The following is a 51,068-nucleotide window of genomic DNA, read 5'->3' as shown; positions in this document are numbered from 1 at the left end:
CAAAGAAGGCAAAGACCATCTTTGCATTATCAATGCGATGCGCAACAAGATTTTGCTCAGGGTTTTTGCCGTCGTTAAAAATCAAGTTATGTATCAAAAAAATTTGAACAATGTCTTGCTTGAACCATAGAAAACACGACGTTTGCGCTACGCGCTTTTACGCCTTCGGCGTAGAGCGGCATTAATTAGGAGAACGGATGACCCGGATTAAAGCGGATTGAAACGGATAAATGATAGGCAATCAAAAATATATCCGTTTCAATCCGCTTTAATCCGGGTCATCCGTTTTCCCATTGTTGTCGCTTTTAGCAAAAGAGGCGAAGCCTCAAATAAGCGCAGCGTAAAACGTCGTGTTCGTCGTGACGTCGTGGTGAAATCAAAATGCAGCGAAGCTGCGTAACAAGTTAAATGTAGAATTTACCTCTTCGTTTAGAAGTAACAGGAAGCGTGTTCCCCCAGATAGACATGTGCCTTTTTGTGGTCGTAACCGTTGCGGCAGTACAGTTTTTTGTTTGTTTATAGTTTATGTGGGGCCTAAGAGTCGTTTATAGTTTAAGTGGGTACAATTCCCCTTTAGCTTTTCCGCAGCAAGCGGAGGTAATAAACCGCCCCCGCAGTATTTTGTGCTGGTGCCTGAAATTTTACCCTGATCCGGGTTTTCCCCTGTAGCATCGAAGCTGGAATCGAATAGTCAATGTCTTGGAATTGCGACTGATGCCATCGACCCGTATTGTTTTCGCTGATCAACTTTTCCTCATCGATGTAGATGTCGAATTTCCGGTTGCCCCATTCGGCACCCCAGTAGCGTACCCGGAGGTCCAAGTTGGTTTCGCCATTGGTGGCCATTTGATAACTGAAATACCCACCATTGTTGGCGTCGCGCCAAAATTCGTCCATAAACGAGCCTTTGCGTGACTGCTCACTTTGTAGGGCATGATCTACTTCCGGTTGTTGCTCACCAGGGGCGACAAAATCAAGGGTGCGTTTTTGCAAGGCCAATTTTTCTTTTTCGAGCGCAGCGATTGAATCGAGGTAGGATTGGTATTTTGTACCCGTCAATGCCATCCAATACATCATGTAGCGTGCATCGTGGATGCGATAAAATGGCTCCAGTACCAAATTGCTGGAGTTGACCATTTTTAAATTTGGCGCAGTAAAACTGAGCGGTTTACCTTTAATGGGCACCAGTTTGGTACCGATTTTATCCAAATCGTCCTCAATAATAATGGGCGCTTGGTCAATCGGAAGTCTTTCCCCACTGGCAATGTGCCCCCAACGGCTATCGTCGGCAATCAATCCTTTTAATCCTTCAGTTCCGGTTTTTGCACCCAGTAGAATTGGGCCGTGTAGCAAGGCAACGTATTCAGGAGCATTTGTCAAGTGCTCAAGGGTGTTGCGCATGGGGAGCGTAATTTGTACAACATCCCCTTTTTTCCACAGTCGCTTAATCGCCACATAAGCAGAAGGCGAAGTGGTGTAGGCCACACGCTTGTTGTTGACCCTGATTTGTAATGCGCCAGCCTGCACCCAGGAAGGATAGCGGATCATCAGCGTAAATCGGGCACGGCCTTCCGTGATGATCAATTTCGTTTGTTCCTCCTCCGGAAAATTGGTCTCCTGTTTGAGCACAATTCCTTTTGCCCGCCAATTCAGTGATGAAGCAATAAATAAATTCAAGAACAAGGAATCTTTTTGCTGCGTGTAAATCAGCTGATTGTATTTCCCGTGGTTTTCCATGCCACTGCCCACACAACACCACATGCCTTGATTGGGCGCAGAATAAACGCGGTAATGGCGTGGGCGAGCCGGAGTGAAATAGACATAACCCCCATGTTCGGGGTGTTGGGTAGAAAGGATGTGGTTGTACAAGGTTCTTTCGTAATAATCCATGTAACGGCCGGATGGATTGGCTCGGAACAACTCCTCCGTCAGCTTGAGCATGTTGTAGGAATTGCAAGACTCTGGCCCTTCCACATCGTGGACAAAGTCGTGGCCAGCCGCTACACTAGGGAAAAACTCCCGACGACTGTTACCACCCAAAGCCAGGCTGCGCTTGCTGGTAACGGTTTCCCAAAAAAAACGGCCTGCCTTGGCATATTTGTCTTCCTTGCTCAATTCCGCGATGCGCTGGAAACCTACCGCTTTGGGCACCTGGGTATTGGCGTGTTTGTTGTCCAGGTTGTCTTTGCCCATCGACATGGGATCGAGTAAGGCTTGATGGGAAAAGCGTTTTGCCGCCCTTAGGTATTTTTCATCCCCGGTCATTTGGTAGGCATCGGCAAAAATCTCGTTCATGCCCCCATGCTCGATGTCCAACATGGATTGCATTTGCGCTTCGCTTAAATCGGAACTGATGGCGATTCCCCAGTCGCAGAAGGTTAAAAACAGGGTTTTGGCCGTTTCATGACCGGAATACAACCAGGCGTCGCGCAAACCTGAATACAACTTATGCAAATTGTACCAGGGCACCCAGGCCGCGCGCAAGGCTTTAAAGTCGCCGTTTTTGAAGGTCGACCAGATTTCCGCACTTTTGGGAACCCCGCCGAGATAACCAATTCCCCAAGCCGGATGTTTGAGGGCATTGGCCTCCTGACAGGCTTTGAGCTCGCTGAGCATGTATTCCAGGCGCTTTTTGCACTCGGCATTCCCTATCTCGGCATTCATGGCCATGGCTGATAGGTAGTGCCCACCTACGTGCCCATCCAAACCATCCCAATTGGGATAACTTGCCGCTTTTTCGGGGAGCCCGGCTTCCTTGCGGTAAGGATTCAACATTCGGTCTACATCGTATTGCAGCAGGGTTTGAATATTGAGGTCACGGGCGTGTTTGAAGGGCCCTTCGAGTAAGCTCACCTCAGCAAGCGAAAATGAGTTGGAGTAGAGCCGATCCTGGGCATTTGTGGTGCAAATGCCCAGGAGGCTGCAAATACTGACGAGAAGCAACGCTATTCTCATGGTGCGATTATTTGAACATGGGGTCATTTCCCCCGTATTTCAAGTATTTAAAAGAAGCTGAGTTCGTACTTGTTTGTCCCGAAGAAGTGGCGTACATCCCATACAGGCAGCCGATGAAACTTCCTGCCGCTTTGGTGCTGAGGAATTTAGCGTCTACTTTCTCTTTCAACGGCTTCCAGGTTTTGAAATCCTCTGAACAGTAAAAGCTGTAGGTGTCGCCCGCTGAGCTGATGCGCAAGCCCACTGATTTTGCGGAGGCTTTTACCGGAATTTCAGCAAGTAATTCCATGGATTTTTCCGTGGTTATACTTTTGTACAACTGAATCACCGCTTTGCCCTGCGACTGGGATTTGCACAAGTAGTAAAAATGTTTTTCATCCTGAAGAATCACCAAACCTGCTTTTTCATGTTCCGCAGTGGGGGTGAAGCTCAAAGCGGTTTCTGCTGTGCTGTACAGGTGTTGCTGGCGTTTGCCGATGAAAGAAGGATTGCTGAAATCCATGACTGTCTCCGGCTTCAGCTTCAGGGTGAGTCCCTGCTTTTTGGACAAGGAGAAAGAGCTGCTGTCTATTTTGCGCATGAAGAGCAGGGCAGGGTCGAGGTTTTTTTCAAAAGTCAGGGTGTATTGAAAATTGCCCGCTTGTGGCAAGGCCCCTTTTTGCTTGACTTCCTTGTACTTGGCCGTGTAGGAGTATTGGATTTCTTTATGGTCGGGATTGATGATGGGCCAATCGTTTTTCCATTCTACGGGGGCGATGAAGGTTTCCCGGCCAGTGTTGTAATAGTCGCCCTCATAAGGTCTTACCGCCAAAAAAATGGCATAGGTTTTTCCATCGGGGCCTTCTACAAACTGAGCGTGTCCAGCGGAAGTAACCGGGTCTTTGCGATCAGCGGGTAAATCGCGCTGGGTCAAAATCGGGTTCTGCTCGTAAGGCACAAAAGGTCCCCAAATCGATTTGCTGCGCAAAACCACCTCCGAGTGATTGACCGAAGTGCCACCTTCCGCAGCGTACAAATAATACCAGCCATTCTTTTTCAGGAAGTGTGGCGCTTCAATCCAGACGGGCTTTTTGGTGATGTCGACACCGCCATTGATCAGTTGTTTTTCTTCACCAAATACCTTCAGCGCGACGGGGTCAAATTCCTGCACCCTGACTGTACGGTGCCCTGAGTATAAGGGTTTACGGTCGGGCGCATCGCTGTTGTACACGATGTAGGCTTTGTCGTCATCGTCGAAATAAATGGATGGGTCAATGCCGCGTACTTGCGGAATCTTCACTGGATCGCTCCAGGGACCTGCGGGATCTTTGGCGGTTGCGACGAAGTTTCCGTCGTGGTCAATGTCGGTGCAGACCACGTAAAAAGTGCCTTTGTGATAACTGATGGAAGGGGCAAACAAGCCCCGGGTCAAACGTTCTCCCATAAAATCCATCTGGGAATTGCGGTGGATGACATTGCCGATTTGTTTCCAGTTTTTCAAGTCCTTGCTGTGAAACACCGGGATGCCGGGGAAGTACGAAAATGTGGAATGGACGAGGTAATAATCCTTGCCCACCTGCGTGATGCTGGGATCGGGATAAAACCCGGTCAGGATGGGGTTGGGGATGGTGATTTGAGCCAGGCCAATTTGGCTGGCGAAGAGTAAAATGACGACTATTTGATATAGTTTATGCATGACTGCGTTTTTTAAAAGTTTGAAAAAATGTTGAATGAAACCTCGAATTACTGCCCTGCGAAGGTATAAACCAACCCCTTCTGCGTAGGCACATCGTACACTAGCGTTGCTTTCAACTCCAGCGGTTTGATCGTTGCTTTAGCCGAAACAATCGGCGCAGGCGTTTCTTCGGTTTGATAAAAGGGGTTGGGATTTTTACCCGTAGCTACTTTCAAACTCGCCCCATTGCTCAACTTCAAAGCATTGGGTACCCGCAAGCGTAGGTTGCCGCCCAGAGTAGATTTTACCACCAACTTGACCACTTTAGCGTCCTTCCACTGTAGGTCTACGACTTCAAAACCACCCCAGGCTCGTAGCCCACCAATACTGCCATTGGGCCAAACATCGGGTAATGCGGGCAAGAGATGAACGGCAGCATCGGAACTTTGTAGCAACATTTCGGTGATGCCCGAGGTACAACCAAAATTGCCGTCAATTTGGAAAGGTGGGTGCGCATCGAAGAGGTTGTTGTAGGTGCCGCCACCATCGGGATTTACCCCTAGTGGCGTCAACTGGTTTTGGATCAATTTGTAGGCATGGTTGCCATCCTGCAATTTGGCCCACCAGTTCACTTTCCAGCCCATGCTCCATCCAGTGGATACATCGCCCCGTTGCAGCAAGGTATTGCGAGAAGCCGCAAAGAGCTCAGGCGTGCGGTAAGGGGAAATCTGGTTGGATGGAAACAAACCATACAAATGGGATACGTGTCGGTGATGGTCATCGGGGGCATCCACATCGTCCAGCCATTCTTGCAACTGGTTGTGTTGGCCAATGTGCATGGGGGCCAGGCGGCTGCGCAATTGTTTCAAGGTGTCTACAAAGGCGGCATCTTTACCCAAAAGCTGAGCCGTGCGAATGGTCGAGCTAAAAACGTCGTAAACAATCTGGTTGTCCATCGTCGTTCCCGCATCCAGAGAAGAGCCCCCGTGCGCTTTGGGCGCATTCTCGGGGGAGTTGCCGGGGCTGACGACCAACCATTTGTACTGAGGGTGTTCGATCAAAAAATCAACATAGAACAAGGCTGCTCCTTTGAGGGCAGGATATACAGTTGCCAAATACGTTTTATCGCCATTGTAGAGGTAATGCTCCCACAGGTGCTGGGTGAGCCAGGCCCCTCCTGCGGTCCACATGCCCCAAAACGCCCCGTCGATCGCGCCATTCATGCGCCAGATGTCGGTGTTGTGGTGGGCCATCCAGCCGCGGGTGCCGTACATGGTTCTGGCGGTTTCTTGTCCGGTAATCGAAAGTTCTTTGACCATCTCTAATAGTGGTCGGTGCAGCTCGGCGAGATTGGTGCGCTCGGCGGGCCAGTAGTTCATCTCCGTATTGATGTTGATGGTGTACTTGCTGTCCCAAGGTGGATTGAGGCGGTTGTTCCAGATGCCTTGCAAGTTGGCGGGCTGGCCGCCGGGTTGGGAGGAAGAAATCAACAAATACCGGCCAAATTGATAATACAGGCTGACCAGATGAGGGTCATTGGTACTGCTGAAGTTTTTTAGGCGCTCGTCGATTGGCAAATTGGCGGCAGGAGTAGTGCCCAAATCCAGTTTGACCCGCTTGAAGTACTTTTGGTAGGCCGCAATGTGGCCAGCTAAGATAGTGGCATAAGCTTTGGGATAGGCCTTGTTCAAATGATCCGCGGCCCGTTTTTCCTCGTCGCCACTGACGTCCTTGTAATTGTTGAAGTTCGTTGCGATCGAAATAAATAGGGTAGCGGAATTGGCACCTTTGACCGTAAGCGAAGTATCGTTGGAGCTCAGGCTGCCGCCATCCAGTTTGATCCGGGTGATGCCCTTAAATTCCACCATACCCTTTACCCCATCGTGGTCGCTGGTGGTCCCGCTGATGGTCAAGTCCTTGGTTGGCGTGGTAGCGAATACTTTTTTGCGCTGGGGAGAGGAATAATTGGCGGAAAAGGAGAGGCTTCCGGCTTTGCTGGCCGTGAGCCGCAGCACGATTACCCGATCGGGGAACGAAGCCAGGGCCTCTCGGGTATAAGTAACCCCATCAACCACATAAGAAGTTTTGGCTACGGCTTTTTCGATGTCCAGTTCGCGGTAATAATTGCTGTAGTTTTCATGGCCCGCAAAATTCAGGTGGAGGCTACCAACCGGCTGGAACATTTGCCCATGCGACTTCTTGGTAATGATGACTCGGTTGGCCAGTCTTTCCGCTTCTTTGTGTTTTCCCTCAAAAATGAGTTTTCTGATTTCGGCCAGCGAATCCAAAGCCGCGGGATTGTCATTGCGGTTGGGGCTGCCGCTCCAAACCGTGTGTTCGTTGAGTTGAATGGTTTCTTTGTCTACATTGCCGTAGACCATCGCCCCCAAGCGACCATTGCCGATGGGGAGGGCATTTTCCCATTTGGTACCTGAAGTTTGATTGTACCAAAGTTTTAAACCTTGTTTTTCCTGGGAAAAGGCCCAAGTGCTTACCAGAAGTAAACCAAAAAAGAATGTTTGTTGCATCGTTGTAGGTTTGGCAGAGTCTAGGGTTTTACTTGCTAAAGCTTCACTGTTAGGGTTTTGTTTTTATTTAAAAATGAGCTTTTTATGTTTATTCAATCGATTGAATTTTTGACCAAAAAAAGTTAAAAACTCGAATGGGGGACTTCAACCATGGCTTTGATCACCCCGTTTGCCGGGTTGAGCCAACTTTCAAATTCGGTGCTCACTTCATCAAACATGACCCGATGGGTGATGTAAGTGGCCGGATTGATTTTTTTCTGCTTCAAATTTGTGATCACCTGTTCAAAATCCTGTCTGGTAGCGTTGCGGCTGCTCATCAAAGTCCCTTCGCGCTTGTGGAATTCCGGATGGCTAAAGGTGATGTCGCCTTTTTGTAAGCCAATCAGTACGTACCTTCCTCCATGGGCCATGTATTGAAAAGCATTGTTGATGGCTTTTTGGCTGCCCGTGGCATCAATGACCACGGTGGGCATATCGCCATTGGTGATGTCCATCAGTTGCTCCACGACATTTGCGGAAAGCGCATTGACCACGTAGGGCACCTTGAGTTTTTCTTTACAAAACTGCAGGCGGTGCTCGTTGATGTCCAAGGCGATGACTTCTCCGCCCGCGATTCGGGCAAATTCCATGGTTCCCAATCCGATTGGCCCGGCACCAATCACCAACACAAACTCACCCTTGGAAATGTTCGCTCTTTGGACCCCGTGTGCACCAATAGCCAGCGGCTCTACCAGCGCCAGTTCGTCAAAACTCAAACCCTCACCGTGCACCAGACTTGAAGAAGGCACGGAAAGGTATTCGACCATACCTCCATCGATGTGTACCCCACAAACTTGGATTTGGGTGCAACAATTGGTTTTGCCCACCCGGCATGCTACACAAGTGCCACAGTTAAAATAGGGGATAAAAGTGACGGACTCGCCATGCATAAACCCCGGGGCCTCATCAAACTCAGCCAAGATACCCGAAAGCTCATGGCCCAGGATTCGGGGGTAGCTAAAAAAGGGTTGTGTACCTTCAAAAGCGTGCAGGTCAGTACCACAAATACCGATGCGTTTGATTTTAATGATGGCCCTGCTTTGCTCCAATGGGGGATTTTCTTTGGTCGTGTACGCCAGTTCCCCAGGTTTGATGCAGGTAAGTGCCTTCATTTTTTTGTTGATTACCATAAAGTGTGTGCCAAGTTGGATCAAATTTAGCTAAAACTATTAATGTAATTTGTACAATTAATCATAAATTTTTGCCGGATTTGAGACTTAAGTAGGGTATGTTCAAACCATTGGTCTGCTTTAGAAGGGAAAAAAGAAATAAAAATTGGTACCCAGCTGGTTTCTTGCCTAATGTTAATGCTTTCAAAAAAACCTTTTTGAACTTCCCCGGACGAGCAGGTCACTCGCGATGATTTCTGTTTTATCCTCCGGCGTGGTGGTTTTTCCATTTAAAATGAATTCAAAATAGATTTGAGCGGCACGTTTTCCCAGCTCCTTACTTCTTTGATCAACGGAGGAGAGGGCAGGCTTAACGATGGGCGCGAATACTTCATTTGCAAAACCGAATATACCCAATTGTGCGGGCACTTGGATGCCCATGGACTCCGCAACTTGTAAAACCCCCAAGGAGAGGTGGTCCGAAATGCTCAAAAAAGCATCAGGCGGTTCGTTTAGCACCAGGAGTTCTCTGGCAACTTCAATCGCTTCTTCTCTGGACAAGGCATTCTCTACAATGAAATTAGCGGGGATGCTCAATCCATGTTCTTTTATGGCTTGGATAAAGCCTTCTTTTCTAAGTCCAAAAGTAGAAAGATGACTTGGCCCGCCGATAAAGGCAATTTTTCGGTAGCCCTGTTCAATCAGGCTTTTGGACACCTGATACGTGATCTCTTGATTGTCATTTAAAATCTTAAAGCTGTCTACTTCATCCATACAACGATCGAACTGAATGAGCTCAATGTTGTGCTTTCTGATGTTTTGAAGGTGTGCACTGGTTTGAGTTTCTGCCGAAACAGAAATCAAAATACAATCAACGTTTTGATGAACCAGGGTATCAATGGCTTTGCATTCGTGCTGAAAAGATTCATGCGACTGGCAAATGATCAGACTATGGTTGTTTTGAAAGCAGACTTCTTCGATCCCGGCGATGGCTTCCGAGAAAAAATACTGATTGATGTGTGGAACAATGACCCCAATGGTTTTGGATGAGCCCTGGCGTAGATTGGCAGCGTGTGAATTGTGCTTGTAGTTTAATTCACGCGCTTTTTGCTTTACACTGTCACATACTTTGGGATTGATGGATGGATGGTCATTCAGTGCTCTCGAAACATAAGAGGCAGAAATGCCCAATTCTCTAGCTAAATCATAAATGGTTATCCGTTTTCGACTCATGTCAAATGGTGCATAATGGGCTAGTTTACTTTTGCAAATCTAAATTTTTTCTGCGTTACTTAGCCCATTACTTCTTCCACAACTCATCAATCTCCGCCTGTGGAAAATTCCGCCGAGTCCTCCAGGATTGGGACTGGTAACCTGCTCCTTTGGACATCACCAAGGCCCACAAGCCATTGCCATAAGTCAAGTTGGTGATGTGGTAGCCTTTGTCCCACAATTCCTGGATTTCATCTTTGGGGTAATAATTGCGGGTACGCCAGAGTTGGTGCGCATAACCTGCATTTTTGGACATGACCAGGGACCACTGCCCGTTGCCGTAGCTGAGGCTGGTGATGTAGTAGCCCTGATCCCAAAACTCCTTGATTTCGTCTTTGGGGAAAGTAGCGCGGGTACGCCAGATTTGGTCAGTATAGCCAGTGCCTTTGGACATGACTAGTGCCCACAGGCCATTGCCGTAACTGAGGCTGTTGATGTAATAGCCGCTGTCCCACAAAGTATTGATTTCCTCCTGCGGAAAAGCAGGACGGGTGCGCCATACTTGTTCGCTTAAACCAGTGCCTTGCGACATCACCAGCGCCCAAAAACCACCACCGTAACTCAAATTGCTGATCTGATAGCCCTTGTCCCAATATTCCTGAATTTCATCCTTGGGAAAATTTGGGCGGGTGCGCCAGGCCTGGGCATACGTCACCTTGTTTTTGGACATGGTCAAGGACCAAATGCTGTCGCCATAAGTCAGCCCACTGATGCGGTAAAGCTGCTTGGGCGTTTCTTTATTGGTCGTGGTTGGATTTGACGTCGGATAAATCGTGGCAATGGTCTTTTTGTCCCCTGCCGAGAGCAAATAATTCCAACCTACCTCGTAGCCGTCCAGCGTGAAGTCCTTGCTGACGGGGTAGTGCATGATCGATTTGGGATCGTACTCGCCATTGGTTTGGGTAACCGAGTATTTGTTCAGTACGTTTTTGTCGACGTCTTCTTTGCTCCAGTTCTGCGTTTGCATGTAGTGGGCGTAAACCTTGGGGATGTTCCACTTGATGCCCGCCAGGGGGCTGAGGTGTTCGTGCAACATTCCCAGGGCATGGCCAAACTCGTGCAAGATGGTGCGCCGGAATTCCTGTTCCGTGGTTTTTTCGTTGAACCAACCGTAGTTCATCGAAGGGCCATTCAGCCCGCTGACCGACTTTCCGGTATTGACATCCACGGAAAACTGGCTGGACTGCTTGCCAATCAAAGACCAGGAGCCTTTGCCTTGATAAAAAGAAATACGAATGTCGGCACCCGACCGAGTGACAAATTCGAAACGCAGGTTGGCATAGCTGCCCCACTCTACGGCGTATTGTTTGACCTTGTTTTGCAAAAATGCAGATCCATTGATGAAACTTACCGTGATGATTTTGTGGTCATCGTCCCAACGCAGGTCATTGTAGTACACGCCCTGGTACAAGGAGGTATTCAGGGTGGGAAAGACAATGTCCTGACAGGATTGCACTTGGGCAAAAGTCCACTGGGCCAAGGCCAAAAACAATAGGGTGATGATGGGTCTCATAGCTAGATTATCCCTGCTTTACCAATTCCATGATCCGAATCTGCTCCACAATGTCCTCCATTGCAATGGCAGGTGCAGCACCATCTTGAATCACTTCGTGTATGTTTTGGAAAAGTGGTGCCCAGTTTCCAGGCAAGGTTTCGACCCGACCGCGTACGTGCAAGCCACCCACTTCGGTATTGATCGTAGCCCAATTGGCTTCTGGTTCTATCCCAAAACCCGGCATACCCGGCATAATTCCCGCTTTGAGGTGATCCTCCTGTACATCAATGCCATATTTGACAAAAGATCCTTTGGTGCCCTGAATGATGTAGCGGGGCGTGTCCTCCCTTACTAAGATGCTACTTTTCAGCGTGACTTTGATTTTACCATAATCCAGTTTGACATCGAAAGCATCGTCGACCTCGGAGTGTTGACGTTGGGTCCAGGTTTCACCCCATACCGACTTAGGTTTGCCAAACAACAGGAGGGTTTGATCCAAAATATGCGAACCCAAATCGTATAAAATGCCATTGCCTGGTGCGATGACTTCTTTCCATTTTTTGGGATTGAGTACGGGTTTGTAGCGGTTGAAGTGAGCTTCGTAACTCAACACATCCCCAATCAATCCTTCAGCAATGACTTTTTGAACGGTCAAAAAATCACTATCCCAGCGGCGGTTTTGGAATACAAACAGGTGTTTGCCCAACGATTTCGCCAACGCGACCAACGTTTCTGCCTCCCCCGCGGTAGCCGTGAATGGTTTTTCCACCAATACATGTTTCCCTGCCCGCAGGCAGCGTTGGGTGTACTCAAAATGGGTTTCGTTGGGGGAAGCCACACTCACCAGATCAATTTCGGGGTCAGCCAATACTTCATCCAGACTGGTCGCTTTTTGCACCCCTAAATAGATATCCTGTGGGTTTTGGTTGTTGCTGACGATGGTTTTGAGCCGAAAATTGGGATTGGCCAGGAAAAAAGGAGCTTGTAAATAACGCCCTGAAAGGCCAAATCCTAGGATTGCTACGGTGGTCATGGTGTTTGATTGAATTAAAAAGTCTAGTGGTTGAGAAGGTTGAGGAAAGTTGAGGGAGGTTGAGACTACCGCAGCGACTTAGACAAGAACATTGTCAGAATCGCTGCGGCAGCCTCAACCTCCCTCAACCTTCTCAACTTCTTCAACTTTTATGCAAGGTAATCAAGGTAGCGCAAAAGCCACATATTGATCACCGGATTTACTTTTGAGCTTTCCGCCGCCGCAGGCAATCACCACGTACTGCTTGCCCTGTATGGAGTACACACTCGGAGAAGCGTACCCTGCCGCGGGTAGGGTCGCCTGCCAAAGCGTTTTGCCAGTACTGCGGTCAATGGCGCGGAACTGCTGGTCTTTACTTGCCGCAATAAACAATAGCCCACCCGCAGTGACCGCTGGACCACCATAATTGTCGGTACCCGTAGGCGGAATACCTTTCGCCGTCAGTTCTGGGTATTCGCCCAGCGGGACTTGCCAGCGGCGTTTTCCGGTGTTCAAATCAATGGCGGTCAAAGTGCCCCAGGGCGGCTGGCTGACCGGGTAGCCATTGCGGTCGTACCAACGGTTGTAGCCCGTGTGTTTGTAGGGAACGGTGGATAATTTTTCTCCCTTAGTCGCTTTTAAAGTGGTGTTTTTGCCAAATAAATAATCCACTACAGCTTTCAATTCGGCTTCTTTCAGTTGAGTCAAAGCGGGCATCATGCCCCGCCCTTTGGCAATGATTTGCCGAATCCCGGCCTCATCGTATTTGCCCACGATATTTTGCAAACCTGGATAAGTGCCATCGTGATTGCCCTCGCGGTTTTCGCCGTGGCAGGCGCTGCAATAACTGAGGTAAATTTGTTTGCCGGTTTTGAGGGCTTTGCTGTCGTCAGCAGGTGGCGCATCTAAGAGCGAACTGTACACGGGATTTTCCTTGGCGGGGACGTACATGATGCTGTGTTCATCCACGGCTGCGCCGCCCCATTGCGCACCACCATCGGTGCCTGGAAAAAAGAGGGTGCGCTGGCGACCCAGGGGGATGAAGGCTTGCCCGGTATTGGCTTTGTTGAGTTCAGCGATGATTTCGGCGCGATCGGCGGTAAAATCATTGATGTCTTTGCTCGTGAAGGATTGCCGTGTAAAAGGCTCTGGCCCCAAGGGGAAAGGCTGAGTAGCCGCCGCTTGTTCGCCTGGAATGGTGGAGGCTGGAACGGGGCGTTCTTCGATCGGAAACAGGGGTTTGCCCGTCACCCGGTCAAACACAAACATAAAGCCCTGTTTGCTCAAAACCGACACCGCGTCGATCTTTTTCCCTTCCTGGGTGACCGTAAACAAATTGGGTGGCGCAGGAATATCCCGATCCCAAATGTCGTGGTGCACGGTTTGGAAATGCCAGAGGCGCTTTCCGGTTTTGGCATTCAAGGCGATGAGGCAATTGGCAAAGAGGTTATCGCCCTTACGGTTGCCGCCATAAAAGTCAAAGGCAGCGGAACCAGTAGGAGCGTATACAATGCCCCGTTCGGTATCCACAGCCATGCCCATCCAGTTGTTGGCGCCGCCGATGTTTTTGTGGTTTTCCTTTTGCCAGGTATCGTAGCCGTATTCGCCAGGGTGGGGGATGGTGTGGAAAGCCCAGATTTTGCGGCCAGTCCGTACGTCGTAAGCCCGAATGTCACCCTTCAAGGCGGTGGCGCTTTCGGATACCCGCGTCCCTACGATGAGGATGTTCTGATAAATCGAAGCTGGGGTGTTCGAGATTACATAATCGTCAGCTCCCGGGCGGGTAATGCCCTCGATCAGGTTGATTTTGCCATTTTTGCCAAAAGAAGGAATGACTTGACCCGTTTTGGCATCTAGGGCGTAGAGGTAGGCACCGTAGCCGAAAAAGATCCGCTCTTCTAGGCCGTCGCTCCAGTAACTTACGCCCCGGCTGGTCATGCTGAAGGTTTTGTCTTGAAGCTTGCTTTTCCAGATTTCATGCCCGGTCGCTGCATCCAGGGCAAAGGCTTGGGAACCGGCTGAAACACCATACAAGATGCCCTTGATGATGATGGGATTGCATTGAATTTGGGTGCTGTTTTTGAGGGTGTCAGCACCACCAGAACGGTAAGCCCAGGCAACTTTCAGTTGGGCTACGTTGTTGGCGTTGATTTGTTGGAGGGCGGAAAAATGGTTTTTGTCGGGGCCACCATTGTATTCCGGCCAGTCGGCCTCAGGTGCCTGCGATGAGGGACTGTTGCTGAGCCAGAGGGTCAGGCCAAGCAGCAACAAAACCAAAGTCCAGTACAAATTCTTTTGTGCAATTAGGCGTACCGCCCCAAAATCCTGTATTTTCATCGCTTCATTTTTAACCTATTAATCAAACCAAATATTAGCCATGACTGCACTGGAAACAGTACAAGCGTATTATCAACATTTCAACAATCAAGATTGGGCGGGTATGTTGGCCCTGCTACACCCTGAAATTCGCCACGAAGTGAACCAGGGTGAGGCACAAATTGGCATTGAAACCTTCAGCGCGTTTTTGGGCCACATGGATCAATGTTATGACGAAAAACTGAGCGAGTTCACCTACTTCACGGAGCCAAATGGCAAAAAAATCGCGGTGGAGTTTACGGTAACCGGGGTGTACAAAAAATCGGATGAGGGTTTGCCAGCCGCGCACGGGCAGACGTATGTGTTGCCAGTCGGGGCTTTTTTGGAAGTGGAAGCGGGGAAGATTACGCGGGTGACGAATTATTACAATTTGCCGCTGTGGATAAAGTTGGTGTCGTAGGGGTATCAGAAAGCGTATAACAGATTACCAAAGCGACGTTTTTTATCACAAAGAACACAAAGGTACACAGAGGACACAAAGTTAGACGTTGACGATGCTTCGCTTTGTGTCCTCTGTGTCCTTGTTTTTTTTCTTTGTGATAAAAAAATGTCGCTTTGTGTCCCCTTTTACCCGAAGTCTTTCAGCGGCTGCGCCCCATACATTTTCCCCTGCTTGCTCATTTTGATCAAATAATTCAACCGTTTCTGCTTCTCCGCATCCCGGCTATTGCCTGTGATTTCATTGATCCAACCAATTTTGAGGCGTTTGTAGAAATGGGGAAATTGCTGAAAATTATCCCATACTTCTGGATCAACTTGCAATTGCGCCACGATCCAATCGGGAAGCACCAATGGGTCATCCATCTGCCCAATTTGATTGGCAATGGGTGCCACGCCCGCCGGAGTCATTAGTCCCAATTGTTGGAGTTTCCAGACCCGTTGCCGATTGAGTTCAGATAAGAAGGTTTTTTTCTTGCGCGGGGTGATGCGTTGCACGGCACTTTCCTCGTCGTATCTTTTGGTTACCCCATCAATCCAGCCAAAACACAGGCATTCTTCCACCATTTCATCATAGGGAAGGGAGGGTTTGCCGGTAGCCTTGCGGTAGGTTTGTAGCCAGACTTCGGTTTTTTCACCTATGTGGTGGGTCTGTAGCCATTCCCGCCATTGTTGGCGATTGTGGGGGTAGAAGACTTCGGTGATTTCAGGCATAAAAAAAGGTTTAGGGAGGTTGATGACAAACAAGTTGTAAAATTAAGATCAACGACTTGCGGCAGAGCCGCCAAAACGTCTGTAGCGTTTAGACCGTGCAAGGCTGTTAAGGTGCAGAGCACCGGAACAAAGGGCAACAGTTGCGGTACTACGTACCTTAAAATCTATCTTCGTTCCTTGAGCTACAGACGTTTTGGCGGCTCTGCCGCTGGTCGTCATGCCTAAGATCACCCAATTACTTGATAATCAACTGACCTCAAGTCCAATCTATTTCAACCGCACCAGCGCCGTCCACACACTCAAAGTCCCACCCTGCAAGCGGGTCCAGATCGGGCGCACCCGGCCATTGTACACACTGATGTGGTTGTAGTCGCCAAAAAATATCCCTTTGGTGGGGGTAAAGGGCGATTGGCTGATTTTGGCATTCACGAAGGTTTTGCCCCCGTCTTTGGAATACGCCAGGTACACATCGGTAGCGTCTCCCTCGTGGTTGCGGCGGTCATAAAACACCATGTAGAGGTAGCCCGTCACCGGATCAACGGCCAGCCAGGTGAAAAATTGGTGATTGCCTGCGTCATCGTTGTTGACCCGGATCGGCGCGCTCCAGGTATTGCCCCCATCGCTCGATTTGGCGAGGAACACGTCGGTGTCGTTGGTGCCGTGCCGTTGGTCGCACCAGTTGACGTAGATGGTGCCCCGGTTGGGGCCATTGCTGAGGTCGGTTGCGGTGATGGGCAGGCCATTGGCGCGGTAAATGCCGGGAATGTCGAAGGTCCAGCCGCCCGGTTGATCGGCTACCACCTTATCGGTGGCCAACCAGGTTTTGCCCGCATCTAGGGAGCGGTCGAAGTAAATTTTATTGTTGTAGGCCCAGGCCACATAAATTTCGCCGTTGGGGCCGATGGCGGGTACCGCCCCCTCGGTGGTGTTGTCGTCGTCGAGGCAGTCGCCTTCCAATTGGCTAAGGCTGGCCTCGCTGCTCCAGGTTTTGCCCCCATCGGCGGAGCGGGCAAAGAGGATGCGCGATTTGTCCTTGGGGTCGCGGCTGTCGTATTTGTCAAATTCGGTCCAGGTCATCACAATGCTGTTGTCGCGGGGATCAACGGCCAGCCAGTGTTTGTCTTGGTCTTTGGGGTGACGCAAGCCTGCATAAGTGCCTTGCGACCAGTTGGCACCGCCATCGGTCGATTTTTGAATCACAATCCGGTCCAACCAAGTCGGGTCACCACCACTCTTGCCACTAGGATCGGAGAGGTGTGCGTAATAAAAATCACCTTTGGTATCGGCCAACAAAACTGGATCGCCGTAAACGCCATAAGGGGAAACCAGGGTCTTTTTTTTCCAGGTAATCCCCCCGTTGCTGGAGTAATACACCCGATCCAGGATGGCACCCGCCACTACAATATTTGAATCGGTGGGTGAAATGGCAATGCTGGGCTCACAGGGGCCAGCCCCAAAGGCAGCAGCCGAACTATCAATGCGGATATTGGGAAAATTGGCGACAATTTCGGTAGGGGTGACCGGGGCAGAGGGGGTTTGGCGCTGGCAAGTCAGTAAGACAGGTGCCACAAAAATGCAGAGTAAAGCGGCGGTTCGAAACATCTTGGTATAGTTTTGTTGGGACAATTTATTGATATTTTATGGGATTTTAAATCAATTTATTTTATGTTTTCTTTGTGCGCGGGTTCAAAAAAATGTTTCTAATTTTGGCCTAAAACCCATCACCATGCTCCAATCATCGACTTTCCAGTTCATCAAGGATCTAAAAACCAACAACAACAAGGAATGGTTTGAAGTCAATCGCAAGGTGTACCAACGCGCCAAAGAGGATTTCCTCGTTCAGGTGCAAGCCATCATCCATGGTTTGGAAGCTTTTGATGCGGAGATCGCCTTTGCCAAGCTGGAGCCTAAAAAGTGTATCTTCCGCATCAACCGCGATACCCGCTTTTCAGCCGATAAATCGCCTTACAAAAACAACATGGGGGCCTGGTTCAGCGGCGGAGCCAAGGGCCTGCAACGGGCGGGCTATTACCTGCACCTGGAAGAAGGAGGCTGCTTTTTGGCAGGTGGCATGTACATGCCGGAAGCAGAAGCTTTGAAAAAAATCCGCCAGGAAATCCATTACAACTACAAAGATTTGCAGGCGATTTTGACGGAGATCAGTTTCCAGAACTTTTTCCCCCGTGCTTTTGACCCCGACCTCAAACTCAAAAAAGCCCCCCAGGGTTACAAAGAAGACAACCCGGCCATTGAGTTGTTGAAGCTGAAAAGTTTTACGGTATCGCATAATTTTGCGGAGCAAAAATTGATGGAGCCTGGCTTCAATGACTTTGCCCTGGATGTTTTTAAAACCATGCAACCCTTGGTGAAATTCCTGAACCAGTCGCTTGATTAGGAACGGGTTCAGAATAAAATAACAAAATTGAGTCGGCAATTTTTTGATTTGGCTAGGCGCGAGGAAGGCGCATAGTGAACTACGCAACTGAGGAGCAACGCAGCAAAATCAAAAAAGAGTCCAGTCAATTTGTTACTTTATTTTGAAACCGTTCCTTAAGCCTTATCCTTATGAATAAATTCTACTATGCTGTTGTAGTGACCCTGTTGTTGGCCACGAGTGCCTGCCGCCTTTCTGAAACCAAAGACGGCTTGCCCAAACAAACGGTCGACCTCTTTGTGCGGTACCTGCAACCCGAACAAGAATACAAAGCGGAAGCCATCCTGCTGGAAGGTGATTCCTTGCCCTTGGCGAAATCGGTGCGCTTTCCAGACGGGATTCGTTTTTTGGACAAAAACCTGACGGAAGTACAAGTGACCGAAAACCTGCTGCGTTATTCCACCGAATTTGGTGGAGAATTTGCCCCGCAGGCAAGTTTCCGCTTTCAAGACAAACGGGGCGACAATCAATCTATCCCTTTGACCATGGAGGTTTTGGGCGAAATTGAACTCAAAATGCCAGACCGCCTCGAAGGGCAGGTTGAACTGAATATCAAGAGTGGTGGTGCCTTAAAACAGGGCGAAAGCCTAGTCCTGGTCTTGACCGACCGCACGGGGCAAGCTTCTACGGTGACCATTGAAGGTCCGTCTACGAGCGGCAGTTATAGCTTCCCTTTGGTATCTTTTGGCAACCCGGTAAAAGGCAATGCCGAAGTGTATGTGGTGAAAAAACAAGTGCGGGATGAGCAGAAGGGGAAGTTGCAGGTGCATTTGACGGAGGAGTTGTATTCGGCTTCCTTGCAGGTGAAAATTCCTTGATGGCGTATGGTCGACAGAGGCATAACGTATAATTTCTAAGGTGATTCCTATGGTTTCTTCGGTTTCTTAGGTGGTGAAAGAATACCCTGCGCAGCAGTTTTTTCTTTTTCACCACCTAAGAAACCGAAGACACTTAAGGAGCACCTCAGCAGTTTCAATATCTTGTTTCATTCAATCATCAACCACATGCCTAAACTTGCCCTCCTTTTCCTGCTCTTGCCCATCTGCCTGACCGGCCAAAAAATGGGCTTCGACGACATCGATGGCCGCAACCTGAAACCTTGGCTCGTCAAAGACAAAAAAGCCTACCAAATGGCTTACCATTTTGGCGACTCTGAAGCAGAATCCAATCTTCTCCTCCTCGTAGACGCAGGCAAATGTTATGCCCAAATCTCTTGGGGCGAATGGACGGACAATGGCGCCAAATGGCTCAAACGTTTTGAAACCCTCAGCAATGTGCGCATCGAGGGCAATCGGTTCTTTTCCAGCAAAACCAATGGCGAATTTGTGCTGTACATCGACAAAGGGGATACCACCCGTTGCCTCAAAGTATACCAGCCCTGGAGCGGGGTAACCGCAAAAGGCCAATACGAGGTCGGTTTTGTGGCGGGCAAGGCCGAGCTGTTTGTGGATGGCCAATTTCCGCAAGCTTCCCTGCGCCTGCTCAACGCCGCCGAATTGGCCAAAATGCCCAAAGCCGACCTGCAACTGATGCGCAACGAAATTTACGCCCGCTACGGTTACCTCTTCAAAGCGGGTGGTGCCATGCACACCCACTTCAGCCAACAGGACTGGTACCAAGGCCAATCCGCCGACGTGAACAATTTCCTGACCGAACTGGAACGCAGCAACTTACAATTGATCCAAGCAGCCGAAAACAAGTAGAACTGGTTTATTTTGAAAAAAAAGTGGCTCAGCACTTGCGTATAATGGTGGGACGTATTACTTTTGCGTCACTCTTGGAAAAAACGCTTTCTGAGACTGGATTTAGACCTATGGTGTAACGGTAGCACATCTGATTTTGGTTCAGCCTGTTAAGGTTCGAATCCTTATAGGTCTACATAGAAAAGGCATAATTACTTGTTCTGCAAGTTTTTATGCCTTTCTTGTTTTGGGGTGGGGCGTTTTTGGGGTGCGTTTGTGTTGCATGGTCTTGATCATTTTGTTTTTGAATTGATTAAACCCAATTTCTTGCTTGAGCATTCATTTCATTCCCTTCCATCTAAAAGCCCTTCTAAATCCTTTCTGTTCCTAAAATTCATTGCTAGGTCCATCAACTTCTTAAAAACCCGCAAAAAAACACACATTTAATAAGGTAGAATTCCTAGAAAGTTCGGAGAAAGATTCGGTGTAAATCATTGAACTATTCTACAACAATAGCGCCTCATCCCAACATTTCCCCCACATCCGCGCAAAAAAACGAATAACTTACCCTATTTCCACGTTTCAAAAGAGTCTAAACTCTATACTACCAGACATTTTTGTTTTTTGAAAGCGACGAACATCAATTGCCACGAGCTTTAGCGCGTGGATGAGGAATGGATTTTATTTCATTGATTTGAAGATTTTTAGATTGCATTTGGCATTGTGCATTTGTCTCAGAACCCGAGCACCTGAAAAGGCCTGGCCACTGGTTCTTTTTTTGTGAAACGGGAGCCCCGCTAGGGGCGTGACATGGGTAGCAAATAACGGCCCCGATGTTTCCAATAGTCCCGTAGGGACGCAATGTGGGTATTTGAATGGCAATAAACCTACATCACGTCCCTACGGGACTTTGGAAACTCCGAGCATGACCATTTGCTACCCATATTTCGCCCCCAACGGGGCTGATGGCTGTGCTTAAAACAGAACCAATCGCCCTGCCTAAAATGGGAACCCATTGATGGTAAGCTGAAATTTTGACCTTCAGTTTAAAAGGAATAAATTTCAAGCTTACGTAGGCTGTACTCCCCTTCAGGGGTTTGGGGTTCTGAAGCAAAAGCACGATTCTACGTTGAATGCACCTGCTCAACATTAAAGGTCTCAAGTCAATGACATTGGGCTAAAGCCCAAATTCTGGGGTATTCCAATGCCCCCAGGCTGAAGCCTGGGGCTATTCATGTCCTCCGAGCAAAATGCCCAGTATTCCAATTCTTCTCAGGCTGAAGCCTAGGCAATTGATCTCCCCGCACAAAATGCCCAGTAGTATGGCCAAAACCCGATCGCAATGGAAAAAAAACCAACACCGCCCACCCCGCCATTCCGCAAGCTGCACGGCTACGCCTTTGACCCTTCCTTGTCTCAGGGCATTGATACCGCCTTCATCAACGACATGGTCTACCGAATCAGCTGGGAAGAAACCGAACCTGGCCCTTGTGGCGAGTACCTTGAAGTGATTGATTACGACCCCACGGTAGGTGAATTTTACGAGCCCATCGATTTGCAGGAGCCCTACATTTTGGCGCAAGATGGGCTGAGCCCCAGTGAGAGCAATCCGCAGTTTCATCAGCAGATGGTCTATGCAGTGGCCATGACAACGATCAAGAACTTCGAAAAATCCCTTGGCCGTAAAGTGATTTGGAGCTTTCACCAAACCAGGGATGTAACCAAGACAAGCAAAAACGGAAGGTACATCAATGCCGATGACGCGGAAGACAAATACGGCTACGTCCAAGCCTTGCGGATTTACCCACACGCCTTTCGCGGGGCCAATGCCTATTACAGTCCGCTGAAAAAAGCCCTGCTCTTTGGGTATTTTTCGGCAGAGCCCGCCGATGTCACCTTACAAATGCCGAACTCCTTGGTGTTCACCTGCCTGAGCCACGACATCATTGCCCACGAAATCACCCACGCCATCCTGGATGGTGTACACAACCAGTTCACCGAGGACAGCAACCCCGATACCCTGGCCTTTCACGAGGCTTTTGCCGATATTGTAGCGCTCTTCCAACATTTTACCTTTTCAGAAGTGCTCAAACACCAGGTGGCCAAAACCCGGGGCAATCTATCCGCAGAAAACCTGCTCGGGCAGTTGGCGCAGGAATTTGGCACCTCCATTGGGCAATACGGTGCATTACGCGATGCCTTGGGCGAAATTGACCCCGTCACCCAGGTCTGGAAACCCCGCCAACCCAATGGCAACGAATACCAAACCATTCTCACGCCTCACGAGCGGGGCAGCATCCTGGTTTCAGCCGTTTTTGAAGCCTTTATCAGCATCTACGAACGCCGTTCCGCCGACCTGATCCGCATTGCCACATCGGGTAGTGGTATTCTTCCAGCCGGACAACTGCACCCCGATCTGGTCAATCGATTGGCCGAACAAGCCACTAAATCCGCCAAACACATCCTGCAAATGTGCATCCGTGCGCTGGATTATTGCCCACCACTGGACATCTCTTTTGGGGATTACCTGCGGGCCATCATCACCGCCGACCGCGATTTGATTGCTGCGGACAACCGGGATTACCGCCTGGCCTTCATCACCGCTTTTCGCCGCCGAGGCATTTATCCGAGTGGCATCAAATCCTTGTCGGAAGAAAGCCTGAGTTACCCGGAAATACACATCGTTACGCCAACTGGACAAGAAAACCCCTTTGCCTGGCTACGCGAGTTCTTTTACAAGTTCAAAAATGAAATCTCTTACCTCAAAGATCGCCGGAAAATTTTTGTGACCACCCGGGATTACGTCGTGGGGAATTACGACGAAAAAGAAGGGCCAATTTTTGATGGCATCCGCAAAACGCTGTATGAAAAAATGGGCAACTCGCTGGAGTTTGAAAAACTAACCGGCTTGGTTTTTTCCCAAAACTCCGAAAGGGTAGGGGTGCGGCGTTCTACCTCTTATGGTGGCGATGGGCCTTCGTTTTTTGTACATTCCATGAATCTTTCTTCCCGGGTAGGCCCTGATGGGGAAAAAAGCAATCAAATCATTCTAACCATCACCCAAAGAGCCGGGGTGAAAGTGTCGCCGCAGGGTACGGTGGCCCCATTTGTGATCGATAAATCCAAACCCTTCGACAACCCAGATGGCAGTTTCATCATGCGTGGCGGAGCTACCCTGGTTTTTGACCTGGACGATTTTCGCTTGAAATACGTGATCAGCAAACCTTTACTGGACGTCAAAAAACTGGAAAAGGGCATTTATGAAATCGACGCCAAACGCGCCTCCGCCTTGTACCGCTACCAACACCAGGAGGGTAAAGGTTTGGACGTCTACAAGGCCTATTTTGAGCGTAGTAGCCTCTTTCCTTCCTTCGAACCTTTTTCATTTTTGCACAACCATTAATACCCCGCTTATGGCCACTAAAATTGTCAACAAAATTGCGGTGCACATGTACCGCCCAGGTGGGACCGGGGATTGTTTCCTGCTCCAATTCAAAAAAGGCACCCAGGTCAGCTTCAACCTGATGATCGATTGTGGTTGCATCAATGGGAGTGCCGCAAACTTTGCCCCCATCTTGGACGATATTGCCGCCAAAACCAAGCAAAAAATCGACCTGCTGGTACTCACCCACGAGCACGCCGACCACATCAATGGTTTTACCAAAGCTGCCGATAAATTTGTCGCCCTCAACCTGAAGGTCGCCAAAGTCTGGTTCGCCTGGACCGAAAGCAAAACCGACGCCGATGCCAACGATTATCGGCAAAACCATACGCTGCAAAAGTTGGCCCTGAGTCAAGCCACTCAAAAACTGAATAAACTACAAGGGGATCACTATTTCCAACAACTGCTCGCGCTGGAAAATGAAGGTGAAGAGCTCAACAATGGCATCGATCACTACATCGCTGCCCTGAACGGACTCAATGATTTAAACCTGGCCGCCACTGGCCCCGAAACCATGGAGGACATCCTGCGGCGCTTAAAAATCATTGATGCCAGCACCGTTGTAGAATACCAGGAGCCGGGTAAAACCCTGGAGGACCTGCTTGGTGCGGAAGGCATCCGCTTTTTTATCCTGGGGCCACCACGAGATTTGGGCTTGTTGAGCAAAGAAGAAGGCAAAAACCAGGGGTATGAAAAACGGGAGGTCAAAAGCAACCGCAATCAAGCGCTGGTGGAGGCACTGGCCTTCCAAAAAGGTAAGGAGCAGGACTTGCAACCTTTCGAGTCAAGCTATTTTGCCAAAGGCAAAGCTTCCACGCAGTTGAGCGAGATCCGCAAAAAATACCGGGATGAAAAACACGTTTGGCGCAAAATCGACCATGATTGGTTGTTCGGAAGCGCTGAATTGGCCCTCAGGCTGGAACAGAGCATCAACAATACCAGCCTAGTTATGGCGATCCAGTTTGTGAACAGCGAAAAAATATTGCTCTTCCCCGGCGATGCCGAATATGGCAACTGGCTGAGTTGGGGTGCGCCAGGACTGAGTTGGTCTTTTGTCAAAAAGAACGAGCGACAAACGGTAAAGGTGGATTACCTGCTCAAAAATACGGTGTTTTACAAGGTTGGCCACCACTTGTCCCAAAATGGCACAGGTAAGGAAATTGGTTTGGAGCAAATGACTCATCCTGACTTGGCGGCAATGGCTACGCTGGATTTTGGAAAAATCCTCACCGGCTGGCTCAATACCATGCCGAATGACCTCCTGAGCGCCGAACTCATCCGCAAAACGCGGGGGAAGTTTTTCTTTTCGGGCGCTTGTGAGGCTATTTTGTCGAACATTCAAACTGAGCGGGTGTCGATAGAGGCCAATTTGCTGAAGGAGGTAAGGAAGAACAACAAGAAATTTGATAAAAAAATAGCTGTAGAGTATACGGTGAGCGGGTAAGGTTCCTGCACTTAAATAAAAAAGGCCGTCATCCTAAAAGGAGACGGCCTTTTTTATTGGCAACACCACAGAGGTGCCGATAGCCTTATTCAGCCACCACTTCGAAAGTAACCGTTCCCGCCACTTCGCGAGACAGTTGAACATGAGCAGTATAAGTACCCAGTTCTTTGATTTCTTCAGGGATGGATACCTTGCGGCGCTCAATTTCCATACCAATTTGGTCTTTGAGTGCGGCAATGATTTGTACGGTGGTAACGCTACCGAAGATTTTGCCACTCTGACCCGCTTTGGCGCCAATCTTGATGGTTTGGCTGGCGAGTTGGGTAGCAATTGCTTCGAACTCAGCGCGGTGAGCAGCTTCTTGCTCCTCTTCCTGGCGCTTGATGTCGTCGATAGCGGCTACATTAGCCTTGTTGGCTACACGAGCCAGGCCTTGTGGGATCAAATAGTTGCGACCGTAACCATTTTTTACGCCAACTACTTCAAAACGATCCCCTAGTTTATCAATATCCTTAAGCAGAATAACTTGCATGATTGATGATGATTTTGAGTTGTGGAACACCGCGGGGTGTTCCTAAATCAAATCGTTGCAGTCCGAATTGGATTATTTCAACAAATCGGCTACATAGGGCAGCAAAGCCAAGTGACGCGCACGTTTTACTGCCGTAGCCACTTTGCGTTGGTACTTCAAAGAGTTGCCCGTAATGCGGCGAGGCAGGATTTTGCCTTGCTCGTTGATGAATTGGAGCAAAAAGTCGCCATCTTTGTAATCGATGTACTTGATGCCAAATTTGCGGAAGCGGCAATATTTTTTGCGCTTCTGGCCAATCTTAGGATTGCTGAGGAACTTAATATCGTCCTTATTTGCCATTGGTCTGTGTCTTTTGGAAGGTTGGTAATGGATTACGCTTGCTCTTCAGTTGGAGGAGTTGTAGCAGCAGCAGCTTCAGGCTCTGTCGCAGCAGGCTGTGGGCGACGTGGGCCGCTGTTGTTGCTGTTGTTGCCTCTACGATCAGGGCGCTCATTTCGCTCATCACGTTTCTCTTCTACCTTCTTCTTCTTGATTGTACCAATCAGACCTTTGCGCTTGTCTTCATTGTACTTCACGCCGTACTTATCCAGAGATACGGTCAGGAAGCGAATGATGCGCTCGTCGCGGCGGAACGCCAGTTCAACATCGTTGATGTAGCTGCCATCTACAGCCTTAAATTCAACGCAATAATAAGACCCGGAATGACGCTTGCCAATGGCGAAAGCCAATTGACGCAAGCCCATTTCATTGATATGCACGATCTCACAGCCCTTGCTCTTGAGCAGATCGACATATGTCTGAGCAGTCGCCTTGATTTCTTCAGACGCCAGCACGGGGTCAACGATGAAGGTTACTTCGTAATTTCTCATCGGATTCAGACATATTTGGTTATCCAAAAATTTGGGCTGCAAAGGTAATTAATGGGTTTTGGATATCCAAATAAATAATTGAAAATCATTACGGTCGTTCCACCGCCGATACAATCATCGAATGATCGTAATCACCCCGAATGATCGGTGATTGCAAATTCCCCGTAAATGACCGTACGCTGGTGTACACATAATCGAACAGCTCCTGGATGGTTACTTTTTTATCGCGGTTGGAATCAGCCTCACCTTTTAATCCCCGAATGAGGAAATGGCTGAACACACCCTGGCGTAGGCCACTGGCCTCAAGGGAGGTTTCTTCGGATTTGGACGACATGATCAGGGCCGTGCCCGCCTGGGCCTGGGCCAACTGATTGTAAAAACCTACGATGGTATTTTGGGTAGATTGTACCGAGCGAGCGGCCAACATACTGCCCGAGTGGCAAGCATCGGCGATACACAGTTTGTACTTGGCCGGGCTCTTTTTGAGCATATCGTTGATTTCCTGGTGGAAAATTTTGTTGTCTATACCATTGTAATCGATCGGCAAAAAGGCACCGGGCAAACCATGCCCTGAAAAATACAGTAGCACAAAATCATTCGGCCCAGCCTTATAAAACACCTCCCGCATCGCAGAGAGGATGTTTTGGCGGGTAGCCGCTTCATCGATCAGCAGTTTGATTTGTTCATCGGCTACAGCGCCACCTTCGGGACTTTTTAGGAAAGCGTAGATACGATATGCATCGTCGTCGGTAAAGCGCAACACAGGCATGTCTTTATAGGAGGCTACGCCAATGATGACCGACCAAATTTTGATTCCGGCCACGGCTGGTGGTTGACTGGTGGGGTTGGCATTTTCCGATTCCAGGGTCTGTATCAGTTTCCCATCCTTCCAGTAACCCATTTTTTTGCGCCCGTCAGCATAGGTATAAGTTCCTCGACCTGTTACACTGCCACGGTCGAACATGCCTTCGTAACGAGTGGTGGTACCATCCTTGAGGTAAATGGCCACTCCTTGCCCGTGCAAAAGGCTATCTTTAAAGGGACCCATGTAACGGCTGCCATCACTGTATACAAAGGTGCCGTAGCCATTGACACAATCGCCGGTAATGCAGCCGATTTGGCGCTGCGGCGTTTTTGCACCCAGCGCAGGTGGCACTGAGTTGGGATTATTGCCATTGCTGACATAGGTGTTTTCTTTCCAAACCCCGGTTTTTTTCACCCCTTTGTCATCAATGAATACCCCGGAGCCATCCATTTTATTGTTGACCCAGCGGCCTTCATAAATGGATTTATCAGGATTGTATACTTTTCCATAACCATAGCGGTTGCCATTTTTAAAATCACCCATGTAAATCATCCCATCAGGATACAACTTAATCCCATTGCCTTCAAAACAATTGCCCGAAATGCAACCTGGTTTAAACTTTTCGGCAACGCCGTCCAACACCAGGTTGAGGTTGTTCATGGGTTTGGCCAGTTGGCCTTCTTTCCAAATGCCTTGCTCAACTTTGCCATCCCCGGTAAGGCGACGGCCCTCGCCTTCATAGCGGTTGTTTTTCCAGTATCCGGTGTAATTCCCATCGTTGGGCAGATACAAATAACCAAAACCTTCCCTTCTTCCCCCCTTGAATTCACCCACGTATCGCGAGCTGCTGCTGGGGTAATACATGACCCCACTTCCATCGATACAATTGCCCGTAATGCATTGGGCAAGTACGAATTGAAGGTTTAAGGTTACTGCGAGTGAAACGCAAAAAATGAGCTTCTTCATGGTGGAAATAATTTATATGGGTCAAGTTTTCAATTCTATTCATTCCCGAATCAATGCAAAAGGCATCGCCTGGTCAAAAGTACCCAACAACAGGGGGGTCTGTACGTTGGCTGTATAGGTGCGTACGTTGCGTTGTACGTAGTCAAAGGCTTCTTTGACAGTAATCAAATTGTTGTGATCCTGATCAGCAGGGCCTTTCAAACCCTTGATCAAAAAATGACTGAATACCCCCGAACGTAAACCATTGTCTTCCAATGAATATTCTTCACTTTTTGAAGACATAAACAGTGCTGTACCGCCTTTAGAGCTGGTAAAAGCCCGGTAGAATTTTTCTAATTCGATGTGAATAGGTGTACGAGGATTGCCGATGCTCCCTGCATGGCAGGCGTCGGCGACTATGATTTTGTGCTTAGCGCGGCTTTTATCGATGATGTTTTTCAACTCTTCGTGTTGAAGGATATTGTTGTATCCATCGTAATCGATGGGCAAAAACGAGCCTTCAATGCCGTGGCCGGAAAAATAGAAAAAAATCACATCATTATCATCAGCTTTTTGATAAAGTGTGTTCATTGCCGACAGAATTCCACTGCGGGTGGCATCTTCATCGATCAAAAGCCGGATTTGACTCTCCGGTACTGCCCCTCCTTCGGGGCTGCGCAAAAAGGCGTAAACGAGGTAGGCATCGTCGTCGGTAAAGCGCAGGGAGACGAGGTGATTGTATTGTGCGGCTCCGATGACGACGGCCCAGATTTTTACTTCGGAGGCAGGATTGGTAACTGGTTTGACAGGCACGACGGGTTTTTCCCGGTCTTCAAAGATTTTTTGTGCCGGTAGCCCTTTCTCCCATACGGCGGTCAGGATGCGCCCGTCCTGGTAGTACATGATGCCGCGCCCCTGGGGATTGTTTAGTTTCCAGCCTCCTTCATACCGATCACCATTGTTGTAAAAGGTTTTGCCGAGGCCTTCAGGATTGCCGTTGGCAAAATAGCCCACGTAGCGGGTGCCGTTGCGGTATACAAATTGGCCCAATCCAGTGGCACAATATTCAACATTACAATTTCGGTATTGGAGGGAATCGTCGGGCAAGGCTACTTCATTTTGTAAAATTTCGAGTCGAGTAGCGCCTAGGTAGCGGCCCTGATCCCAGATGCCACTCAATTTGGTGCCATTTGTTTTACTCTGGATTCCAGTGCCGTGCGGTTTACCTTCCTTCCAGTCGCCCTGGTATTTTTCGCCGTTGGCATAGAGCATGGTGCCTTTCCCGCCAAATTTTCCCAATTGAAAATCACCTTCGTAGCGATTTTTGTTGGCCTGCAAGAGCACTCCCCGGCCCTGAGGTTGGCCATTGTACCATTGACCATCGTATTTGGAGCCATCCAGATAGGTCATGGTACCCGTCCCTTGCATGATATTGGACTGAAATTCGCCGAGGTATTCATCTCCGGTAGCGAATTTATAGCGCCCTCGGCCCTGGCGCATGTGATTGGACCATTCACCGCTGTAGCGGTCGCGATTGGGAAACTCCATGGTGCCCAAGCCCTGCATTTTTCCTTGCCGGAAGCTGCCTTCGTAGACAGATCCATTGGGGAGCATACATTTGCCGAGTCCATTTTCACAGTCGCCTTTCAGGCATTTAAAAGCCGGATTTTGAGCACATAACATCGGGGATGCCAAAATTAGGCACCATACGCAGCACAACATCTTCATACCCGAAACTGAGTTAATTGTTATAAACAAAGCGTAAAGTTTCACTCAGATTGTAGCGTTTTTTGTGAAGATTGAATAATTTTATTAACCTGTTATGGGTTATGCATATTGCTCGCCTCTGAAGCTTTAAAGAAATTTTAAGCCAATCACAGACGATGTCCATATTTTTTGACTTTTCTCTTTAAAGTAATCTTAATTTTGTAAAAAAAACGACAGCAATGAAAAAATTCTTTCTTTTCCTCATGGTGGCCGCCACCTTTTATGCTTGTAACAGCACCAAAAACAGCGTGAGCAGCAAAGGTGACAGCAAACACTTCGGATCCAAAATCTCTGCCAATGGTGCAGTCACTTACGATCAATTGCTGACCGACCTCAATTCCAAAGACTCCATGAAAGTAAAAGTAGTGGGTACTGTAGAAGGAGTATGTCAGGTGAAAGGCTGCTGGATGAACATCGTTTCAGACGACGCGGGCAAACCAAAAATGTTTGTCAAGTTTAAGGATTATGGTTTTTTTATGCCGAAAGACATTTCTGGCCGCAAAGTAGTGATGCAAGGAATCGCTTACCGGGAAGTAACCGCCGTGGATGAATTGCGCCACTACGCTGAAGATGCTGGCAAATCGGCTGCTGAAATCGCCCTGATTACCAAACCCAAAGAAGAATTGAAGTTTATGGCTTCCGGGGTTGTACTTTTGGATTAGACGCTAAGAAAAGTAGCTCAAAAAGGCCGCTTTCTGGCCAATTGAGCTTCTGTTCATAAAGTCTATGGATTTCAATTATCTTGTTTATATTTGTCGACTAACCGATAGCCTTTATGGGCAGCACGCTGTCCATAAAGGCCAATCACCTTCAACTGTAGGAATGGATTATCGTGCCGCCAAGGTTTTTATCATCGATAAACTCAAACGCGAACTCTCCGCTGATTTGACTTATCATGGTCTGCACCATACTTTGGATGTTTTTGACATCACCAAAGAACTTTGCAACAACGAAGCGGTAACAGCGCGGGAAGCGGTTTTGCTCAAAACGGCGGCCCTGTTCCACGATTCGGGTTTTACCATCAACAACAAAGACCATGAATTATTGGGCTGCCAGATTGCCCAAAAGGAATTGCCCCAATTTGGGTACTCGGCCCACGAGATTGAACAAATTTGTGGGATGATCATGGCCACCAAAATCCCTCAGAACCCACAAAATCATTTGGAAGCCATTTTGTGTGATGCCGACCTGGACTACCTGGGTCGCGACGATTTTTACAGCATCGGTGCCACCTTGTTCGAAGAACTCAAAGCCTACAAGGTGCTGCAAAATGAAGAAGCCTGGAACCGCCTGCAGGTTTCTTTTTTAGAAAAACATACTTTTTTTACACCCACCAGTATCGAGCGCAGAGCCCAGAAAAAGGCACTTTATTTGGATCAGTTGCGCAATTTGGTTGCCTCCTACGAAAAAAAATAAATTTTCCAGGCAGCGAATAATTCCCCTCATGCGTATAAGCATCAGTTAAGGTTACAATTCGCTAGGCAACCTCGGCTTACACTCACTAGTTGCTACATAGCAAAATCTTTTATCAGCCCGAGGTTGCCTTTTTTATTTTCTCTCACCTTCATTTCGATTCCATCCAACAAAGATATTGCCAACCACTTCATTACAAGCAGGAGACATCCCAATTGGAACCCATCTTTTTTCTTGGGAAAAAAGAAAAGGGGTATCAAGCTCGTTTGCCCGGATCGCTCGATACCCCGCAGCGCTTTAATTACAGCGTTCTAACCAATAATATAAACAAAATACAACAAGTAATGCAAAAATCCAAATAATAAAGCGCTGAAAAAGTTAGCAGTACTAATAAACCGTATGTTGGTGTGAATTACATTCCGTCCATGTCGTGATTAATTACCTTTCCTCCCGATGAACATTCCACCATCGTCTCGTCTACATAAGTTTGTTGGCCCTCTTCGATGGTAGTCGTTTGGGTATGCTGGGCACTTTGGTCCAGGTTCCCTTTGTTCAAAACAAAGTCTGCGTTGCTGAAGAACAGCAACAAGCTGATGATAATCGCCTCCATAAGTCATTGATTTTGTTAAAACAAAGGTAGGACGGCGCCTAGCTAGCAACAGTTACGTTTGACAGGGAAAATCAACAGGTGAGATGATTGAAATTTTAGCTAAAATTTTTTACTAAAATTTTGATAAATAGTTATTTCCTTTTGCTACTTTTAAAGTAATCTATACACTTTAGAAGAAAAAAATTATTTACCAGCATGGATCATTTGATCGAATTGGTGCAGTTTTTATCCAAAAACAAGTTCAAACACTTGGAAGTGTTTGCCAAAAACTCCCGCTTACGGGAATTTTACGAAAAATTGCGCGACGGTTCGCTCAAAACCGAACAGGAAGCCCGGGATTATTTTTTCCCCAATGACAAAAATGCCAAAACCTATTATTACCGTTTGGCCCAACAATTGGAAGAGCGACTCATCAATTTGCTTTTTTTGGTCGATTTTAATCAAACCGCAGCCAATGAACTACAAAAAGACGCCTTGATCTGTTACCGCAATTATGCAGCCTTTCAATCGCTACTGGTGCGCTATATGCGCAATGCGGCCATCAAAATTGCCGAAGAAACCATCAAAATTTCACAAAAAAATGAATTTACCGATATCACTTTACTCTTAGCACGTAACCTTGTGGTGCACTACGGCACCTTTGTTAAGCATAAAACTAAATTCGAATACTACACCAAACTCATGGAAAAAATGCAAGAGTTGTTAGTAGCGGAAATCCTCGCGGAAAAATACTACAGTGAAATAGCCATGCATTACAATTTAAAAAGATCTGCCGATTTGATTTTTGCCCAAAAAATTGCAGGTTATGTAGAAAAATTAAAAACTTACACTGATCGACTTTCATCCTACCGATTGAATTTGTACGCCCATCAGGTTTTTATTGCCCAGGCTCTGCACATGACCGATTATGCAAAAACCGCCCAGAGGTGTAGAGATGCATTACGGTATTTTGAACAGCAAAAAGAAAGAACTTCACGCCCAATTTTTATATCCTTTTCTAGCCAGCTGATCGCTTCTTTGCAGATGCTAGGGCAGTACGAGGAAGGAATCACCATCGGAAGAAACATCTTGCCAATGGCACCTGCACATAGTATCAGCTGGTTCATTTTGATGGAAGACCTTTACCGCTTGTACCTCCATTCCCAACAATACGAATTGGCCCTGGAAAACATCATTGAAGTCAAAATCAACCCTGCCTTGTTAAAACAATCCTCTTTGCAGCAAGAGAAATTCCGCACCCATGAAGCCATGATCTATTACCTCATCCGGGCCGGAAAATTGCAACAGCCCGAGGGAGTACAATTTAAATTTCGCACCAAAAAGTTCATCAACGAATTCAGTGGCTCTATCCACGATAAATCCGGCAACAATATCCTTTTGATTACCCTAATGATTTTGTTTCTGCTACTGGACAAAGACTACTCCAGCATCATCGACAAAATTGATGCGCTCAAAGCTTATACCCACCGCCATTTGCGGCGAGACGAGACTTACCGCACCAATTGTTTCATCAAAATGATCATGCAACTGGACAAAGGGGATTTTCACCCGGTTGCGGTACAACGCAAAGCGGAACCTTATTATCAAAAACTATTGGCAGTGCCTTTGCACAAAGCCAAACAGGACTACGACCTGGAAATCATCCCCTATGAAACCCTTTGGGCCTTTATCCTGGAAAGCCTTGAACCTTCTCGCAAAACAAAAGTACAGGGCAAATGAAAAAAAATCAGTTGCATTTTACAGATAAAAACAACAGGTCAGAAATGATTTTTTTATCTTATTTTTTAAATTAAAAAATTGAAAATAAAGTACTTAAATTATTTTTTAGTTGTAGTGATCGAACAAATTATCCCAAAAAATAATTACATTTTTTTCACCATGAATCCCGATCAGATCAATTCCCCGATGTGCATTTGGATGTTTCGGCTGATTTTACCCAGGGGCAAGTCGTTTTCATCAGCCCCAAAAGGCTCCTCAATCTCCTCGGCAATGATCTCCAAACTGGCCAATACGTAAAAAATGAAGGCCACGATGGGCACCACATAGTACCCTAGCGTAAAGACATAGCCAAAAGGCAGGGTCATGATGTAAAAAAAGATGAACTTTTTGATGAACACGCTATAAGAATACGGAATGGGGGTATTGCGGATGCGCTCACAAGCCCCACAGATGTCGGTGAAGGATTGTAGCTCGAGATTGAGAAAAATGAGGTGATCGCCGCTTAGCTTGCCTTGTTCGGCCAGGTACAAGATCCGGCCATACATCAGGGCGGCGATTTGATTGGGGATGTGTTTTTCGTGGTCGAGTTTTTCCTGCATGCCCCTGGGTAGTTTGTCGAACAATTCCACCCGGGTGTCCTCGCTGCGCAAGTGGGTTTGCAGGGCGGAAGCGTAGGCTGGAATCATGGCCCGGAAAAAATCCTTTTCATCCTGCTCATTGCGCAGTAGGGCAGCCAGCTTCATGGCCAGGTTGCGGCTGTTGTTCACCAGGGCACCCCAGAGTTTGCGGCCTTCCCACCACCGTTCGTAAGCAGTATTGGTGCGAAAAACCAGCAAGAAGGAGATGACAAAACCCAACAAGGTGTGCATTACTGACACGTTGCGCACATGGCTCTTTTCACTCAGTTTCCACACTTCTATTTCCAGGTAGGCAACTCCGGCTGAATACAAGCAAATCAATACAATCATCGGGAACAAGCGCCGGACGGTATCCGAGCGGTGAAAACGGAAAATAAAAGTGATCCAATCCTTTGGGTTATAACTGATCATGCTGCCTTTTTTTGGAAAAATCGTTTTTAAACATGCCCTTATTTCAGGCTAAAATAGCTTTCTTTGCCGGAATCAAGTTAAAACTATACAACAAACGAACAAACAAACGCACGAATTTATGTACCTAATCGGATACGACATCGGCAGTTCCTCGGTAAAAGCGGCTTTGGTGGACGCAGAAACTGGGAAAACCCTGCTGCGCACCCAATATCCCGACCGCGAGATGGAGATGCAAGCACCCCATCCCGGTTGGGCCGAGCAACACCCTGACCAGTGGTGGGAAGGCATGGTGCAAGCCACTCAACGCCTGCTCAAAGCTTACCCCGCAGCAAAAGATGGTGTAAAAGCCATTGGCATTTCTTATCAAATGCACGGCCTGGTACTGGTAGATGACGCCGATCAAGTACTGCGCCCTTCCATCATCTGGTGCGACGGGCGGGCAGTCGACATTGGTGCCGCAGCTTTTGAGCGCATCGGTGCCCAAACGGCACTGTCCCATTTGCTCAATTCTCCAGGAAACTTCACCGCCTCCAAATTGCGCTGGGTGCAGGAAAACGAACCAGAATTGTACCGCCGCGTCAAACACTTCATGCTGCCCGGCGATTACCTGGCCTTAAAAATGACTGGCGAGGCTTGTACCACCATTTCGGGGCTTTCGGAGGGTATTTTCTGGGACTTTTTGGAGCAAAAACCCGCCGAACTGGTTTTCCAGGATTACAACATTGATCAGGCACTTACCCCGAAAATTCAGCCAACCTTTGGCGTTCAGGGGCAGTTGCGCGCAGCGGCGGCGGCAGAACTGGGTTTGAGCCCCGGTATTCCCGTGGCTTACCGCGCGGGTGACCAACCCAACAATGCCCTTTCCCTCAATGTACTGGAGCCGGGTGAAGTAGCCGCTACTGGTGGCACTTCCGGCGTAGTCTACGCCATTACCGATCAGGCCGCATTTGACCCACTTTCCCGGGTCAATGGTTTTGCCCACGTCAATTATACCTTGCAACAACCTTATGTAGGCGTACTCATGTGCATCAATGGCGCGGGGATCACCTACAATTGGTTGCGCCAAAATACCGGAGCGAGCGCCCTGAGTTACCCGGAACTGGAGCAACGGGCTGCCCAAATTCCAGTTGGCGCTGATGGACTTTCCATGCTTCCCTTCGGCAATGGGGCCGAGCGGATCTTGAACAACGTAGATATGGGTGCCCAGTTACAAGGACTCAACTTTAACCGCCACAGCCAGGCGCACCTGATCCGGGCTGGCCTGGAGGGCATCGCCTTTGCCTTTGTATACGGCATGGGCATTTTGCAGGAAATGGGACTAGATTTAAAGGTGATGCGGGTAGGCAATGATAACTTGTTTCAATCGCGTATCTTTGCCGAAACCATTGCGACCCTGTGCCAAAGCAAAATCGAAATGCTGGACACGACCGGAGCAGTGGGCGCGGCTAAAGGCGCTGGTTTTGGAGCTGGCCTGTACGGTACCTTGCGCGAAGCCTTGGGTTCTACACCAGTTGTTGGTGGCTACGCACCCCTGGCGGATGCAAGTGCCTATGAAGCAGCTTACCAGCGCTGGTTACATAAACTATCAAACAAATAGACATCATGAGCAATGCTGTTGTATTGGGAAATCGTGAATATTTCCCCGGAATTGGAAAAATCCAGTTTGAAGGGCCAGAGTCGGACAATCCGCTGGCGTTCAAGTACTACGATGAAAATCGGATGATCGCGGGCAAAACCATGAAGGAGCACTTCCGTTTTGCTACTGCTTATTGGCATACCTTCTGCGGTACGGGCGGAGACCCTTTTGGTCCGGGCACCAAACAATTCCCTTGGTTGGAAGCCAGTGACGCGGTACAGTCGGCCAAGGACAAGATGGATGCGGCTTTTGAGTTTTTCACCAAAATCGGTACCCCTTATTTCTGCTTCCACGATGTGGATTTGGTAGACGAAGGCCCCAGCTTGAAGGAAAGTGAGCGCCGCCTGAGCGCCATTGTAGATTATGCCAAAGAAAAAATTGCCGCTTCGGGGGTAAAAGTACTCTGGGGCACCGCCAATCTCTTTTCCAATCCCCGCTACATGAATGGTGCGGCTACTAGCCCGGACTTTAATGTACTGGCTTACGCAGGTGCGCAGCTGAGAAACGCCATCGACGCTACCATTGCGCTAGGTGGTGAAAACTATGTATTCTGGGGTGGTCGCGAAGGCTACATGTCCTTGTTGAATACCGACATGAAGCGGGAACAGGAACACCTGGCCAAAATTCTAACCCTTTCCCGGGACTATGCGCGCAGCCAGGGCTTTAAAGGGGTGTTTTTTATCGAGCCCAAACCGATGGAGCCCAGCAAACACCAGTACGATTTTGATTGTGCTACAGTAGTTGGTTTCCTCAATAAATTTGGTCTGGCCGATGATTTCAAAATCAACATCGAAGTCAACCACGCCACCTTGGCGCTGCATACTTTCCAACACGAACTACAAGTAGCTGCCGACGCCGGCATGTTGGGCAGCATCGATGCCAACCGGGGTGATTACCAAAATGGCTGGGACACCGATCAATTCCCCAACAACGTGATGGAACTGACCGAATCGATGTTGGTGATCCTGCAAGCGGGTGGCCTGCAAGGTGGTGGCGTAAACTTTGACGCTAAGACCCGCCGCAACTCCACGGATTTGGCCGACATCTTCTACGCACACATTGGTGGGATGGACGTTTTTGCCCGGGCCATGCTCGCAGCCGATGCCATCTTGCATAAATCGAAGTTTTTGGCCCTGCGCAAAGAGCGTTACGCCAGTTTTGACAGCGGCAAGGGTAGAGAGTTTGAAGATGGTAAACTCAACTTGCAAGACTTGCATGCCCTCGCTCACGCCAACCCTGAACCGGGTTTGACCAGCGGCAAACAGGAATTGTATGAGAATATCCTGAATCAGTTCGTATAAAAGTTGAGGAAGGTTGAGAAGGTTGAGGGAGGTTGAGGCTGCCGCAGTTATTTGGTCACCCATTCGAGCCGAGGTGCTAATTAACTGCGGCAGCCTCAACTTTCTCAACCTCCCTCAACCATCTCAACTTTTTTAAAATCCAAACCCACTCATAATCGCTCCTGCGATCACGGCAGCCACAATGGGCCCTACCACTGGAACCCAGGCGTACCCCCAATCACTTCCTCCCTTACCGGCAATGGGCAAAATAGCATGGGCAATCCGGGGACCCAAATCCCGGGCTGGATTGATGGCGTAGCCAGTGGTGCCACCTAAACTCAAGCCAATGGCCCACACCAACACCCCTACCAAATAGGGTGACATACCCGAACCCTCCGTCGAATACAGGGCAATCACCCCAATGAGCAACACCAAAGTACCAATGATCTCGCTGATCAGGTTGGCGGGTGCATTGGCAATGGCGGGGCTGGTACTGAATGCCGCCAATTTGAGCCCTTGATCGTTGGTTGCGCCCCAATGGGAGAGATAGTGCAGCCAAACCAGCGTTGCACCAAGGATCGCACCGATCATTTGAGCAGCAATAAAAGGCAATACATTGCTGTAGTCACTGTTTTTGATGGCCATCGCGACGGTTACCGCTGGATTGAGGTGGGCGTCTGCACTGCCAAATTTTTGAGCCACAAAAATGCCCATGGTCACTGCGAAGGCCCAACCTGCGGTGATGGCAATGAGCCCGCCGTTGTTGCCCTTGGTTTTGTTGAGCAGCACGTTGGCGACGACACCGTTGCCGAGTAGAATCAAAACGGCGGTACCGATGAGTTCGCCTAAAAAAGGAGAAGTGGTCATTTGAAGAAAGGGTTTTAAGGCATGAGTTGAATTGTTCCAGGACTGCTGAACAAGATAGGAAGGGGATTTGAATCTTGCAAATTTGCTTTGCATCTCCAAAAAAAATGCCAGTAAGGGCTTGGGAGGCACGCTTACTGGCTTTGTATAGGGTCTAGTTTGAATACTTTGGGGTTCAATGAGTGTTTTACTTAGGGCACAAAAAAAATTAGCACGCTACAGGTATTTCAGTGTTGTTGGCGATAATTAATAATGTAAAGTTAGGGATATAAAAAGTGTGCCCCAATCCCTTATTTAGGGGATGGGGCACACTTCTTATCTGGCGCAACCTTTTTTATTTGGAAGGTTCTGGATAAAAAAAGCGCATGTAGTAGGCGTGGGCGAAACCGATGGTGATGAGGATGATGCCGATGATTTCAAAGAAGTTTTTGATGAGCATTAGGTTGACGTAAAGCGTATAATCTTCTTTTTGTAAAAAATCTGAAGTAAAGTATAGAAAGAGGCTCATTAAATTAGGAAGAATTAAGCCTAGACTTATCCAGAATACGGGGTTTTTGTACATCGCAATTTTGGAGTCATTATGATACAAATACCACATTCCAATCATTGGCACAATAAAACAGTATATGGCATCTGCTGTTGGATTGAAAACGCCAAGTTCCTTATAGCCTTCAATAAATATGTAATTTACTATACTCGCTATTGCAAGAATCATTGATATCAATCCCACAAGTTTATATACTTTCCCTGGATACAAAACTGTAGAAAAAAACCAGCCTAATAATACAAAATCTCTAACATGAGCTAAAATTTGAAGGAAAAAAGTGTTTTTGATTTCCCAGTAATCTAGGATTGGTTTCCAGAATTCATGGTAATATTTTTTTGCGCTCCATAGAAATAATTGTTCTAATAATGCGATTGCTAAACTGATCACACAGAAAGCTAAAAATATTTTTAGTTTTCTGTCTAAATATTTCCATTTAATAAGTGCAGCCATGATCGGAATGATCATAACTGCACTAACAACTTTGCCAAAAAATATGATAATATCGTTAGGATTCATTTTCTTGATTTTAATCATGGAACTTTTGCACCGGCAGAAGGTGTTCCTCCACCAATACCCCCAATTTCACTCAGTACTCCTAAATAAAAAAGAGCATGATAATCTCCAGTATCACTTTTTAATAGACTGAAAATTAGTATTTTTTTGTTATCGTCTGTGACACCTGGTTTTTTGAGAATTAGTTCTATTGCAGAATCCTTTAAAAAGAAGAAATAGTCATTAGTGTCTTTTGCAATATATTCCTGTTCTTGGTTTTTTCGGAAAGGAAGCCATTTTACCCTAACTTCTTTTTCATCTTCGATATCAATAACGCGTACGCCCATATACCCTCCATTTTTTTGTAAATGTGAAATCTCACTATGATGGATGGTAAAGAGTCTTGGAGCATCTGTACCCCAATAATTTTGGGTTTCCGTCATAAAAGTCTCCGAGTCTACAGTTAAACTGGTAACTGCCTCCATAATGAATACCTTAGCCATAATATTAATGTGTTTTAGTGGTGGTTTTAGAAAACAACTGATTGAATTTGTTTTTTTCTTTTGCAATCAAGGTTTCTATTCGAAGCATTGGGGTTTTCAAGAGTTTCTTTGAAAAGCAACCGATTTTGTTATTGAATGTGTGCTCAGAATATACCTCATTTGCTTTAAATAAAATTTTAGTTGGATTTAGGGGATCAAAAACATTTTGATCTGTTATGAATAAAGTTTGCTGGCTACTAGATAAAGAGAAAGAATAATATTTCATACCATAGGGATAGGGTGCATAGATAGCAGTGTACTTAGGCGTGTTTTCACTACCATCGTAACTGATTTTAATAGATTTTCCATGAAAATTACCTACAATAAAATTTGGATACGAGCAATTCTTTATTTCTAACTCTACGGGGCTTTTATCAATTACCTCGTAACCAAAGGTTTTCCCAGTGTTAGGATAATACTTGTCAAATAATTCATTTGGCAAAAATTTGCTTCCTTTAATATTCGAGTGGATATCCAAAATTTTAACAGGTATCGTTATTGCTTCCTCTTCTAGCCCTCTCAAAGCGAGACTCTGTTCGCTTTCAATCAAAGGTATAGGCATTCTTGATTCCTCACAAGGATCGCAAAATGGCTTACTTCTTAAAGAAATATTCATTTGGTAGCCTGATAATTTAATTACACAGGTGTTATTGTAGGTACTTAGGCTAGTGAAATTAAGCTCTGTAATATTACATTTACTACATCTATCTCCAGATGGGTACCATGGATCCCTTATTAACAAATAACGGTCACCCCCCTGTTCCCTATAGCCATAAATCACCATTGCATGGGAGGGCCTATTCTCATTTGGCAAAGAAGCATTAGATGTTGTTCCTTGAGCAATAAATAATACTAGAGGCCTACAATGATCAATTTCATCAACAATTGTTTCCCATGCTTTATTATTCGGGTAATACTCCAAACTCGAGTAATACCCTAAGTTTGAGAGAACACGGCTAAAGCCTTGATAAATTTCGTAGTAAGACAATGGTTCATTATATTCTAACAACGAAAGATTGCCCGGATCATTACAGGCCAAATGGGAACACTCTACTGACAATAAGGGATTGTTTTCAAGTGGACCAAAATACGACTCTACAATTTTACACTGTGATTTGATACTGCGTGTATAGAAGCTATCAATCATTTGAGTGCACGCAGCCCAACACCAGTTTGATTTCATTTGTCCCTTTAACCAAACATTTAATTGAACCTGTGAAAAGCCAGTTTCACAAATCGTAATCAACACAAAAAAGGCATACATTTTTCTCATATTATCTCCCTTTTCTTACCGCAAAATCCCCCTCTTTCTCCCAGCCTCAACAGCCTCCAGAGCGGAATTCACTTTTAGTTTACGAAATATTTTTTTAGTGTGGTCGCCTACTGTAAAGGGACTGATCACCAATTGTTCAGCGATCATTTTGCGACTTGAGCCTTGGCTCAGGGCAAGTAGTACCTTCTTCTCTTGAGGGCTAAGCATCACGAAACCTTCTTTTTCCGCCATGTTGTCCCGGCGGCGGAAGTACTCAATGATCAGGTGTGCCAAACCTGGAGAAATGTAAGCCCCAGAATCACCCATTACCTGTTCCAGTGCAAATTCGAGCCCCTGTTCCCCTCGCCATTCTTTTAGCGCGTAGCCATCAGCCCCTGCTTGAAGAGAGGAAAAGACTGCGTAATCTTCATCGATATTGGTCAACATCAGCACCTTAGTTTGAGTATTGGTGCTGCGGATGGCTTTGAGGGCGTCAATCCCATTCACTCCAGGCATTTCGATGTCCATCAACACCAAATCGGGCTGGTGTTTGGCGACCATTTTGGCTGCATCCTTACCATCGGGATAAGCTCCTACCACCTCGGCAATGCCCCGCACCTCCAAGGCTTTGATCAAACTCCGGCGGAAATTATCGCTGTCCTCAAAAAGTACTACACGGATAGGTGTTTGCATATGCTATGATTTAGGTCAAAAATCATAAATCTAGATTATGGTTACAATCCCTTAAATCGGGGGGGTCACAATTTTGGTATGTCAACGCTCACCATTGTACCTTCCCCAGGTTTGCTGGTTATCTCTACTTCTAAAAAACTGTTTTTGGCGCGTTGTTGAAAATAGCGTAAACCATTTCCCGCAGCATGTGGTTCCTTCACATTAAATCCGCTTCCATCATCGACAATCGACATTTGTATACCGTTTTTAATGGGTGCAAGGCGAAGCTTTACTTTGGATGCATGAGCGTGCTTGAGGCAATTGTTGAGTGCTTCCTTGGCAATGTGTAAAATATCGCCCCGGCGCTCCATAGCAATTTGAAAATTATCAGCTTCACTCAGTTCATTGCTGAATTCAAGTTGCACTTTTTTGAAGGCAAACATTTTCGAAGCGGATTGACCAATTCGACCAGCCAAATTCAACATATCATCATGTTCGGGTTGAATGCTCCAGAGGGTATCTCGGAGCTTGAGGATGGCCTCTTCAGCGGTATTACGGGTCTCAGTGATCAAGTTGTGCAGCTTTTCATTTTCGGTAGGTAACAAACTTTCCAGGGTGCCCAAATCGAGGGATATACTGGAGAGGGTAGAGCCCGTTTCGTCGTGGAGGTTGGCCGAAATTTTGGAACGCAAGGTTTGTAATTTCAGATTTTGCCGCAGGTTGTAAATAATCCAGAAATAAGTAATTGCGCCCAATACCAAAACCAAATAAACGATTAAGGCCGGATAAAACCAGGGCATTTCAATGATACCCCTTTTGATGTTAATTTCTTGAACATACCAAGGCGAAAAAACGCCATTTTCAATTACTCGATATTTGAAATGATGTTCCCCCCCAGGCAGAAAGGTGTATCGGGCAACCGGATCAGAAGTGACATATGGATCGGTGATCCCTTCCATTTTAATTTCATAAACCAACTTTTCATTATGGTGACCACTAGCATCAATAATGAATTGAATGGTTTTGGGTTTAAACCCGATCTCCACCTTTTTTCCTCCCGAAAAGGTTTTTTTATCAGCGACAATAATTAATTCCTTTGCTGCCTCTGGGAAGGCAGCTAAATTTTCTGTTAAATGTAAAAAAATGATCAATAAGAGGACGGAGTAGGGTTTCATCATCTAAGGGTTTGCTGCACTGCCTAAAAATAAATAAATAAAAATGAAAAGCATTATTTTTTTAACATAACATAAAATAAACCATGTATTTAGCTTGTACAAGACTAAAATGATCGCTGAAGAATTAAACTACTTGATTGCATCAAGTGGTCTGCTTCGCCAAAAGCTGAGTCACCCCCACAAAATCCGCCAAGCTCAACTGCTCCGGCCTCTTTTGAAAAAACACATCCTCCAATTCCGTACTGCCTTCCGGAAAAAGCGGTTTCAAGGTATTCCGCAACATCTTCCGCCGTTGGTTAAAAGAAGTTTTGACCACCTGCCGAAATAACCCTTCATCACAGCCCAAATCCTGATTTTCTTTCCGGATCAATCGAATGACCGCCGACTGTACTTTGGGAGGTGGCGTAAAACAACTTTTGTCCACATCGAACAGGGTTTTGCCCTCATAATACGCCTGAGCCAAAACGCTGATTATGCCGTAGTCCTTTCCCCCGGGTTTGGCAATGATGCGATCGGCCATTTCTTTTTGAAACATCCCCACCATTTCGGGCACGATGTCGCGGTATTTGATCATGCGGAACACGATCTGGGAAGAAATATTGTAAGGAAAATTCCCGATCAGGCTAAAACTTTGGCCCTCAAATACGGCCGCCAGGTCGACTTTTAAAAAATCGCCAGAGATCACGCGATTTTCCAGTTGGGGATAATATTTGTGGAGGATATTGACCATGTCCACATCCGCTTCTACCACTTTGAGCAAGGGGTACTGTTTGAGCAAATATTTGGTCAACATGCCCTTTCCCGGGCCGACTTCCAAAACAGGATGGCCCAATTCGTTGTTTATGGTTAAACTGTTGGCGATGCGTTCCGCAATTTCTTCTCGATTGAGAAAGTGTTGCCCGAAGGATTTTTTAGCTTTCAAAACAATTTTCTGCTTTTTTTACCATTACTTTGCAAAACTATCAAAATTACAGCAACCCGTAGGATTTTTACTGTGATGAATGAACAAGCAGCAGCCCAGGAAAAACTGGACAAACTAAAAATCGGCATCAGCATCGGAGATATCAACGGTATTGGTCTGGAGGTCATCATCAAAACTCTGGCCAATCCAAAAATAATCGACTTTTGCGTCCCCGTCTTGTATGGATCTTCCAAGATCGTTTCATACCACAAAAACATCGTCGGTATTGATTTTCCATTTCAGCAAATTCGCAATGCCGAACGGGTTTTCCCCGACCGGGTCAACATCGTGAATTGCTGGCAGGAGAATGTCAATATTGTGCTGGGGAAACCCACCGATGTCAGCGGCAAATACGCTTATCAGGCGCTGGATTTTGCGGTAAAAGAACTAAAAGCCGGCAACATCGACGCTTTGGTGACCGCGCCCATCAATAAAGAAGCCATGCAAATGGCGAACTTTCCCTTCCCGGGGCATACCGAGTTCCTGACCCAGGAGTTGGGCAATGGCAAAGAAAGCCTGATGCTCATGGTCAGCGAAGAACTGCGGATTGGGATAGCAACCAATCACCTGCCCCTGCGCGAGGTAGCAGGCAAGGTGACGAAGGAACTGATCGCGCGCAAGCTCAAAACGTTTGAAGAAACCCTGCGGATTGATTTTGGCGTTGATCGCCCAATCATCGCCGTTTTGGGCATGAACCCCCACGCAGGTGATGGAGGTGTACTGGGCGACGAGGACGACCGCATCATCCGCCCGGCTATCATCGAAGCCAAAAAGAACGGCATGCTGGCCATGGGACCTTATCCGGCTGATGGATTCTTTGGGGCAGGGGATTACAAAAAATTTGACGGCATTTTGGCCATTTACCACGACCAGGGTTTGATTCCTTTCAAACTTTTGGCTTTTGGAACGGGAATTAATTACACCGCGGGGTTGAGTGCCGTGCGCACCTCCCCGGATCATGGCACGGCTTATGACATTGCAGGCAAAAACGAAGCCGAGCCCGACTCGTTCCGCGAAGCTCTGTTTATGGCCATTGAAATTGCCAAAAACCGCAAGGAATACTACGCAGACCGTGCCAATGCTTTGGTACGCCGCAGCAAAATTAAGTCTGAAAGCGGTATAGAAGAAGAGGAAGAAGACCTCGAAGACGAACTGGAACTGGAGGAGGAGCTGGAGGACGATCAGCCATACGAGGAAGAGGGATACGAGGAGGAGGAAGAACAATAATATATGTTGAGAAGGTTTAGAAAGTTGAGGGAGGTTGAGAAGGTTTAGGCTACCGCGTGCGATTTTGACATGCCCTTGTCTAAGTCGCTCGCGGTAGCCTAAACCTTCTCGACCTCCCTCAACCTCCCTCAACCTTCTTAACTTCTCAATGATACCATGAAGTCATCCACTAAAGTAGGAATGCTGATTTTTTTGGTTTTGCTGCTCGATCAGGCTATAAAGATCGGCGTTAAAACCCATATGGAATACGGATCTGAAATTCATATCCTGGGGCTGGATTGGGCGCTGCTTCATTTTGTGGAAAACAACGGCATGGCCTTTGGCTGGGACCTGGGGGGTGAATACGGCAAACTGGCCCTGAGTTTGTTCCGCATTGCTGCGGTCATTTTCCTGATTATTTTCATCCGCCAATTGATCCAGGAAAAGATTCGGTTTGGCGTCTTGGCCAGTTTTGGGCTGATCCTGGCGGGTGCCCTGGGGAACATCATCGATAGTGCCTTTTATGGCCTGATTTTTTCACCTTCTTATTACCATGGGGGAGTGGCTACACTTTTTCCTGCCGAGGGTGGGTATGCAGGATTTTTACACGGCAAGGTGGTCGATATGTTGTATTTCCCGATTTGGCAAGGTGTTTACCCCGCTTGGCTTCCGCTGTTAGGGGGTAAAGATTATTTCTTTTTTAAACCCGTATTTAACATCGCGGATGTCTCCATCACCGTGGGCGTACTCAATATTTTAATTTTTCAACGCGATTTCTTCCGCTATTATCAAAAAGAAGAAACGACTCCTTCGGCGATTATTCCCGCTGCGGTGGAAAACAACCCTGATTTACCCGAAGCTCCGGATTTAAATAACCCGCCGAATAACCCGCAATAAATGACGGCTAATTTCGGATCGTAGAGACGCACGGCCGTGCGTCTCTACAGTGCGTTGCCCGCGATGTTAGCCCGGTGTTGCTACCGTTTCAAAAGGTGGCAAGGTTTTGTGGGCACCATCACAAAAAGGTTTGTTGGCCGATGCGCCACAACGGCAAAAAGTAGTGCGCGGCCCAGGCTTGTTGACAATGGTTCCATCCGCCAGTTTTACCTCCAAGGGACCCAATATCCGCAGAGGGCCATTGGTGATCACTTCAATAATGGTTGGATTTTCTGTGACTTCAGGGCTTGACTTTTCTTCCATAATGTGTTTAATTGTGACAATTCTGAATTTTTACGCGCTAAACTAATGGTTTTTTTGCGTAACTGCTTATTTTGTACCACAGCTTTGAGAGAACATGCGTGAATACAAACCAAATTGGTGGATTGCTGAAACTTCAGCCTGGATTGCGGTCAACAAACCGTATGGGCTGAGCGTTGAAAAAACCATTGGAGCCAATGATACCATTGAGGATCAGGTGCTTGCCTACTTGCAACGCAGTACTTCTATGCCCTTCCTGGGCATCGTACACCGCCTGGACCGGGTGACCTCAGGAATCTTACTGCTGGCCAAAAAAAAGAGTGCCCTACGCAAACTCAATGAGCAATTTTCGCAACGACAAGTCAAAAAAACTTACCTGGCGGTGGTAGAAGGTGTGCCCGAAAAACCCGAAGCCCTGCTTTCCCAGTGGTTGTACAAAGATCAAAAAGAAAAAAAAGCCATCATTTTTGATGAAGCTGGCGAGCAGCGGGATGCCTGCCAATTGCATTACCGGCTGCTTGAGGAAGATGGAAAAAAAGCCTTATTGGAAGTAGAACTCCTGACGGGGAAATTCCATCAGATTCGTGCTCAATTGGCCGCCATGGGCACCCCGATTATTGGAGATGATAAATATGGTGCCAGTCACTTCACTTATGCTGATAAGGGTATCGCGCTACACGCCTATAGTCTTTCCTTCCAGGATCCTATTGACGCGGCCCCGGTTCTTTTGCGGGCAAAAACACCTGCTAACCCGATTTGGAATTGGTAAGGAACGGAAATCAAATAAAGGCACATTTCGGCGCTAAAAAAAAGTGCCCCAGCTGACAAGTATTACAGTGGGGCCCTCTGGTGTATAATGACGAACACACTAGTGGATGCGAAATGAGTGGGAAACCTAGGGGGCGATAAAAAAATAAGTGTTCATTTTGTCAAAGGATTAGATGAGTAAACGGTTCATTTCAAGTGTCTTATCTAATCCTTTGGCTCAAGAAAAATGAACATTTATTTTTGCCCCACTACTAGGCATGGCTTCCAGTGGATCAGGCATAAAATACCCGAAAACCAATAATATAAAGTTCAGACTTATAAGGAGGAAACACACTTCATCAAACGATGATGTTTGATTCAATTCAGTGTATGTTGTGTAGATAACCTAAATGATTTGGGAGAACCTAAATAACAGCATAAATATATATGCTTTTTAAATTTCAAGCAAGTTTTTGTCAGGAAATTGTAAAAAATTTCAGGTTATTTTTTGATCGGTACCACCAAATCCTGTTCGTAATGGTAGCCTTCATCTGTCTGTTCCTCCGCTTGCCAGCCCTTCATCACCACAATTTGCCCTTTGACTTCCAGTGCATAAAAGTAGTCACCCGCTCCGGCATACCAGCCTCCACAAGCAGCCACGGCATTTGCAGGGATTTGAAAAGTAAGGTAGCTATCCTTGGTGATTTCATCACAAGCCGTGACGTCCGCAACTTTGGTGCTTTGGTCATTGACCACCAAAAAAACCTCGTTGTGGGGAACCCCATTTTCGTCCTCGCCAGATGATTCACAACGAAAATGAACCTTGGCGGTAGGTGAATCGGTAGTCAAGCCAGTTCCATTGTCTTTGGTTTTGGGCTCTGATTGACAAGCCGCAAAAAAAAGTAGAAAAATTGAAGAGCAGACCAACAAGCGCATGATAAAGATGTTTAATTTTGAAGAGTTTAAGTGATACGATTCTATCACTTCTTAATCAAAGTTAACATTACCTGAGTAATCACCACTAATCAAATCGCTTATTTTTATTCCATGTTAACAACCAAACAATTACAGTTCAGTTACACCCGCCATCAGGTGATGAACTTTCCCGATTTCAACCTACAAAAAGGTGAACATTGGCTTTTGCTGGGACAATCAGGTAGTGGAAAGACCACTTTGCTCCATTTGCTCGGCGGTTTACTTTCACCCACTAGTGGCTCCATCCAAATTGGAACTACCGAATTGGGCCAATTGCGCGCTTCGGCACTGGACCAGTTTCGGGGCAAAAACATCGGCATCGTTTTTCAAAAGTCTCATTTTGTACGAGCCCTCAACATTGGTGAAAACCTGGCCCTGGCCCAACAACTGGCCGGACTGAAACCCAACCGCGGGCGGATCATAGAACTGCTTGAACGGCTCAACATTGGAGATAAGCTGCGACTGAAGCCCGATCGCCTGAGCATTGGTGAGCAGCAGCGCGCGGCCATCGCCCGCGCCTTGATCAACCAGGCACCCATCATCCTGGCCGACGAGCCCACCTCGGCCCTGGACGATTACAACGCCACCGAAGTCATTAACCTGCTCGAAGAGCAAGCCAAGGCCCTGGGTTCTACCTTACTCGTAGTCACCCACGACAAACGCCTCAAAGACCGCTTCCCGAACCAGATCGCCCTCTAGCCCCCCCAACCCACGGTTTTAACCGTGGGAGGGGAATCCACAGCTCAGCCCATGGCTTTAGCCGTGGGAGCCGTAAGAGGGAATCCACAAAACCAACCCATGGCTTTAGCCGTGGGCAACACCATGGCCTTAGCCCTGGGAAAACATACTCAAATGACCTTACTCAACCTAAGCTGGAAAAACCTCAGCAATAAACCACTCACCATGCTGCTCAGCCTCGTGCTTTTTGCACTAGGCGTGGGGCTCATCTCTTTTCTTTTGCTCGTCAACCACCAAATCAACGAAAAATTCGAAAAGAACCTCGCGGGCATCGACTTGGTGATTGGGGCCAAAGGCAGCCCACTACAACTCATTTTGTCGAGCATGTACCACATCGACGCACCTACGGGGAACATTCCAATCAAGGGAGTTATGCCCTACCTGAACCCCAAAAATCCGTTCATCAAATCCGCCATTCCCCTTTCCCTGGGAGACAGTTACCGAGGCTATCGGATTGTGGGTACCACCGCCAATTTTTTGGAATTGTACCAGGCCAAAGTGCGCACAGGCCGCTCTTTCAAAGCGATAATGGAAGTCTTGGCTGGGGCTACGGCTGCACAGGAACTGGGTCTAAAAGTGGGTAGCACGTTTCAAAGTTCACATGGCTTGATTGAGGATGACAATCTGGTTCACGAAGGGCACGCCTTTAAAGTGGTAGGCATTATGCAACCCACGGGAGCGTCGATTGATCAACTCTTGCTCACCCCTGCACAAAGCATCTGGGAAGTACACGAACACGCCGGAATGGGTGCTGCACCTGCCGTTGAAGAAACGGAGGAAGCCGAGCACGAGCACGAAGATGAGGAACATGCTGCCGAAGACAGCATCGCCGAAAATCACGCTGAAAGCACCGAACAAGTCAATGGCATCGCCCTCACCAACCAAGAACAGGACCACCAAAATGATGATGAAGCGCCTCATGAGCAGGATGAAGCCCATCACCTCAAATCCATTTTGGAATACCCCGACAAAGAAATTACCGCGCTGCTCCTCCAATTCAATGGGCACAACATCACTACGCTCAATCTGCAACGCATGATCAACCAAAACACCAGCATGCAGGCAGCTACGCCCGCCATCGAAATTACCCGCTTGTACAGCCTGATGGGGGTAGGGCAGGACGCACTGCGCTGGTTGGCCTTTATCATTATGGGGGTTTCGGGGCTGAGTATTTTTATCTCGCTGTTTTCTTCACTGCGGGATCGGCGCTACGAACTGGCCCTAATGCGCACGATGGGGGCTTCTCCGGGCAAGTTGTTTGCCATGATCATTATGGAGGGGCTTTTGTTGGCCATTTTTGGATACATCATCGGACTGCTAATCAGCCACGGCGGTATGGAATTGCTGGCGGGAGAAATGAAAGCGGCGTACCGTTATACTTTTACCGGACGGACTTTCCTCGTGGAAGAAGGCTACCTGCTCCTTGGAGCACTGGCGGTAGGATTTGTGGCTGCAGTGATTCCGGCGATTCAGGCGCGGAATACGGATATTTCAGAGACTTTGGCGGAGGGGTGATCATGAAGTGGAGCAATAACCGCCCTAATGGAAATTTTGCTCGGAGGACATGAATTGCCTCCAGCTTTAGCTGGTGGTTCGAAGGTCATATCTTGGATGGGCTTTAGCCCAAGCCTCAATTTTGGAAATGGGGCTAAAGCCCAAAAACTAATGCTCCCTGCTTCCACCAGCTAAAGCTGGAGGCAATTCATAGTCGTCTAGCTTAAAGTTTAAGAACGGTTGTTTCAAAAACCTCATCAGGACTTTGGACCACTTTTAACCTTTCCCTATAAACATAAAATTCCTTCGGAATTAGCAGATAACCGATTGACTAAACTTATTTTAGCGACAAAGGCGCTAAGACACATTGCCCAGTGTCTCAGCGCCTTTGTAGTTTTAAACGAAAAAAATTGAAAAAAAACGTCTAGGAATTTTGACGTACGAAAAAATTCCTAGACCTTGTGCTAGGAAAAAATTCCTAGGCTTACACTATGAAGAATTTACCATCACCACATAACGAAGGAAGCACCCCCACCAAATCTGAGCTGGAGATTCTCCACGTGCTTTGGCAATTCGGCCCTTCTACCGTACGAACCGTCAACGAACGACTCAACGAACAGCGCGAGGTCAATTACTCCTCTACCCTGAAGTTGATGCAACTTATGGAGATCAAAGGACTACTGCAGCGCGATACCAACGACCGCAGCCATGTATACCGCCCAGCAGAAAATCCCGAAAAAGTACAGACCCAGGTGGTCAATGGTCTGCGCGACCTGGCCTTTGGAGGTTCTACCTCCCGACTGGTGATGCGTGCTCTCGGCGATGGCTCTGCTACACCCGACGAATTGGAAGAAATCAAACGACTGATCGAAAAAATGCAGAAAAAAGGTTGAAGAAAGTTGAGTAGGTTGAGAAAGTTGAGGAAGGTTGAGGCTACCGCAGCGGCTTAGACAAGGACATTGTCAAAATCGCTGCGGTAGCCTCAAC

At 47.5% G+C, this 51,068-nt stretch carries 43 protein-coding genes and 1 tRNA gene; 18 read left to right on the top strand and 26 right to left on the bottom strand.

Going from position 1 to position 51,068, the window contains the following annotated elements:
* Nucleotides 1-573 precede the first annotated feature (573 nt).
* The 8 genes from ACEW9O_RS28995 to ACEW9O_RS28960 form a co-directional block, all read right to left on the bottom strand.
* Nucleotides 574-2,955, bottom strand: coding sequence for a beta-L-arabinofuranosidase domain-containing protein (locus tag ACEW9O_RS28995; protein ID WP_373553736.1), 2,382 nt, complete (start codon nt 2,953-2,955; stop codon nt 574-576).
* Between the two features lie 7 nt (nt 2,956-2,962).
* The gene (locus ACEW9O_RS28990; RefSeq protein ID WP_373553735.1) at nt 2,963-4,630 is read right to left on the bottom strand and encodes a glycoside hydrolase family 43 protein; all 1,668 of its coding nucleotides are present in this window, start codon (nt 4,628-4,630) and stop codon (nt 2,963-2,965) included.
* A gap of 47 nt (nt 4,631-4,677) precedes the next feature.
* Complete coding sequence (locus tag ACEW9O_RS28985) at nt 4,678-7,137, bottom strand: glycoside hydrolase N-terminal domain-containing protein (protein WP_373553734.1); 2,460 nt, start codon at nt 7,135-7,137, stop codon at nt 4,678-4,680.
* A gap of 122 nt (nt 7,138-7,259) precedes the next feature.
* Nucleotides 7,260-8,288 carry a zinc-binding alcohol dehydrogenase family protein gene (locus tag ACEW9O_RS28980; protein WP_373553733.1) on the bottom strand — a complete coding sequence of 343 codons (1,029 nt, stop codon included), beginning with the start codon at nt 8,286-8,288 and terminating at the stop codon, nt 7,260-7,262.
* Nucleotides 8,289-8,489: 201 nt separating this feature from the next.
* Entirely contained in the window at nt 8,490-9,518 is a 1,029-nt protein-coding gene (locus ACEW9O_RS28975) for a LacI family DNA-binding transcriptional regulator (protein ID WP_373553732.1), read from the bottom strand.
* Between the two features lie 67 nt (nt 9,519-9,585).
* Nucleotides 9,586-11,070, bottom strand: coding sequence for a M12 family metallopeptidase (locus ACEW9O_RS28970; RefSeq protein WP_373553731.1), 1,485 nt, complete (start codon nt 11,068-11,070; stop codon nt 9,586-9,588).
* Between the two features lie 7 nt (nt 11,071-11,077).
* Nucleotides 11,078-12,085, bottom strand: a complete 1,008-nt coding sequence (locus ACEW9O_RS28965; protein WP_373553730.1) for a Gfo/Idh/MocA family oxidoreductase — start codon at nt 12,083-12,085, stop codon at nt 11,078-11,080.
* A 162-nt stretch (nt 12,086-12,247) separates the two neighbouring features.
* Nucleotides 12,248-14,401 (bottom strand): PQQ-binding-like beta-propeller repeat protein, encoded by a 2,154-nt coding sequence (locus tag ACEW9O_RS28960; RefSeq protein WP_373553729.1) that lies wholly within the window; start codon nt 14,399-14,401, stop codon nt 12,248-12,250.
* 40 nt (nt 14,402-14,441) lie between these two features.
* On the opposite strand from ACEW9O_RS28960, the gene ACEW9O_RS28955 reads away from it, so the two are divergent.
* Nucleotides 14,442-14,840 (top strand): nuclear transport factor 2 family protein, encoded by a 399-nt coding sequence (locus tag ACEW9O_RS28955; RefSeq protein WP_373553728.1) that lies wholly within the window; start codon nt 14,442-14,444, stop codon nt 14,838-14,840.
* Nucleotides 14,841-15,007: 167 nt separating this feature from the next.
* Here the strand turns inward: ACEW9O_RS28955 and ACEW9O_RS28950 are convergent, their stop codons facing one another.
* Nucleotides 15,008-15,592: a YdeI family protein gene (locus ACEW9O_RS28950; RefSeq protein ID WP_373553727.1), complete on the bottom strand. Its 585-nt coding sequence runs from the start codon at nt 15,590-15,592 to the stop codon at nt 15,008-15,010.
* Nucleotides 15,593-15,859: 267 nt separating this feature from the next.
* On the bottom strand, nt 15,860-17,194 hold the full coding sequence (locus tag ACEW9O_RS28945) for a sialidase family protein (RefSeq protein WP_373553726.1): 1,335 nt from the start codon (nt 17,192-17,194) through the stop codon (nt 15,860-15,862).
* Between the two features lie 124 nt (nt 17,195-17,318).
* On the opposite strand from ACEW9O_RS28945, the gene ACEW9O_RS28940 reads away from it, so the two are divergent.
* The 6 genes from ACEW9O_RS28940 (at nt 17,319) to ACEW9O_RS28915 (ending at nt 24,594) form a co-directional block, all read left to right on the top strand.
* Entirely contained in the window at nt 17,319-17,987 is a 669-nt protein-coding gene (locus ACEW9O_RS28940; RefSeq protein ID WP_373553725.1) for a DUF2461 domain-containing protein, read from the top strand.
* 170 nt (nt 17,988-18,157) lie between these two features.
* Entirely contained in the window at nt 18,158-18,844 is a 687-nt protein-coding gene (locus ACEW9O_RS28935; RefSeq protein ID WP_373553724.1) for a hypothetical protein, read from the top strand.
* A 186-nt stretch (nt 18,845-19,030) separates the two neighbouring features.
* The gene (locus ACEW9O_RS28930; protein WP_373553723.1) at nt 19,031-19,729 is read left to right on the top strand and encodes a YARHG domain-containing protein; all 699 of its coding nucleotides are present in this window, start codon (nt 19,031-19,033) and stop codon (nt 19,727-19,729) included.
* A gap of 104 nt (nt 19,730-19,833) precedes the next feature.
* A tRNA-Gln gene (locus ACEW9O_RS28925) sits at nt 19,834-19,904 on the top strand.
* A 1,146-nt stretch (nt 19,905-21,050) separates the two neighbouring features.
* The gene (locus tag ACEW9O_RS28920; RefSeq protein ID WP_373553722.1) at nt 21,051-23,111 is read left to right on the top strand and encodes a hypothetical protein; all 2,061 of its coding nucleotides are present in this window, start codon (nt 21,051-21,053) and stop codon (nt 23,109-23,111) included.
* Between the two features lie 10 nt (nt 23,112-23,121).
* Entirely contained in the window at nt 23,122-24,594 is a 1,473-nt protein-coding gene (locus ACEW9O_RS28915) for an MBL fold metallo-hydrolase (protein ID WP_373553721.1), read from the top strand.
* An 85-nt stretch (nt 24,595-24,679) separates the two neighbouring features.
* Here ACEW9O_RS28915 and rplI read toward each other — a convergent pair whose 3' ends face one another.
* The 5 genes from rplI to ACEW9O_RS28890 form a co-directional block, all read right to left on the bottom strand.
* Nucleotides 24,680-25,126, bottom strand: a complete 447-nt coding sequence (rplI, locus tag ACEW9O_RS28910; RefSeq protein WP_373553720.1) for a 50S ribosomal protein L9 — start codon at nt 25,124-25,126, stop codon at nt 24,680-24,682.
* A gap of 72 nt (nt 25,127-25,198) precedes the next feature.
* On the bottom strand, nt 25,199-25,465 hold the full coding sequence (gene rpsR, locus ACEW9O_RS28905) for a 30S ribosomal protein S18 (RefSeq protein WP_320027567.1): 267 nt from the start codon (nt 25,463-25,465) through the stop codon (nt 25,199-25,201).
* Nucleotides 25,466-25,497: 32 nt separating this feature from the next.
* Nucleotides 25,498-25,995 carry a 30S ribosomal protein S6 gene (rpsF, locus tag ACEW9O_RS28900; RefSeq protein WP_373553719.1) on the bottom strand — a complete coding sequence of 166 codons (498 nt, stop codon included), beginning with the start codon at nt 25,993-25,995 and terminating at the stop codon, nt 25,498-25,500.
* Between the two features lie 88 nt (nt 25,996-26,083).
* Nucleotides 26,084-27,766 (bottom strand): caspase family protein, encoded by a 1,683-nt coding sequence (locus tag ACEW9O_RS28895; RefSeq protein ID WP_373553718.1) that lies wholly within the window; start codon nt 27,764-27,766, stop codon nt 26,084-26,086.
* A 39-nt stretch (nt 27,767-27,805) separates the two neighbouring features.
* A complete protein-coding gene (locus ACEW9O_RS28890) occupies nt 27,806-29,428 on the bottom strand; it encodes a caspase family protein (protein WP_373553717.1) in 1,623 nt (540 codons plus the stop codon).
* 263 nt (nt 29,429-29,691) lie between these two features.
* On the opposite strand from ACEW9O_RS28890, the gene ACEW9O_RS28885 reads away from it, so the two are divergent.
* Complete coding sequence (locus ACEW9O_RS28885) at nt 29,692-30,174, top strand: DUF4920 domain-containing protein (protein ID WP_373553716.1); 483 nt, start codon at nt 29,692-29,694, stop codon at nt 30,172-30,174.
* A 160-nt stretch (nt 30,175-30,334) separates the two neighbouring features.
* Nucleotides 30,335-30,928 (top strand): HD domain-containing protein, encoded by a 594-nt coding sequence (locus tag ACEW9O_RS28880; protein WP_373553715.1) that lies wholly within the window; start codon nt 30,335-30,337, stop codon nt 30,926-30,928.
* Nucleotides 30,929-31,337: 409 nt separating this feature from the next.
* Here the strand turns inward: ACEW9O_RS28880 and ACEW9O_RS28875 are convergent, their stop codons facing one another.
* Nucleotides 31,338-31,535 carry a hypothetical protein gene (locus tag ACEW9O_RS28875; protein ID WP_373553714.1) on the bottom strand — a complete coding sequence of 66 codons (198 nt, stop codon included), beginning with the start codon at nt 31,533-31,535 and terminating at the stop codon, nt 31,338-31,340.
* A gap of 195 nt (nt 31,536-31,730) precedes the next feature.
* Here ACEW9O_RS28875 and ACEW9O_RS28870 point away from each other — a divergent pair, with 195 nt between their 5' ends.
* On the top strand, nt 31,731-33,254 hold the full coding sequence (locus ACEW9O_RS28870) for a hypothetical protein (RefSeq protein ID WP_373553713.1): 1,524 nt from the start codon (nt 31,731-31,733) through the stop codon (nt 33,252-33,254).
* Between the two features lie 170 nt (nt 33,255-33,424).
* Here the strand turns inward: ACEW9O_RS28870 and ACEW9O_RS28865 are convergent, their stop codons facing one another.
* Nucleotides 33,425-34,303: a bestrophin family protein gene (locus tag ACEW9O_RS28865; RefSeq protein WP_373553712.1), complete on the bottom strand. Its 879-nt coding sequence runs from the start codon at nt 34,301-34,303 to the stop codon at nt 33,425-33,427.
* A gap of 118 nt (nt 34,304-34,421) precedes the next feature.
* Here ACEW9O_RS28865 and ACEW9O_RS28860 point away from each other — a divergent pair, with 118 nt between their 5' ends.
* The gene (locus ACEW9O_RS28860; RefSeq protein WP_373553711.1) at nt 34,422-35,900 is read left to right on the top strand and encodes a xylulokinase; all 1,479 of its coding nucleotides are present in this window, start codon (nt 34,422-34,424) and stop codon (nt 35,898-35,900) included.
* A gap of 5 nt (nt 35,901-35,905) precedes the next feature.
* Nucleotides 35,906-37,240 (top strand): xylose isomerase, encoded by a 1,335-nt coding sequence (gene xylA / locus ACEW9O_RS28855; RefSeq protein WP_373553710.1) that lies wholly within the window; start codon nt 35,906-35,908, stop codon nt 37,238-37,240.
* 132 nt (nt 37,241-37,372) lie between these two features.
* On the opposite strand, the gene ACEW9O_RS28850 is transcribed toward xylA, so the two are convergent.
* The 7 genes from ACEW9O_RS28850 to rsmA all read right to left on the bottom strand — a co-directional run bounded on the left by ACEW9O_RS28850 (nt 37,373) and on the right by rsmA (nt 43,685).
* On the bottom strand, nt 37,373-38,086 hold the full coding sequence (locus ACEW9O_RS28850) for an MIP/aquaporin family protein (protein WP_373553709.1): 714 nt from the start codon (nt 38,084-38,086) through the stop codon (nt 37,373-37,375).
* A gap of 331 nt (nt 38,087-38,417) precedes the next feature.
* Nucleotides 38,418-39,146 (bottom strand): hypothetical protein, encoded by a 729-nt coding sequence (locus ACEW9O_RS28845; RefSeq protein ID WP_373553708.1) that lies wholly within the window; start codon nt 39,144-39,146, stop codon nt 38,418-38,420.
* A 14-nt stretch (nt 39,147-39,160) separates the two neighbouring features.
* Nucleotides 39,161-39,625 (bottom strand): hypothetical protein, encoded by a 465-nt coding sequence (locus tag ACEW9O_RS28840; protein ID WP_373553707.1) that lies wholly within the window; start codon nt 39,623-39,625, stop codon nt 39,161-39,163.
* 4 nt (nt 39,626-39,629) lie between these two features.
* Nucleotides 39,630-40,937: a C39 family peptidase gene (locus ACEW9O_RS28835; RefSeq protein ID WP_373553706.1), complete on the bottom strand. Its 1,308-nt coding sequence runs from the start codon at nt 40,935-40,937 to the stop codon at nt 39,630-39,632.
* Between the two features lie 15 nt (nt 40,938-40,952).
* On the bottom strand, nt 40,953-41,609 hold the full coding sequence (locus ACEW9O_RS28830; protein WP_373553705.1) for a response regulator: 657 nt from the start codon (nt 41,607-41,609) through the stop codon (nt 40,953-40,955).
* A gap of 65 nt (nt 41,610-41,674) precedes the next feature.
* Nucleotides 41,675-42,763 (bottom strand): sensor histidine kinase, encoded by a 1,089-nt coding sequence (locus ACEW9O_RS28825; RefSeq protein WP_373553704.1) that lies wholly within the window; start codon nt 42,761-42,763, stop codon nt 41,675-41,677.
* A gap of 142 nt (nt 42,764-42,905) precedes the next feature.
* Nucleotides 42,906-43,685 carry a 16S rRNA (adenine(1518)-N(6)/adenine(1519)-N(6))-dimethyltransferase RsmA gene (gene rsmA / locus ACEW9O_RS28820; RefSeq protein WP_373553703.1) on the bottom strand — a complete coding sequence of 260 codons (780 nt, stop codon included), beginning with the start codon at nt 43,683-43,685 and terminating at the stop codon, nt 42,906-42,908.
* Between the two features lie 75 nt (nt 43,686-43,760).
* Between rsmA and pdxA the strand changes: the two genes are divergently transcribed.
* A complete protein-coding gene (gene pdxA / locus ACEW9O_RS28815; protein WP_373553702.1) occupies nt 43,761-44,951 on the top strand; it encodes a 4-hydroxythreonine-4-phosphate dehydrogenase PdxA in 1,191 nt (396 codons plus the stop codon).
* Between the two features lie 156 nt (nt 44,952-45,107).
* Nucleotides 45,108-45,827, top strand: a complete 720-nt coding sequence (locus ACEW9O_RS28810; RefSeq protein ID WP_373553701.1) for a lipoprotein signal peptidase — start codon at nt 45,108-45,110, stop codon at nt 45,825-45,827.
* A gap of 66 nt (nt 45,828-45,893) precedes the next feature.
* Here the strand turns inward: ACEW9O_RS28810 and ACEW9O_RS28805 are convergent, their stop codons facing one another.
* Nucleotides 45,894-46,130 (bottom strand): CDGSH iron-sulfur domain-containing protein, encoded by a 237-nt coding sequence (locus ACEW9O_RS28805; protein WP_373553700.1) that lies wholly within the window; start codon nt 46,128-46,130, stop codon nt 45,894-45,896.
* 94 nt (nt 46,131-46,224) lie between these two features.
* Between ACEW9O_RS28805 and ACEW9O_RS28800 the strand changes: the two genes are divergently transcribed.
* A complete protein-coding gene (locus ACEW9O_RS28800) occupies nt 46,225-46,896 on the top strand; it encodes an RluA family pseudouridine synthase (RefSeq protein ID WP_373553699.1) in 672 nt (223 codons plus the stop codon).
* A 479-nt stretch (nt 46,897-47,375) separates the two neighbouring features.
* Here ACEW9O_RS28800 and ACEW9O_RS28795 read toward each other — a convergent pair whose 3' ends face one another.
* Nucleotides 47,376-47,810: a hypothetical protein gene (locus ACEW9O_RS28795; protein ID WP_373553698.1), complete on the bottom strand. Its 435-nt coding sequence runs from the start codon at nt 47,808-47,810 to the stop codon at nt 47,376-47,378.
* A gap of 111 nt (nt 47,811-47,921) precedes the next feature.
* Between ACEW9O_RS28795 and ACEW9O_RS28790 the strand changes: the two genes are divergently transcribed.
* The 3 genes from ACEW9O_RS28790 (at nt 47,922) to ACEW9O_RS28780 (ending at nt 50,974) form a co-directional block, all read left to right on the top strand.
* Nucleotides 47,922-48,548, top strand: coding sequence for an ABC transporter ATP-binding protein (locus ACEW9O_RS28790; RefSeq protein ID WP_373553697.1), 627 nt, complete (start codon nt 47,922-47,924; stop codon nt 48,546-48,548).
* 51 nt (nt 48,549-48,599) lie between these two features.
* Nucleotides 48,600-50,102, top strand: a complete 1,503-nt coding sequence (locus ACEW9O_RS28785) for an ABC transporter permease (RefSeq protein ID WP_373553696.1) — start codon at nt 48,600-48,602, stop codon at nt 50,100-50,102.
* Between the two features lie 470 nt (nt 50,103-50,572).
* Nucleotides 50,573-50,974, top strand: coding sequence for a BlaI/MecI/CopY family transcriptional regulator (locus ACEW9O_RS28780; protein ID WP_373553695.1), 402 nt, complete (start codon nt 50,573-50,575; stop codon nt 50,972-50,974).
* The last annotated feature ends 94 nt before the right edge of the window (nt 50,975-51,068 follow it).

It is taken from the genome of Haliscomenobacter sp. (genome assembly GCF_041740695.1).
GTDB lineage: Bacteria > Bacteroidota > Bacteroidia > Chitinophagales > Saprospiraceae > Haliscomenobacter.
This window is presented reverse-complemented; position numbering and strand designations above follow the sequence as displayed.

Excerpts from the sequence above, each read along its gene's own strand:
- ACEW9O_RS28995 (WP_373553736.1), bottom strand. The coding sequence starts at position 2,955 with ATGAGAATAGCGTTGCTTCTCGTCAGTATTTGCAGCCTCCTGGGCATT.
- ACEW9O_RS28990 (WP_373553735.1), bottom strand. The coding sequence starts at position 4,630 with ATGCATAAACTATATCAAATAGTCGTCATTTTACTCTTCGCCAGCCAA.
- ACEW9O_RS28985 (WP_373553734.1), bottom strand. The coding sequence starts at position 7,137 with ATGCAACAAACATTCTTTTTTGGTTTACTTCTGGTAAGCACTTGGGCC.
- ACEW9O_RS28980 (WP_373553733.1), bottom strand. The coding sequence starts at position 8,288 with ATGAAGGCACTTACCTGCATCAAACCTGGGGAACTGGCGTACACGACC.
- ACEW9O_RS28975 (WP_373553732.1), bottom strand. The coding sequence starts at position 9,518 with ATGAGTCGAAAACGGATAACCATTTATGATTTAGCTAGAGAATTGGGC.
- ACEW9O_RS28970 (WP_373553731.1), bottom strand. The coding sequence starts at position 11,070 with ATGAGACCCATCATCACCCTATTGTTTTTGGCCTTGGCCCAGTGGACT.
- ACEW9O_RS28965 (WP_373553730.1), bottom strand. The coding sequence starts at position 12,085 with ATGACCACCGTAGCAATCCTAGGATTTGGCCTTTCAGGGCGTTATTTA.
- ACEW9O_RS28960 (WP_373553729.1), bottom strand. The coding sequence starts at position 14,401 with ATGAAAATACAGGATTTTGGGGCGGTACGCCTAATTGCACAAAAGAAT.
- ACEW9O_RS28955 (WP_373553728.1), top strand. The coding sequence starts at position 14,442 with ATGACTGCACTGGAAACAGTACAAGCGTATTATCAACATTTCAACAAT.
- ACEW9O_RS28950 (WP_373553727.1), bottom strand. The coding sequence starts at position 15,592 with ATGCCTGAAATCACCGAAGTCTTCTACCCCCACAATCGCCAACAATGG.
- ACEW9O_RS28945 (WP_373553726.1), bottom strand. The coding sequence starts at position 17,194 with ATGTTTCGAACCGCCGCTTTACTCTGCATTTTTGTGGCACCTGTCTTA.
- ACEW9O_RS28940 (WP_373553725.1), top strand. The coding sequence starts at position 17,319 with ATGCTCCAATCATCGACTTTCCAGTTCATCAAGGATCTAAAAACCAAC.
- ACEW9O_RS28935 (WP_373553724.1), top strand. The coding sequence starts at position 18,158 with ATGAATAAATTCTACTATGCTGTTGTAGTGACCCTGTTGTTGGCCACG.
- ACEW9O_RS28930 (WP_373553723.1), top strand. The coding sequence starts at position 19,031 with ATGCCTAAACTTGCCCTCCTTTTCCTGCTCTTGCCCATCTGCCTGACC.
- ACEW9O_RS28920 (WP_373553722.1), top strand. The coding sequence starts at position 21,051 with ATGGAAAAAAAACCAACACCGCCCACCCCGCCATTCCGCAAGCTGCAC.
- ACEW9O_RS28915 (WP_373553721.1), top strand. The coding sequence starts at position 23,122 with ATGGCCACTAAAATTGTCAACAAAATTGCGGTGCACATGTACCGCCCA.
- rplI (WP_373553720.1), bottom strand. The coding sequence starts at position 25,126 with ATGCAAGTTATTCTGCTTAAGGATATTGATAAACTAGGGGATCGTTTT.
- rpsR (WP_320027567.1), bottom strand. The coding sequence starts at position 25,465 with ATGGCAAATAAGGACGATATTAAGTTCCTCAGCAATCCTAAGATTGGC.
- rpsF (WP_373553719.1), bottom strand. The coding sequence starts at position 25,995 with ATGAGAAATTACGAAGTAACCTTCATCGTTGACCCCGTGCTGGCGTCT.
- ACEW9O_RS28895 (WP_373553718.1), bottom strand. The coding sequence starts at position 27,766 with ATGAAGAAGCTCATTTTTTGCGTTTCACTCGCAGTAACCTTAAACCTT.
- ACEW9O_RS28890 (WP_373553717.1), bottom strand. The coding sequence starts at position 29,428 with ATGTTATGTGCTCAAAATCCGGCTTTTAAATGCCTGAAAGGCGACTGT.
- ACEW9O_RS28885 (WP_373553716.1), top strand. The coding sequence starts at position 29,692 with ATGAAAAAATTCTTTCTTTTCCTCATGGTGGCCGCCACCTTTTATGCT.
- ACEW9O_RS28880 (WP_373553715.1), top strand. The coding sequence starts at position 30,335 with ATGGATTATCGTGCCGCCAAGGTTTTTATCATCGATAAACTCAAACGC.
- ACEW9O_RS28875 (WP_373553714.1), bottom strand. The coding sequence starts at position 31,535 with ATGGAGGCGATTATCATCAGCTTGTTGCTGTTCTTCAGCAACGCAGAC.
- ACEW9O_RS28870 (WP_373553713.1), top strand. The coding sequence starts at position 31,731 with ATGGATCATTTGATCGAATTGGTGCAGTTTTTATCCAAAAACAAGTTC.
- ACEW9O_RS28865 (WP_373553712.1), bottom strand. The coding sequence starts at position 34,303 with ATGATCAGTTATAACCCAAAGGATTGGATCACTTTTATTTTCCGTTTT.
- ACEW9O_RS28860 (WP_373553711.1), top strand. The coding sequence starts at position 34,422 with ATGTACCTAATCGGATACGACATCGGCAGTTCCTCGGTAAAAGCGGCT.
- xylA (WP_373553710.1), top strand. The coding sequence starts at position 35,906 with ATGAGCAATGCTGTTGTATTGGGAAATCGTGAATATTTCCCCGGAATT.
- ACEW9O_RS28850 (WP_373553709.1), bottom strand. The coding sequence starts at position 38,086 with ATGACCACTTCTCCTTTTTTAGGCGAACTCATCGGTACCGCCGTTTTG.
- ACEW9O_RS28845 (WP_373553708.1), bottom strand. The coding sequence starts at position 39,146 with ATGAATCCTAACGATATTATCATATTTTTTGGCAAAGTTGTTAGTGCA.
- ACEW9O_RS28840 (WP_373553707.1), bottom strand. The coding sequence starts at position 39,625 with ATGGCTAAGGTATTCATTATGGAGGCAGTTACCAGTTTAACTGTAGAC.
- ACEW9O_RS28835 (WP_373553706.1), bottom strand. The coding sequence starts at position 40,937 with ATGAGAAAAATGTATGCCTTTTTTGTGTTGATTACGATTTGTGAAACT.
- ACEW9O_RS28830 (WP_373553705.1), bottom strand. The coding sequence starts at position 41,609 with ATGCAAACACCTATCCGTGTAGTACTTTTTGAGGACAGCGATAATTTC.
- ACEW9O_RS28825 (WP_373553704.1), bottom strand. The coding sequence starts at position 42,763 with ATGAAACCCTACTCCGTCCTCTTATTGATCATTTTTTTACATTTAACA.
- pdxA (WP_373553702.1), top strand. The coding sequence starts at position 43,761 with ATGAATGAACAAGCAGCAGCCCAGGAAAAACTGGACAAACTAAAAATC.
- ACEW9O_RS28810 (WP_373553701.1), top strand. The coding sequence starts at position 45,108 with ATGAAGTCATCCACTAAAGTAGGAATGCTGATTTTTTTGGTTTTGCTG.
- ACEW9O_RS28805 (WP_373553700.1), bottom strand. The coding sequence starts at position 46,130 with ATGGAAGAAAAGTCAAGCCCTGAAGTCACAGAAAATCCAACCATTATT.
- ACEW9O_RS28800 (WP_373553699.1), top strand. The coding sequence starts at position 46,225 with ATGCGTGAATACAAACCAAATTGGTGGATTGCTGAAACTTCAGCCTGG.
- ACEW9O_RS28795 (WP_373553698.1), bottom strand. The coding sequence starts at position 47,810 with ATGCGCTTGTTGGTCTGCTCTTCAATTTTTCTACTTTTTTTTGCGGCT.
- ACEW9O_RS28790 (WP_373553697.1), top strand. The coding sequence starts at position 47,922 with ATGTTAACAACCAAACAATTACAGTTCAGTTACACCCGCCATCAGGTG.
- ACEW9O_RS28785 (WP_373553696.1), top strand. The coding sequence starts at position 48,600 with ATGGCTTTAGCCGTGGGAGCCGTAAGAGGGAATCCACAAAACCAACCC.
- ACEW9O_RS28780 (WP_373553695.1), top strand. The coding sequence starts at position 50,573 with ATGAAGAATTTACCATCACCACATAACGAAGGAAGCACCCCCACCAAA.